Below are 57,671 nucleotides of genomic sequence, written 5' to 3'. Positions count from 1 at the left end.
CACGCTCACGCACACGGGCACGCAGGACCTGGCTGCGCTCGTCCGCCGGGCCGACGTCGTCGTCGCGGCCGCAGGCGTCAAGGGCATCATCACGCGCGACATGGTCAAGCCCGGCGCGGTCGTGATCGACGTGGGCGTCTCGCGCGAGGTCGACGAGGAGACCGGCAAGAGCCGTGTCGTGGGCGATGCCGACCCGGCCGTGGCCGAGGTCGCGGGCTGGATCTCGCCCAACCCGGGTGGGGTCGGGCCCATGACCCGCGCGATGCTCCTCGCGAACGTCGTGGACTCGGCCGAGCGCGCGGCGGGGATCGCCAGCGTCTGACCCGTTCCCGGGACGGGCGTGACCTACGGGTCGCGCCCGTCCTGTCGTTCCTGACGTCCTGTCGTGCGGTGGTGCTGCGCAGGACTAGTGTTCCGCCATGACCCCCGCGTCCCGGGCAGGGGGAGACGACGGCATCGCGGCCCTCGTCCCTGCGCCTCTCGCCGTCCCCCCGTCCGTCCGGCGCGCCCGCCGCAGCGCCACGGCCGCGTACGCGGCGCAGGGCTTCGGGTTCGCCGTGATGCTGACCAACGTCCCGACCTACGAGCGCTATCTCGGCATCGGCCCCGACGTCATCACGCTCGTGATCCTCGGCGTCTGCGTGTGCGCGGCGACGGGCAGCGCGCTGTCGGGGTGGCTCGCGGCCCGGTTCGGGTCGGCGCGCGTCGTGACCGGCGGGCTCCTCGTGGCGGCCGCGGGCATCCTGGCGGTCGGGCTGAGCGCGGGTGCCGGGCTGCTCGTGACGTTCTTCCTCGCGTTCGCGGTGTACGGCCTCGCGCTGGGGTCGGTCGACGCGTCGACGTCCATGCAGGGCATCGACGTGCAGCGCGCGTACGGGCGCAGCCTCATCGCCGCGTTCTTCGCGGCCAACGCGGCGGGCGGGGTCGTGGGGTCGCTCGCGGTCTCGGGGGCCGCGGCCCTGGGACTCGCGCTGCCCATGTCGCTCGCGCTCGTCGCGGGGGTGGTCGCGGTGGCGGTGCTCGTGCTGCGGTCGGGGTTGCTCTCGCGGACCGCGGCGGTCGCGGTCGCGGGGCCCTCCGGGACTCCTCCGGCGGGGAGCGGGGGCCAGGTGCCCGACGGCGACGCTCCCGCCGCAGGGTCGGGCGGCGGGTCCGCGGTGGCCGGGCCGGGAGATGCGGGGCCAGGTGCCGCTGCGGCCGGCGCTCGTGGCGTGACGGGCATGGTGGGCGCCGGGACCGTGATCGTGCTGGGCGTCGCGATGCTGGCCTTCCCCGTCGCGGACTCCGCGGTCTCGAGCTGGGGTGCGACGTTCCTGCAGGGCGTGCTCGGGGCGAGCGCCGTCGTCGGGCCGCTGGGGTTCGGCGCCTACCAGGCGACCCTGATCTGCTCGCGGCTGCTCGGGGACCGGGCGGTCGAACGCTGCGGGCGCGTGCGGGTCGTGGCGCTCGGAGGCGCCGTGGGGGTCGTGGGGCTCGGCCTCGTCGCGGTCTCGCCCGTGTGGCCGCTCGCGGTGCTGGGGTTCGCCGCGACCGGGCTGGGGCTCGGCGTCGTGGCGCCCATGGCGTTCTCGGCCGCGGGCGACCGGGCGGCGGAGGCCGTCGCGGCGGCTCGTGCGACGGACGGCGCCGGGGGGACGGGCACGGACCTCCCGACGGTCGAGGCCGCGACCGACCGCGCGGTCGCCCGGCTCAACGTCTTCACGTACGTCGGCGCGGTGCTCGGCGGCGCGATGACCGGGGTGTTCGCGACCACCGACGCTCTGCGGGCAGGGTTCGGGGTGCTGGCCGTGCTCGCGCTCGCGACGGTGCTGCTCGCGGGGAGGTTCCGCGAGGCGGCGCTGCCCGTGGACGTGTCAGAACCAGCGTGATGCGGGAGCCTCGCTCGCTCTGACGGCTGTGCTGCGGCTGCGGACCGTCTGCGGCAGGCCGTGACCAGCGTCTCGCCGCGCGGTTTTCGCCCGTGTGGGTTGCGTGGGGTTTGATGTCGAGGTGCTCACGATCGCTACAGCCAATGTCAACGGGATCCGCGCCGCCTACCGCCGAGGGATGGACGCCTGGGTCGCGTCCCGCACCCCGGACGTCATGCTCCTGCAGGAGGTCCGCGCCCCGGACGAGATCCTGAACGAGCTCGTCGGCGAGGGCTGGCACATCGCGCACCAGGCGTGCGACATCAAGGGCCGTGCGGGGGTCGCGGTCGCGTCGCGGCTTCCCGTGACGGCCGTGCGCGTCGGGCTGGGCAAGGGCGAGCCCGAGCCTCCGGTCGACACGGGCCGCTGGGTCGAGGCCGACCTCGAGCTGCCGTCGGGCGAGAGGCTCACGGTCGTCTCGACGTACATCCACTCGGGCACCGCGGGCACGCCCAAGATGGACGAGAAGTACGCCTACCTCGAGAAGGTCACCGAGCGCCTGCGCGAGCTCTCGGCCGCGGGCGGCCTCGCGGTCGTCGCGGGCGACGTGAACATCGCGCACAAGAACGTCGACATCAAGAACTGGAAGGGCAACCAGAAGTCGGCTGGCTTCCTCCCCGAGGAGCGCGCCTACCTGGACACCTGGTTCGACGAGCTCGGCTGGGTGGACCTCGGCCGCAAGCACGGCGGCGAGGGCCCCGGGCCGTTCACCTGGTGGTCGTGGCGCGGGCAGGCGTTCGTCAACGACTCGGGGTGGCGCATCGACTACCAGCTCGCGACGCCCGCGCTCGCCGAGCGCGCGGTCAAGGTCGAGGTCGACCGCGCCGACGACTACGAGAGCCGCTGGAGCGACCACGCCGCGCTGGTCGCGACGTACGACCTCTGACGGGAGGCCCTGGCCCGGTGCGCGGGGCCAGGGCGTCCGCCGCGCCTCGTGCCCGGTGCCAGGCGTCCGGCGTCAGTCGCGGGCCGGGACGGGTAGCTCGCTCATGCGGGACAACGGTGACAGCAGCACGGGCAGCGCCCCGAGCGACATGACGAGCGCTCCGACCCACAGGGCGGGCGCCACGCCCCACATGGTCCCGATCCACCCGCCGAGCAGTCCGCCGATCGGGATCGGGCCCCACACGAGGAACCGGGCCGAGGCGTTCATGCGCCCCAGCAGCGCGGGCGGGCACAGCCGCTGGCGGAAGCTCACCTGCGCGACGTTGTAGACGACGACGGTGAGGTTGAACACGAAGCCCCCGACGACGAGGACGACCGGCACGAGGGCGTCCGCCGCGCCCGTGGTCGCCACCCAGGCTGCCGCGGGCGTGATCGCGTACGAGACCCCGGTGAACACTGCCGAGACGGGGATGACCCGCGCCGGGCCGACCCACCGTGCCGCCCGGTCGGCCAGGACCGCACCGAGCAGCCCGCCGGCCGCGCTCGCCGACAGCACGACGCCGTAGGTCGCCGTCCCGACGTCGAGCGTGCGCAGCGCGAAGATCACCACGACCGCGTTGCCGATCGCGCCACCCAGGTTGGCGAGCGACGTGCACGCGAGGATGCGGCGGAGCAGGGGCTCGCTCGCGACGAAACGGAGCCCCTCGGCGATCTCGGTGCGCAGGGGGCGTCGCGCAGCCGGGTCGGGGAGGTCCTCGTGGTGGCGGATCCGTGAGACGGCGAGCGCGCTCGCGAGGTAGGTGCCGACGGTCGCGACCATGACGAGGGGCGCGGACAGGACCCGCAGCGCGACGCCGCCGATCGCGGGCCCGACGATCATCGCGACGGACTGGGTCGCCTGGAGCTTGGAGTTTCCTTCGACGACGTGGTCGAGCCCGACGAGCCCGGGGACGTAGCTCTGGTGCGCGACGTCGAAGAAGAGGCTGAACGTGCTGATGACGACGGCCGCGCCGATGAGCAGGCCCATGCTCGCGTGCCCGGTCAGGGCGGCGACGACCACGACCGACAGGATCGCGGCGCGCGCGAGGTCCGCAGCGACGAGGACCCGGCGCTTGCGCATCCGGTCGACCCAGGCCCCTGCGGGCAGGCTGAGCAGGAGGAAGGCCGCGGTCTCGGCGGCGTTGAGGGCGCCCATCTGCCACTCGGTCGCGTGCAGGAGGGACACGGCGAAGATCGGCAGGACGAAGCCCGTGAGCTGGGCACCGAGCTGGCCCAGCGCGTCACCGCCCCACAGGCGCCGGAAGTCGCGGTGATGGACCAGGCTGCGCGGGGGAGCGGCTGTGCTCACCGCGGGCTCGTCGGACGTCATGGGGTCAGCCTGTTGCAAGCGATTGAGGAATGTCAATCAGTTAGCCTGTGGGGGTGACCTCCGATCGCACGGCCTCGCCCGCGCAGCCCTCGCCCGCGCAGCCCTCGCCCGCACGGCCCCCCGCCCGAGGCGCTGGCGTCCACGCGCCGACCGCGGAGCTGCCGACGACGGGCGGCTCGGTCGCCGAGCGGGACGCCGACGCGCGCGCTCTCGCGTCGACGCTCCGGGTGCGGATCCTGCGCATCTGCCTCGACGAGGCGCGGACCAACAAGGAGATCGCCCAGCTGCTCGGCAAGAACCCCGCGACGACGCTCCATCACGTCAGGACGCTCGTGGCCCGCGGGTTCCTGGCGGCGCAGCCCGAGCGGGTGGGGGCGAGGGGGGCGCGGGAGGTGCCGTACCGCGCGACGGGCAAGTCCTGGACCGCGGACCTGGGACCGGGAGGTCACCGGGTCCTGCTCGACGCGTTCCTGGAGGAGCTGGCTGTCGCCGATCCTGCGACCGTCGACATGGGCAGGCTCGGCCTGCGGCTCGACGCCGCAGGGCGCGAGGAGCTGTCGCAGCGTCTCGACGAGGTCCTCGAGGACTTCCGGCAGCGCGAACCGGCGACGGGTGGCGAGCCGTGGTCGGTGTTCGTCGCGATCCACCACGACGCGAGCCGCGACCTGCGCTGAGGGCACGATCCGGCCGAGGCCTCCCGGCGGACCGTGCGCGCGGCGCGGCCCTCCTGGCCGTGCGCACCCGGCGGGCCCCTCTCGACCGCCCACATCCGCCCCCGAGCGGTCGCGGAATCTGTTGACCGACATGCGACTTTTGGTTGACAGCAGTCAAAAGCCTCCTTAGGCTCCGACGTGGTCACTGCCGACCCGTCTTCAAGGAGGAAGAACACTCGTGCGAACCTCAATGCGCCATCGAAGAGGCCTCTCCGGCCTGCTCGGAGCTTCCCTGCTCGTACCCCTCGCCTTCGCCGGAGCACTCCCGTCGGCCCAGGCCGCCGACACCGAGATGGAGCCCGGCGTCACCCTGCGCACCTTCCAGCTCGCCCAGGACCCCGGGTCCGTGTGCACCCTCAAGTCGGGCACCACGCCCAACGTCGACAAGCTCATGCCGACGATCGACTGGAGCACGCCCGAGCAGTTCGGCGCAGCGGACCGCTTCATCACCCACGCGCTCGCGACGCTCACGGTCCCCACCGAGGGCGAGTACACGTTCCGCGTGACGAACGACGACGGCGCGCTCGTCTACGTCGACGACCAGCTCCTCCTCGAGAACGACGGCCCGAACGACTCGACCTCGGTCGAGGGGGCGATCACCCTCGCCGCAGGGGCGCACGACCTGCGGGTCGAGTACTACGAGGGCACCGACAAGCAGCGCCTGACGCTCGCGTGGAAGACCCCGGGGTCCTCGACGTTCGAGGTCGTCCCGACGTCGGCCCTGAGCACCGAGGCGAACGTCGTGCGGGTCACCGCACCCGGCAACAAGTACTGCGAGGGGGCCACGGACACCTCGGGCGACGGCTTGCGCCTGGACACGGTCAACCCGAACTACGAGCTCGTCGACCTGCGCCCCGCGGGCTTCGAGCCCAAGGTGTCGGGCCTCGCGTTCACCCCGGACGAGAAGCTGGCCGTGGTGACCACGGGCGACGTGAGCTCCGGCGGCTGGCGACCCGACCCGACGACCGGTGAGGTGTACCTCCTCGACGGCGTGATCGACGCGACCGGACCCGAGGACGTCACCGTCACGAAGGTCGCGGACAAGCTGCTCAACCCGATGGGCATCGAGGTCATCGAGGACTCGATCTTCGTCTCCGAGCGGTACCAGCTCACGCAGCTCACCGACCCGGACGGCGACGGTTTCTACGACACGCACACCAAGATCGCCGGGTGGCCCGACGGCGGCAACTTCCACGAGTTCGCGTTCGGCCTGATCCACGACGAGAACTACTTCTACGTCAACCTCTCCGTCGCGATCGACAACGGCGGCGCGACGACCACCCCGCAGCCTGCCGCCAACCGTGGCACGTCGATCAAGATCGACCGCGCGACGGGCGAGGTCACCTACGTCGCGGGCGGCCTGCGCACCCCGAACGGCATCGGCTTCGGCCCCGAGGGCGAGATCTTCGGGACGGACAACCAGGGCGCGTGGCTGCCCGCGAACAAGCTCGTGCACATCGAGCAGGACAAGTTCTTCAACCACTTCACCACCCCGGCCGGGCCGTTCGACGCGAACCCGGTGTCCCAGCCCGCGCTGTGGCTCCCGCAGAACGAGATCGCCAACTCCCCGGGCAACCCGATCCTCGTCGAGGACGGCGAGTTCGCCGGCCAGATGCTCCTCGGCGACGTCACGTACGGCGGTCTCCAGCGCGCGTTCCTCGAGAAGGTCGACGGCGAGTTCCAGGGGGCGGTCTTCCGTCACACCGCAGGCCTCGAGGTCGGCGCCAACCGCGTCATCACCGGCCCCGACGGCGCGCTGTACGTCGGCGGTACGGGCGAGGGCGGCAACTGGGGCGAGTCCGGCAAGCTGCGGTTCGGCCTGCAGAAGCTCGCCAAGGTCAACGAGGACTCCTTCGACATGAAGGAGATGCGCGTCGTCGAGGGCGGGTTCGAGATCGAGTACACCGAGCCGGTGTCCGACGCCGTCGTGGCGAAGCTGGCCGACGCCTACCGCCTCACGCAGTGGCGCTACGTGCCGACCCAGCAGTACGGCGGACCCAAGGTCGACGAGACGCCGCTGTTCGTCACGGACGCCACCGTCTCCGAGGACCGCACCACGGTCACGCTCACGGTCGACGGTCTCAAGCCCGGCCACGTCGTGCACCTGCGCTCGCCGCGACCGTTCGCCTCGGACGAGGGCGCCGAGCTCCTGAGCACCGAGGCCTGGTACACGCTCAACTCGCTGCCGGGCTACGTCGCCCCGGCGGACCGCGGCTGGTACGAGGCCGAGGAGGCGCAGCCGCTCGGTGGCTCGAGCCTCGGCTCGGACCACAGCAACTACTCGGGCACGGGCTTCGCCGCCGGGATGCAGAACGTCGGCTCGGGCCGCACGTTCGCGGTGACGGTCCCCGAGGCCGGCACCTACCCGCTCAACCTGCGCTACGCGAACGGCATCCACCCGTACACCGAGCTGCGCGCCAAGAACGTCTCGCTCTACGTCAACGGCCAGAAGGTCGGCCCGTGGACGCTGCCCACGACCGGCGACTGGAAGGTGTGGGACACGATCACGCGTGACGTCGACCTCGCGGCGGGGCACAACACGATCACCCTCAGGTACGACCAGGGGGACCAGGGCAACGTGAACCTCGACGTGCTGTCGATCGGGCAGAACCCCGACATCTGCTCCCCGGCAGAGGTCGAGGACGGCTACCGCGGCATCTTCGACGGAACCCTCGCGAGCCTCGCCGACTGGAAGCTCGCGGGCTCCGGGACGTTCGGTCGTCAGGACGACTGCTCGATCCGCACCAACGGCGGCATGGGTCTGCTCTGGTACACGGCCGAGGAGCTCGAGGAGTACTCGCTCAAGCTCGACTGGAAGCTCGTCAAGGACGACAACGGCGGCGTGTTCGTCGGCTTCCCGAACCCCGGCAACGACCCCTGGGTCGCGGTCAACCAGGGATACGAGATCCAGATCGACGCGAGCGACGCCGCGGACCGCACCACGGGCGCGATCTACACGTTCCAGGGTGCCGACGCGGCGGCCGTGAGCGCGGCCCTCAAGCCCGTGGGCCAGTGGAACGCGTACGACATCCGTGTCGAGGGGGACCGCATCCGGATCTACCTCAACGACGTGCTCGTCAACGACTTCACGAGCACCGACCCGGCGCGCGACCTGTCGAGCGGGTTCATCGGCATCCAGAACCACGGCGCCGGTGAGACGGTCTCCTACCGCAACATCCGCGTCAAGGACCTGGCGGCCGAGCCCGAGCCCGAGCTCGCGGTGTCGGTGACCGTCCAGCCCAAGTGCGTGGCGGGCAAGGTCACGCTCACCGTCCGTGCCGTCAACGACGACACGGTGCCGGTCGACGTCGTGCTCAGCACGCCGTTCGGCAAGAAGACCATGACCGGTGTTCTGCCGGGCAAGTCGGCTCAGCAGACGTTCGCGACCCGCTCGACCTCGGTCGAGGCCGGGGCCGCGACCGTGACGGCGAGCGCCGGGGACAAGGAGGTCGTGGTCGAGACGGCCTACGACGCGTCGAGCTGCGGCTGACGCGACATCCCCTCGCTGAGTGCATGATTCGGCTGCGGCACGCCCGGCGTGCCGCAGCCGAGTCACGCACCCGCACGACAGGCGCAGCCTCGTTTGCCGCGGCGGTGCAGCGTCTGTCACCATCTGCCGGGGCGTCGACGACGACGTCCCACCGTGTCGTCGAGAGGTAGTCGACCCATGCTCGCGCACCTGGGACGGGTCATGGCCCGGCACCGCATCGCCGTCCTCGCCGTGTGGGGCTCGCTCGCTCTGCTGGGCGCGGTGATCGGTGGCGGAGTCTTCGACCGCACGACCACGGTCGACAGCCTGCCGCCGGGCGCGCCGTCGGCCCGGGCGCAGGCCGTGCTCGACGAGCTCGACCCGCAGGGCGAGACGCTCACGGCAGTCGTCGGCGGGGTCGACTTCTTCACGCCCTCGCTCGTCGAGAGCGGGAGCCGCGTGATGCACGAGGTCCGTGAGATCCCCGGCGTGCTGGAGGTCTCGGACGCCTTCACGTCCGGTGGCCTGATCTCGGACGACGGGCTCGGTTCGCTCGTCGTGGTCGGGCGCGCCCCCGCCCGCACGGACGAGCAGGCGCGCGAGGTCGGTGCCCGTGTGGCGGCCGCCCGCCGGACCATCGACCCCCCCGAGGTCGTCGTGGGCGGGGAGCTCATGGCCGAGCGGACGTTCGCCGACATCGCGACGGCCGATGCCGTGGTGGGGGAGTCGGTCGCCCTCGTGGTGCTGTGCGTCGTCCTGGTGCTCGTGCTGGGCGGCCTGCGGGCCGGGCTGGCGCCGATCGTCGCCGCGCTCGCGTCGATCGCTGCCTCCCTCCTCGCGCTGAGCGCGCTCGCCGGCGCGGTGCCCGTGAGCGAGTTCGCGGTCAACGTCGTGACGCTCCTGGGGCTCGGCCTGGCCGTCGACTACAGCCTCCTGGTGATCGTACGGTTCCGGCAGGAACGCGAGGCGGCGCCGGGGGCCGCTCTCGACGAGCTGCTGGCCCGGACCGTGTCGACCGCGGGCCGGGCGGTCCTCGTCTCAGGGCTCGCGGTCGCGTCGGCGCTCGGCGGGCTGCTCGTCCTGGCGGACCCTCTGCTCGCGAGCATGGCGCTGGGCGGCCTGCTCGTGGTCGGGCTCACGACGCTCGCCGGGCTCACGCTCGTGCCGGCTCTGGTCGCCGTGCTGCACGCGTCGATCCCTGCCCCGCGGACCCGGACCTGGGCCCGCCGCCGCACTGGTCACGGCCCCGGTCTGCTCGCGCGGTCCGCGGCGTTCGCCCAGCGGCGCCCCGTGGCCGTGACGCTCGGGTCGACCGCGGTCCTCCTGCTCCTCAGCGCGCCCCTGGCGTCGCTCGCGCTGGGTGCCTCGGACGCGCGGTCCCTGCCGCCGGGTACGCCCGAGCGGGTCGCGCAGGAGAGGATCGAGCAGGACTTCGAGATCCTGGGCGTCCAGCCGGTCGAGCTCGTGCTGGGGGCGCCCGTCGAGGATTCCGAGGTCCAGTCGTTCCTCGACGCGGTCTACGCGTTGCCCGGCGTCGAGGACGTCGAGCACCTCACCGACTTCCCGCCCGACGTGACGGTCGCCGAGGTCACCCCGGCGGGCACTGCGACGGGTGAGGCGGCGCAGGCCGTGGTCCGGCACGTCCAGGCGATGGACGTCCCGTTCTCGATGCAGGTCGCGGGCCCCGCGGCCGAGCTCGTCGACGCGACCCAGCAGTCGCGCGACCGGCTGCCCTGGGCGTTCGCCGTGGTCGTGCTGCCGGCGATGCTCCTGCTGGGCTGGCTCACCCGGTCGATCGTGGTCCCGCTCAAGGCGCTGGTCCTGAACCTGCTCGCCCTGACCGCGTCGTTGGGCGTGCTGGTCGCGGTCTTCCAGTGGGGCTGGGGTGCGAGGCTGCTGGGCTTCGAACCCACGGGCACGATCGACGCCACGAGCCCCGCGCTGCTGTTCGTCTTCCTGTTCGGCCTGTCGATGGACTACGAGGTCTTCCTCCTCGCGCGCATCGCCGAGGAGTGGCGCCGTCGGACGGGGGACGACCGCCGCGCGAACGACCGTGCGGTCCTCGCAGGCATCGTGGCGTCTGGCCCCGTCATCACGGTGGCGGCCGTGTCGATCGGGATCGTGTTCGCGGGGTTCGCGCTGGGCGACCTCGTGGCCATGAAGGAGATCGGGGTGGGGATGGCGGTCGCTGTCCTGCTCGACGTCACGATCGTCCGCGGGCTGCTCCTCCCCGCCTCGATGTCGCTCCTGGGCCGCTGGAACTGGTGGTTCCCGGGCGGGCGCCCGCGCCCCGGTCGCGGCGTCGGGCCGGACGAGGTGCGCGGCCAGGAGTCCTCGCCGCGCACCCTCGTGGGCAGCGGGACGTCAGCAGGCGCCCGCCGGGGCTGACGGCACGGCCAGCAGGAACCCGGGCGCGCCGAGCCCTGCGCGGGAGAAGGCCGCGGCCACGGCGACCGCGACGGCGTCGGCACGGTCGGCAGGGACGAGCGCGATGGCCGACCCGCCGAACCCGCCGCCCGTCATGCGGGCTCCCAGGGCGCCCGCGTCGCGCGCGGCCTCGACCGCGACGTCGAGCTCGGTCGCGGAGACCTCGTAGTCGTCGCGCAGGGACGCGTGGGAAGCGTCGAGCAGCGGCCCGACGTCGGAGGCTCGCCCGGCGCGCAGCAGCGACACCAGGTCCTGGGTCCGGGCGATCTCGGTCACCACGTGCCGGACGCGGCGGCGCGAGACGTCGTCGGGCAGGCGGTCGAGCGCCGCACCGAGGGCCTCGGCGAACGCCGCGTCGCCCCTCGGGGTTCCAGCCGCAGCAGCGATGACCGAGTCCGCGAGCTCGCGCAGGTTCGCGAGGCCCAGGGTCGCGGCGGCCGCCTCGCACGCCGCCCGTCGCTGCGCGTACTGGCCGTCGACCAGCGCGTGCTCGGCCCGGGTGTCGATCACGAGCAGCGCAAGCCCCTCGGCCGCGAGGTCGAACGGGATCTGCTCGACGGCGCGGGCCGGGTCGAGCCCCGGGCGGCAGTCGAGCAGCAGAGCGTGCCCCGGGGCGCAGCGCAACGACGCCGACTGGTCCATGCCGCCCGTCGGCGCGCCTGCGATCTCGTTCTCGGCGCGGATCGCGGCGGCCGCGAGGGTCGCACGCCCGGCGTCCGTGGCCGCGAGTCCCAGGCCTGCGACGTCGTCGATGCCCACCGCGACCGAGCACTCGAGCGCGGCCGACGACGACACGCCCGCACCGTAGGGCACGCACGAGTCGACCACGGCGTCGAAGCCGGGGACCTGCGTCGCGGACCCGCCCGTCGCCTCGAGGTGCTGCCCGAGCGCCCACGCGACGCCGGCCACGTATGCGGCCCAGCCGGTCACGGCCCCCGGTGCGACGTCCTCGAGCCGCCCGGTCCACGCAGCACCCGGCTCCTGGGCCGAGGCGAGGCGCACGACCGAGTCGGTCCGGGGACGCAGCGCGACGTACGTGCGGTGGGGGAGCGCGACGGGCAGGCACAGCCCGGCGTTGTAGTCGGTGTGCTCGCCGATGACGTTGACGCGGCCGGGGGCCGCGTAGACGTGGACGTCCCCTGCGTCCTTGGCCGGGAACGCCTCCGCGAAGGCCCGCCGGACACGGTCCGCGCCGACGTCGTCGGGCCAGGACTCGACCCACTGCACGGCCGGGGCCGGGGCGAGGGCCTGCAGGCGCGCGGCGATCCGCTCGGGTGTGGTGTCGCTGACCCATGCGCCCATGCCGGACTCCGAGCCCGCGAGGTACTTGAGCTTGCCCGGCGCGCGCAGGACCGAGAAGACCTGCAGGTGCAGGCGCGACAGGTCGCGCCCCTCGCGCACCGGGGCCTGGTGCCAGGCCGCGATGTAGGGCAAGGGGACGGGCGTGCCACCCGGCCCCTCGAAGAACAGGTCGAGGCGACGCAGGAGCTCGAGGTAGGTGACCGCGAGGTCGTCGCGCTCGGCGTCGGTGAGCGCGGGCAGGTCGGGGACGTCGCGGCGCGGCGCGAGGTGCACCTCGACGGGCCAGCGGGCCGCGAACGGGACGTAGGCGACCCAGTGCTCGGTCTCCAGGACGATGCGACGGCCGTCGGCGAGCTCGGCGTCGAGGACGTCGCGCAGCAGGTTGCCGCCCGTGCGCTCGTGGTGCGCGCGGGCCTGGGCGAGCATCGCGCGGGTCTTGGGCGTGAGGTACGGGTAGCCGTAGATCTGGCCGTGCGGGTGATGGAGCGTGACCCCGATCTCCTGGCCCCGGTTCTCGAAGCAGAAGACCTGCTCGACGCCCGGCTCACGCCCGAGGGCCTCCGTGCGGTCCGCCCACGCGTCGATGATGGTGCGCACGCGCTGCGGGGGCAGCGCGCCGAACGAGGAGGAGTGGTCGCTCGAGAAGACGATGACCTCGCAGCGGCCCGACGCCGGCGCACGGGTCTCGAGCGTGCCCTCGCCACCGAAGAAGCCGTCCGGCGCGCCTGTGCCGTCAGTGACGCCGGGCACGAGCTGCAGGGACGGGAAGCGGTTCTCGAAGACCACGACGTCGTAGTCGGTGTCGGGGACCTCGCCGTCCGAGTAGGCCGCGCCGGGGCGGGCCGGGCACAGCGGGCACGAGTCCGCCGCGGGCAGGAACGTGCGGTTCATGCGGTGCGCGGCCATCGGGATCCAGTCGCCCGAGAGCGGGTCGAGGCGCATCTCGGGACCGGTGTACGGGTGCTCGTGACCGTCGGGGCCGGTCACGGGGGCGAACCGGTCGCCCAGCGGGCGCGGGTCGTCGAGCCGACGCGTGAGCTCGCCCGAGACGTACGCGGACGAGTCGTCGAAGTAGACGAGCTCGCGGCCGTCGGCCAGGCGGGTCGGGGTGCGGCGCAGGTGCTGGTTCATCGGGAGGTACGACCGTCCTGGGGTGCGGGGATGGATGGGTTCGGGGTGGGCCGGGTCGGGTGAGGCGCCTCGTCGCGCGAGGCGACCAGGAGCTGCTCGACGACGTCGCGCACCGCCTCCTGGTCGGGGGCCGGGAGGGCGTCGTCGGTCACGAGGACGTCGACCTGGTCGAGCCGGGCGAAGACGCTCAGGCCCGTGGTGCTCCACTTGGAGTGGTCGGCCAGGACGACCGTCCGGCCGGCGATCGCGACGAGCGCGCGGTTGGTCGCGGCCTCGTCCAGGTTTGGCGTCGTCAGCCCGGCCTCGACGCTCACGCCGTGCGCGCCCAGGAAGGTCTGGTCGACGCGCAGGCTCGCGAGCGCGGCCTCGGTGAGGGGCCCGACCAGGGCGTCCGACGGCGTCCGGGAGCCTCCCGCGAGCACGGTCTCGAGCCGGGGGTCGCCCGCACGGTGCAGGGCCTCGGCGACGGGGAGCGAGTTCGTCACGACGGTCAGCGGCCGCAGGGCGGTGTCCGCCGCGATCTCCACGGCGAGGAGGTGCGTCGTGGTGCCTGCGGACAGGGCGATCGAGGACCCGGGGGAGACGAGGCGCGCGGCGGTGCGCGCGATCGCTCGCTTCTCGTCGAGCGCGAGCGTGCTCTTGGCCTCGAACCCAGGCTCGTGCGACGTGGCCTGCGGCGAGACCGCGCCACCGTGGACCTTGCGGAGCAGACCCTGGTCGGCGAGCTCGAGCAGGTCGCGGCGGACCGTCATGTCGGAGACGCCGAGCTCCTGGGTGAGGTCGGCGATCCGGACGGCACCGTGGTCGCGGAGGCCCGCGAGGATGCGTTCGTGGCGCTGGGAGGCGAGCATGCAGCCATGGTGACACATTCGAACAGAAACGAACAAGGTTGAACATGGGGGTGTCGGGTGCCTGCTTCCGGGTGACGGACGCGGACCGTCCCCGCCCCGGCGAACGACGACGGTCGGTCACCCGTACGGGGACCGACCGCCAGCTGGCGCGCCGTGGGGTCAGATGCCCCCGCGCAGCGCGGCGATCGGCTCGATCGCCGCGGCCTTGAGCGCGGGATAGGTTCCCGCGAGCAGGCCGATCACGCCGCCCAGGAGGGCCGAGCCGATCGCCATGCGGATGTCGAGGATGGGGGTCCACTCCTGGGCGACCGAGACGATCACCACCGTGAACACCCCCAGCGACGCACCGACCAGGCCCCCGAGCAGCCCGATGACCACGGACTCCACGACGAACTGCCCGGCGATGTCCCGCTTGGTCGCGCCGAGGGCGCGACGCAGACCGATCTCTCCGACCCGTTCCATCACCGAGAGCAGCGTGACGTTCGCGATCCCGAGGCCACCCACGAGCAGGGCGATCCCGCCCAGCGCCAGGAAGATCGCGTTGATGTCCGCCTGGACGTTCTCCTGGAGCGCAGAGCCGCTCGCCGGTGCCTGGGCCTTGAAGGACTCGGGCGCGTTGGGGTCGAGAGCGACGGGACCCTGCTCCGCGACCAGGGAACCGGCGCCGGTCTCGATGTGGATCTGGAGCTCTTCGGGCGCCCCCACGGCGAAGTCCTGCCGCGCGGTGCCGACCGGGAGCACCACGGCGTCGAGAAGGTCTGCCCGTCGCTTCACGTCGCCGAAGATCCCGATGACGGTGTACGCGTCCTCGCCGATGAAGATCGACGGCTGGCTGTCGACTCGGTTGATGCCGAGCTGCGCGGCGGCGCGCTCGCCCAGCACCACGACCCGGTCGCTGCGCGCGTCGTGGCCGCTGTCGAAGAAGCGCCCTGCCACGACCTGCCCCCGCACGGCGTCGAGCAGACCGTCTGAGCCCGCGACCACCACGGGGCTGGCCTTCTCGGCGACCGAGGGGTCGTTGACCGGGACGGCGGTGACCCGCCGGTCCTCGATGTCGACCGGGGCGACGAGCCCGGCCGCGACGACCCCGTTGACCTGGGCGACGCGGTCCGCGCCGTCCCACGGGATGCGCCCCTTGGGGCGCGCCTCGTCCCCGGTGCCGGCCTTCGCCGGGGTGATGACGACCTGGGTCGCGGCGACGGCGTCGAACTGGCGGCTGATCTGGCCCGCGGCGGTCTGTGCGAGCCCGACCGTGATCACGACCGACGCGATGCCGAGGACCGTGCCGAGGATCGTCAGGACCAGGCGCCCGGGGCGGGCGCCGATCCCGTGCGCTGCCTCGGCGAAGAGGTCGCGGGTGTTGAACCGGTCGCGAGCCCGGCCACGGTGGATCCGCTCGTTCGCCGCCCGACCAGGCAGACGGGTCTTCAACGCGTCGAACGCCCTCATCGGTCGAGCTCCGTGAGCCGGCCGTCGGCGATCCGCACCCGGCGCTGTGCCCGGGCGGAGACCGCCGGGTCGTGGGTGATGACGACGAGCGTGAGCCCGTCGGCGTGCAGCTCGTCGAACAGCTCCATGATCTCGACAGAGTTGGTCGAGTCCAGGTTGCCCGTCGGCTCGTCGGCGAGGAGCAGGTGAGGGCCCGCGACCACGGCACGGGCGACCGCCACACGCTGACGCTCGCCACCCGAGAGCGTGGTCGGCGTGAAGTCGACCCGGTGCGAGAGGTGGACGCGATCGAGCGCCGCCCGCGCACGCTCCTGCCGTTCCCCCCGGGGCACGCCGCTGTACAGCGTCGCGAGGAGGACGTTGTCGAGCACCGTGCGGTGCGGGAGCAGGTGGAACGACTGGAAGACGAAGCCGATCCGGCCGCCCCGCAGGGCAGAGCGCACCGACTCGGACGCGCGCCCGGTCGCCACGCCGTCCAGCAGGTAGTCCCCGGAGGTGGGGCGGTCCAGGAGCCCCAGGAGGTTCAGGAGCGTCGACTTGCCGGACCCGGACGGTCCGATGATCGACACGTAGTCGCCCGGGTCGATCCGCAGGTTGACCGAGGTCAGGGCGTCCACCACGGGGGGACCGGGAAAGCTCCGGGTCACGTCCACGAGCTCGACGACCGCGGGCGGGGCCCCGGCCGCCGCACCTGGCCCCGTGCCTTCCTCCTCGTCCGGTGTCGTGAGCGCGTCCGGGGGGTCGTCGAGGACGGACGAGGGTGGACCGCCCGACCCGTTCAGACCGAGCCAGTCGATGTCCCCGGTCACTTGCCGACCACCACCTTGTCACCGGGCTCGAGGGGATCGTCGGACGAGACGATCTCGACGAACCCGCCGGCAGCGAGGCCGGTCTTCACCGGCACGAGGTCGGTCGCCCGGTCCTTCTTGCCGGTGCTCTCCGCACGGGGGTCGCCGCGCAGGACCTCGACCCGTGACTCGCCACCAGGTCCGGCGGTCAGTGCCGCGAGCGGCACGGCGAGCACCTCTCCGGCCGTCGAGCTCACAGGGATCGTGAGGCGAACGTTGCTCCCCTGCAGGAGGGTGATCTGCTCCGGCGTCAGTGCGTCCGGTGCGAGCGAGACCGTGAAGCGGGCGCCCTTCTTCGCGTCGGCGTTCGACTCTCCGCCCTCGGCGTCGACCTTGCGGGCCTCGACGGAGGTCACGGTCGCCGCCCCTTGCGAGTCGTCCGGCAGCACGAAGGTCGCCTTGGCCCCGGGGGCGAGGAGCTCGGCGTCGGACGAACCGGCCGACGCCTCGATGACGAGAGTCGCTCCGGAGACCGCCATGACGGGTCCCGAGACGGTCGCGCCACGTTCCACGAGCACCTCGTCGACGCGTCGCGGCAGGCTGGAGAGGAAGAGCACCTCGCTCGCCGGCAGCGCGGTCAGCGTCTCCGTGCGGGCCTCGCCCAGGGCCTTCTTGGCGTCGTCGAGCTGACGCTGCGCGTTCGTGACCGCGGCCGTCTGTGCCGCGACGTCCTTCGGCTTGTCGAGCGCGGCTCGCTCCGCGCGCGCGAGCGTGAGCGCGTCCTGGGCGCCCGCGACGTCCCCGGGCTGGGGCGCGGCCCCAGGCTCGGCCGCGGGGTCCGGCGTGCCGGCCTGCGCGGCGGCCAGGTTCCGTTCGGCCTCTCGCACGGCGTTGTCCGCCGTCAGCTTCTCGACCTCGGTCGCGCCCCCCTTCGAGGCAGAGAGCTCCGCACGGGCCGAGGTGAGCGCCTCCTCGGCGTCCCTGACCCCGCGTGCTGCCGACTCCACGCCGTCCTTCGCATCGTCACCGCTCGTCGGCGACGGGTACCCGACGTTGGCGTAGAGCTTGTCGACGGCGGTCGCCGTCGCGGCGTCGTAGACGTCGCTGCCGCCGTTGCCCGGGTTGATCCCGACAGCGGTGAGCGCTGCCTTGAGCTGGGCGACGTCCGGTCCGGAGACCCCGACCCGCAGGGTCCGGTACGCAGGGAGGTCGCCGGGGAGGACGATGACCGGACGCCCCGAGACCTCCAGCGCGATCGAGGTCTGACCGAGCTCGGCCCCGAGCTCGGGGACCTGCCCGGTCACGACCGCGGGGCCGCCGAGGTCGGCGGTCTCGACCTTCACCTGGACGGCGTCGTCGTACTTGACGTCCCCGCGCAGCGTCACGTCGTTCGCGATGACCTTCTTCTCGACGGGGACGGTGATGAGCCCGGCCGCGGGTGCCTTCGCGTCGGCGGCGGCCTGGGCGGGCGAGACGACCAGGCGACTCACGACGATGCCCGCCAGGAGGCTCAGCACGGCGATCCCCGCGACGAGCCAGATGAGGCGGTGGCCCCGCAGCCCGGTCCCCGGCGTCGGTGCGGTGGCGGCCGCCCCACCCGCCTGCGCACCCTCGACGTCGGTCGCCGGGGTGCCGCTGGCGCGGTCCCCCCGGGAGCGAGAGAACTTCACTTCTCGAGCTCCTTGTAGGCGGCGGCCACGCGGTCCAGGAGGTCCTTGTTCTCGTCGACGAACGTCTTCTCGAGCTCGAACTGGACCGTGCGGTGGACGTCCTGGTAGCCCACCTTCTCCTGGCAGGCGTGGTCGGCCACGGCCGTGCTCTTCTCCTCCTCCTGGAGCGCGGTCAGCTCGTCCTCGCCGGGGCCTTCGCCGGTCTCGTTGTCGTACAGGGCGTTGGACGCCTCCATGAAGTAGTCCATGGCTGCCTGCGGAGTGGTGTGGTCCAGTCCCGCCTCAGCCATGCAGTCGGACCACTTCGCGGCGACCTCGGTCAGCTTCGGCGACTTCTCGACGTCCTCGTACAGCGTGGTGATGGCGTCGTTGAACGCGGTCATCTCCTCGGACTCCCAGAGTTCCTGCTCGCCACCGCTCGCCTCGTTCTGGGCGATTCCCTGACAGCCCATCTCCTCGGGAGCGAACTGCGGCAACTCGCCGTTCTCGTCGGGCTCGGCCGAGTTCATGGCACCGTAGAGGGCCTCGTAGTAGGCGTTCATCTCGGTCTCGGACATCGCTTCCACGTACGCCTGGTTGGGGTCGACGTACGAGTCCATCTCGGCCTGCTGCTCCTCGGTCGGTTCCTGGTAGATGGTCATGCCGTAGCCGTACTCCGCGGCGTACTTCTCCGGGTCGTGCTCCTCCTCGTCGAAGGTGACCATGCCGCCGCTCTGGTCGACCGGGATGTACTCGAAGCCCTGCTCGACCATGCAGGCGGCCGTGAGCTCCTCGGTCTTGCGGTTCTGCTCCTCCCACTTCTTCTGCTGCGCCTCCGAGTCGAGGTCGCCGCTGATGGACTCGTAGAACGCGGTGAGCGGGCTGTCCTCGTCGGCAGAGGGCGCGTCGGTGCCGCCCCCGCAGGCGGTGAGCAGGAGCATTCCGGTGAGGCTCAGTGCTGTGATCGCGGCGGGCCGTGTCGAGGGTCGACGCATGGTGCTTTCCTTCGTTCGGTGGGGAGGGGCGGAATGACGTGAGAGGAGCGGCGAGCCCGGAGGCGGTCCGTCGGACGCGCTCACGGCGCGGAGGTCCGTCCCGAGACCTTCCCGAACCGGGTGACCGCCTGCTCGACGAGCTCGTGCTTCCACGCAAGGAGGTCCGTCTCGCGGTCCAGGGGTGTGCTCTCGACGGTCGAGAAGTCCGCCTCGAGCCCGGAGATGACCGACTGCGGCGCGTCGTCGGGGTGGCTGAAGCCGACGATCCCGGTGTCGGACATGCCGTCGGACCGCTGTTCGTGGGCGGCCGCGAGCAGCGGGTCGATCCGGACCTCGATCGGCGCCAGGGAGGTCTGCGGTGCCCTCGCGGGCGCTCGACGGGCGCACTCGCGCCCGTACGGTCGGGTGGATGACGGTCGGTCCATGCGGTGTCCCCCCTAGGACATTCGTGTCGACACTGCGCGCGGTCTCACCCGCGGTGTTTCGCCGGGCTCCTGGGTGGACGTGCGCAGCGGCGCGGCACGCCCTCCCAGGAGCGTCGGATCAGTACCGGATGGCGTCGATCACCTTGACCCGGACCGCCACGAGCGCGGGGATCAGACCGGCGAGGGCTCCCACGCTGACCGCCGCGACCATGCCGGTCACGGCTGCGGAGACCGGGAAGCCCGGCCGGTCCTGGACGGGCGAGCCCATCATCGTGTCGAGCGGGACGTTGTGCAGGATCACGATCGCGAGCGAGACCCCGACGACGCCGGCCACGACGGTCGCGACGACGCTCTCCATGAGCACCGAGAAGAAGACCCGCCCCGAGGACGCGCCGAAGCTGCGGCGGATGCCGATCTCCCGGATCCGGTAGCGCACCGTGACGAGCGCGATGTTGACGAGCCCGAGGCCGCCCAGCAGGAGCGCGACCGCGCTCACGCCCAGGATGACCCACTTGGTCGCCCCGTCGATCATGTTCATGTCCGGGCTGTCCATGCGGGACACGTCGACCTGCGCCCCGGCGATGGCACCGGACAGGTCACGGCGGACCGCGTCGGTGAGCGCGTCGACCGTGTCGGTCGGGACCCAGAGCTCGAGCGACGGCGGGCCCGTGTTCATGAGCGACTCGGGGGTGCTCCATCGCAGCTTGGACTCGACGAGCATGTACGCGGCCGGCGGCTCGCCCGGCCAGGTGTTGGCGTAGGAGCCGATGACCGTCGCCTCGACCGGGTTCTCGCCGCCGATCGTGATCGTCGGATGGTCCTCGATGCGCTGGCCGAGCGCGTCGAGGAACGCCTGGTTGACGACGAGCGCGGGAGAGAGGTTGTCGGCGTCGCTCTCGGTGAACCACCGGCCGCCGTCCACCACGAAGCGGTGCATGGTGGCCCAGTCGGCGCTGACCGCGTTCGTCTGCGTCGGCATGGTCCCGCCGGGGAACCGGAAGGTCGTCTCGGACCACATGACCATGGACGAGTACTCGACCTCGTAGCGGGCCGTGATGTCCTCGTAGGCAGCGACGTACTCCTCGACGCCCGGGATCTCCTGACCCGTCGGGTACGCCGAGACGCTGAGCGTCGCGGGGCGGCCGCTCCAGCGTTCGTTGGCCTCGGCCGACACCTGGCGCAGCATGTCGCCCGCCGCGGTGATGGTGGTGATCGCGCAGACCGCCACGGCCACCCCGATGAGCGCGAGCAGCACCCGGAGCTTGTGGACCCGCAGCTCGTCCCACGCCTCGGCCAGGGCGCCGAAGAAGCCGGTCACGAGGCCACCACCGAGTCGCCGAAGAGCCCGTCCACCCCGGTGCCGGGGCGAGGTGCGCCGACCGGCTCGGCCGCTGCCGAGGAAGCGGACGCGACCGCGCCCAGCGTGACGGCGACGTGCTCGGCCTGGTGGTCCTCGCCGTCGGGCACGTGCTCCACGCGGGAGCCCAGGCCGTCGAGCGAGCCCGCGCTGCGGGCACCGATCGCGATGGGCGTGAGGACGCCCTCGGCGAGCCGGAAGTGACGCTTGGCGCGCGAGGCGACCGCGAGGTCGTGCGTGATGGCGATCAGGGCGGACCCGTTCTCCTGGGCGATCGTGTCGAGCAGGTCCATGACCTCGCCACCCGTGTCGACGTCGAGGGCCCCCGTGGGCTCGTCGGCGAGGATGACGCGCGGCCCGCGGACCAGTGCTCGAGCGATCGCGACGCGCTGCTGCTCGCCGCCCGAGAGTTTCTCCGGCATGGTGTCGAGGCGGTCGCCGAGGCCGACGCGCTCGAGCATCTCCGCCGCGAGGCGCTTGCGGGCCCAGAACTGCTTGCCCTGGGCGTAGAGCAGGGGAGCGGCGACGTTCTCGAGGGCCGTGCGCGCCTGGAGCAGGTTGAACTGCTGGAACACGAAGCCGAAGTCCGCGCCACGTCGGCGCGCGCGCACCCGCCCCGAGAGGCGGCCGATGGGCACGCCGTCGAGCAGGAAGTCGCCCGCCGTGGGGGTGTCGAGCAGTCCCAGGATGTTGAGCAGGGTGGACTTGCCGGTCCCGGACCGGCCGACGATCGAGACGTGCTCGCCCGCGTCGACCGTGAGGTCGATCCCGCGCAGGATCTCCAGGATCCGGTCGTCGGGCAGGCGGACCGACCGGGTCACACCGTGCAGCTCGAGCAGGCTCATCCGACCGAGCCCCCGTACATCGTCATGCCCTCGTCGACCGGGGCGACGTCCTGGCCAGGAACGAACTGGAGGACGAGGTCGCCCTCGGCGACGCCCTCGACGATCTGCACCTGGGTGCCGTCGGTGATGCCGAGCTTCACGGCCGTCTCGACGGGCTCGCCGCCCTCCTCGCCCGCGAGCCAGACGTTGCCCGTCTCGACCGAGCCCTGGACCGCGGTGATGGGGACGAGCAGCGCGTCCTCGGCAGAACCTGCGGTGACCTCGAGCTTGGCCGCGAGCCCCGCGAAGACCGTGACGTCCCCAGGGACGGCGCACGTGATCGACGCGGACGGCGTCGCGCCGGGCTCGGCGCCCGTCGGGTCTGCACCCTCCGCGGGTGCCGCGGCGGCCGTCCCCATGCGCAGACCGGTGCACGTGAAGGGAGCCGGTCCGCCGGTGACCGTCACCGTCGCCTCGGTGGGGATCGTCAGGAGACGGAACTGCTGCTCGGGAAGCATCGAGGCGGACACGGACAGCGTGCCGGGGGAGATCGTCGCGAACGTGTCGCCGACCGCGACCTCCTGGTCCTTGATCGCGGTGAACGTCGCGACCGTCCCGGCCGTGGTGGCCTTCATGGTGGTCTTGGTGACCTTGGGCTTGCGCTCGGTCACCTTCTCCTCGCCCGTCTCCTTGTTCGTGGTGACGAGCGGCTCCTGCGGCGTCTCGAGGGTGACCTCGAGCAGCGGGGCGCCGACCTCGACGACGTCGCCGGCCTTGGCGTGCACCGCCGTGACCTTGCCGAGCTGCGTGACCTTCTCTGCGCTCGCAGCGTCCGCGACGACCTGGCCGGTGAGGGTCACGGTGTTGGTGATGGACCCCTTGGCCACGGCCACCTGCGGCAACGTCACCACTGCCGAGGGGGACTCGGTGTCGCCCTCGGCCTGTGGGGCGGACTTGAAGGCGATCACGACGAGGGTGACGGCGATCACCGCCCAGATCACGATACGAAGGGCTGGGAAGATGATCCGGCGGGTGACGCCCACGGCAGGTCTCCAGGTGAATCCGATGAGCAGGAAGCTCAAGGTCTTGGCATGCTCCGGGAAGCCTAGGGGGGCCGATTCGGCCCGCGTATCCACCTCAGGTATGAGATGTCTGCGCAGAAGATCACGATCAGGTGTGGTTCCTGCCGTGATGCGTTGTCGATGCCCCCCTGGGCGACCGGCACTGGTCGCGCTTCTGACGAACGATGAGGGCACACTACACCCGGGACGGGTGTGCCAGGTTCACCGGACGGCACGGGACCTCCAGGCTCGCCTCCGGGCACGGTCACGCCCGGGCACCGGCCGTGCCGGGGCTCCGTCGCCGGACGCGACGAGGGCCCGCCCTTGCGGGGGCGGGCCCTCGTGGACGCCCAGGCAGCGAGGCGTCGCGCGTCAGACGGGCGACAGGCCCAGCCGTCGACCCGCGAGGCCGCGGCTGCGGGCGGCGAGGCTCCGTGCGACGCCGCGCAGGGCGACGGCCGCGGGGGAGTCGGGGTCGGAGAGCGTCACGGGTGTGCCCGCGTCCCCGGCCTCGCGCAGCGACATGTCGAGGGGGACCTGCCCGAGCAGGTCGACCGGTCCGCCCGTCGCGGCCGTGAGGTTCTCCGCGACCTTCGCCCCGCCACCGGCGCCGAACAGCTCGAGCCGCGACCCGTCGGGCTGCTCGAGCCACGACATGTTCTCGACGACGCCGACGACGCCCTGCTGGGTCTGCGTCGCGATCGAGCCGGCGCGCTCCGCGACCTCGGCGGCCGCGACCTGCGGGGTCGTCACGACGAGGATCTCGCTGGTCGGCAGGAGCTGCGCGACCGAGATCGCGATGTCGCCCGTGCCGGGCGGCAGGTCGAGCAGCAGGACGTCGAGGTCGCCCCAGTACACGTCCGCGAGGAACTGCTGGAGCGCGCGGTGGAGCATGGGGCCGCGCCAGATCACGGGCTGGCCCTGCGGCACGAACATGCCGATCGAGACGACCTTGACCCCGTGCGCGACGGGCGGCAGGAGCATGTTGTCGACGCGCGTGGGCTGGCGGTCCACGCCGAGCATGCGGGGGATCGAGAAGCCGTAGATGTCGGCGTCGACCACGCCCACGCTGAGCCCGTCGGCGGCCAGCGCGACCGCGAGGTTCGCGGTCACGGAGGACTTGCCGACGCCGCCCTTGCCCGACGCGATCGCGTACACCTTGGTCAGCGAGCCGGGCTTCGCGAAGGGGATCTCGGGCTCGCCGACGCCGCCGCGCAGCATGGTGCGCAGCTCGGTGCGCTGCTCGGCGCTCATGACGCCGAGGTCGACGCTCACCTCGTCCACGCCCGGCACGGTCTGCGCCGCGGCCGTGACGTCCTTGACGAGGGTCGACTTCATGGGGCAGCCCGCCACGGTCAGGTCGACGCCGACGACGACGCGCGCGCCGCCCCCGGTACCGCCCGTCACCTCGACCGACCGGACCATCCCGAGCTCGGTGATGGGACGCCGGATCTCCGGGTCCATCACCTGCGTCAGAGCCGTCCGGACGAGGTCCTCGAGTACGTCGGTCGTGGGTGTTGCAGAGCCGCCAGCCATGGCCCCATCCTAAGCGGCCGGTTAGCGTTCGAGGATGGACGCCCTGGCCTCGATCGCGCGTGACTCGGCTCTCTTCCTCGACGCGATGCGTGCGGCGCCGCCGGGGGCGCGGGTCCCGGCCTGCCCCGAGTGGGGCGTGGCGGACCTGACGTACCACCTGGCCGAGGTGCAGGCCTTCTGGAGCGCCGTCGTCGGGCCGGCGGCAGGCGAGGGCCTCGACGCCGACGACGTCGCCCCCCTCGCGCGCCCAGCGCACGACGCGGCGCTGCCCGACCTCGCCGCGACCGTCACGGCACGCCTGCTCGCAGCCCTCACGGGCCGCGACCCGTCCGAACCGTGCTGGTCCTGGCACGACGCGGGGCGCAGCGTGGGGTGGGTCGCCCGGCGCCAGGCCCACGAGGCCCTGGTGCACCGGGTCGACGCCGAGCAGACCGCGGGGCGCGACGTGACGGGCGCGGACCCTCAGGTCGCGGCGGACGGGGTCGACGAGGTCCTGCGTGTGCTGGTCGACGGGATCCCCGCCTGGGGGACCTTCACGCCCGACGGGAGCACGGTCTCGGTCGCGGTGGACGGGCCGGGGGAGACGCCGCGGTCGTGGGAGCTCGCGTTCGGGCGGCTCACGGGGGTCGGCCCCGAGTCCGGCACGGCGTACGACCTCGACTCGGCCCAGGTCGTGGACCTGCCCGGCTCCACGACGGCCCAGGTCTCGGGCCCGGCGTGGGCGCTGGACCTGTGGCTGTGGGGCAGGGCGGACCGGCAGGGGCTGACGGTGCACGGCGACCCGGCGCTCGTGGACCGGCTGCGGGCCGTCGCGAGCGACGGGATGCAGTAGCCGCCGCCCGACCGGACCCGCCCTACTGCTCGGCCGACGAGTCCGGCCCGCGGCGCCCCGTGGTCGCGCGGCGCCCGTCGCGGTTCGCGCCGCGACCGGAGGAACGCGGCAGCGGGGAGTCGAGCCCGGCTCGTCCGGGGGCCGAGCCCGACGAGCCAGCGGTCCCCGCGCGGCCGGCGTCGGCGGCCTCGGCCGCGCGCTCCGACTCCTTCTCGTCGAGCTCCTCGAGCAGGTTGCGGATCTCGGAGCGCACGAAGTCGCGCGTCGCGACCTCGTTGAGCGCGATGCGCAGCGCGGCCATCTCCCGCGCGAGGTACTCGGTGTCGGCGAGGTTGCGCTCGCCGCGCTGGCGGTCCTGCTCGGCGCTCACGCGGTCGCGGTCCGTCTGGCGGTTCTGCGCGAGCAGGATGAGCGGGGCCGAGTACGACGCCTGGAGCGAGAGCATGAGCGTCAGGGCCGTGAAGCCCAGGGCCGCTGAGTCGAAGCGCAGCGACTCCGGGCCCCACGTGTTGAAGCCCAGCCACAGGAGGCAGAACACGGTCATGTAGAGCAGGAACCGCGGGGTGCCCATGAAGCGGGCGATGCCCTCGGAGATCTTGCCGAACGCGTCCTGCTCGACGCGGACGCGCGGCAGGAGGGTGCGACGCGCGGCCTTGGGCGTGTCGAGGCGCTCAGCCACGGAGACCTCCTCGGCGGATCGGGAAGGCGGAGGACGCGGGGGTCTGCGTGCCGAGGCTCGTCTCGTCCGCGTCGTCGTCGGTCTCGCGCCAGTCGTCGGGCAGCATGTGGTCGAGCACGTCGTCGACGCTGATGGCGCCCAGCAGACGCTTCTCGTCGTCGAGCACGGGCAGGGCCAGCAGGTCGTACGCCGCGAGCAGGCGCGTGACGCGCCCGAGCGGCGCGTCGGGGCGCACCCACTCGATGTCGGAGTCGAGCACCGACCCGACCGACACGTGCGGGGGCTCGCGCAGGAGCTTCTGGAAGTGCACGACGCCGAGGAAGCGTCCGGTGGGCGTCTCGAGCGGCGGGCGCACGACGAACACGAGCGCGGCGAGCGCGGGCGGCAGGTCCTGCCGGCGGATCTGCGCGAGGGCCGTGGCGATCGTGGTCTCGGGGCCGAGGACCACGGGCTCGGTCGTCATGAGTCCGCCCGCGGTGTCCTCGTCGTACGCGAGGAGCCGGCGCACGTCGCGCGCCTCCTCGGGCTCCATGAGCTCGAGGAGCTCGGCCGCCTGCTCCTGGGGGAGCTCGTGCAGGAGGTCGGCGGCGTCGTCGGGCTGCATGGCCTCCAGGACGTCGGCCGCACGGTCGGTGTCGAGGCCCGAGAGGATCGCGACCTGGTCGTCCTCGGGGAGCTCCTCGAGGACGTCGGCGAGGCGTTCGTTGTCGAGGGCCGTGGCGACCTCGAGGCGGCGCGTGTCGCCGAGGTCGTGCAGGACGTCGGCGAGGTCGGCGGGCTTGAGGTCGTCGTACGCCGCGAGCAGACGAGCTGCGCCCTGGGTCTCGGGCGTCCCGGCGAGGCCTGTGACCGCGCCGATCTCGACGACGAACGCGTCCCCGCGCCGCCGGATCCCCAGCGCGTTGGGGGTCGTGTGACGGCGCACGAAGAGCTGGTTGACGAGCCAGTCGCCCGTGCGCTGCTTCTCGATCGAGAGGTCCTCGACCGTCGCGGACCCCGAGCCGTCGACGAACTGCACGGTCCGGTCGAGGAGCTCGCTCACCGCGAGGGTCTCCATGGCGCGCTGCTCGAAGCGGCGCATGTTCACCAGGCCGGTGCTGATGACCTGCCCCGCGTCGATGCTCGTGACGCGGGTCAGGGGCAGGAAGACGCGTCGCCGTCCGGGTACCTCGACCACGAGGCCGACGGCGCGCGGGGCCCCCTTGGGGCGGAGGAGGACGACGACGTCACGCACGCGTCCTACCTGGTCACCGAGGGGGTCGAACACCGCCGTACCGGCCAGGCGCGCGACGAAGACGCGGGTAGTTGCACTCACGTCGCAAGACTACGCACCGCGCGGTGCGGTGGCGCCCCGACCGTCCGGGGACCTGGCGGAGAGGAGGTGCCGACCCTGTGCTGACCGTGTGCCGAGCGGCCGGGGCGGTGGTGGCCTGCTGGACGCCCGTGGCGTTGTCTGCTTGAATCTGGCAATAACAGACGTGAATCCGTCAGAATCAGTCAGACGGTCCACGAGGTGGTCCGGCTCGCAGCGCAGGCGCCGCGGCCCCGAGGCAGGGAGAGACGCATGGCACGCCACGAGGACCCGACCGTCGGTGACGCACCCGGCGGGCTCAGCAAGTCCGTCCGGTGGGAACGCATGCTCGCGCTGCTCGCCGACCGTCGGCGGCTGTCCGTGACCGAGGTGTCCGAGCAGTTCGGCATCTCCGAGTCGACCGTGCGCCGGGACTTCGACCAGATGGCCGACCGGCGCCTCGCGCACCGCACCCACGGCGGCGTCGTCGCGGCCTCCGTCGCCTACGGCCTGCCCGGTCGGTACGGCCGGCAGGTCGACGACCGCCAGCTCGTGGCAGAGGCCGCCGCGCGGCTGGTCGCGGAGCGCCACACCGGCCAGCCCGTCGTCGGCTTCAACGGCGGGCGTACCACGACCCTCGTCGCGAAGGCGCTCGGCGAGATCTCCGACCAGGCGTCCGAGCAGGCGGCACAGCACGGCGAGCACGTCTACACGGTCGTCACGAGCGCGCTCAACATCGCGACCGACCTCGTCCTGCGCCCGCAGGTACGGACCGTGTGCCTGGGCGGCACCGCCCGTGCGCAGTCCTACGAGCTCACCGGACCCCTCGCCGTGACGATGGCCCGGAGCCTGTGGCTCGACGTCCTCGTCGTCGGGATGGTGGGCATCGACGAGCACGCCGGGCTCACGTGCGCCGACCCCGACGAGGCGGGGGTCACGACCGCCCTGGTCGAGCACTCGCGTGCCGTGATCGCCGTCGGGACCTCGGACAAGCTCGGGGTCCGCTCGTTCGCACAGATCTGCGACCTGTCCGCCGTCACCACGCTCGTCACCGACGCGGGCGCGACCGAGGAGCAGCTCGCCCCCCTGCGGGACGCAGGGATCGAGGTCGTCGTCGTCCCCACGGCACCTCCCGCACCGCCCACCGTCCCGTCCACGACGTCCGCACCATGACGGACGCCGGGCGCGCGCGGCCCGCGCGCCCGGTGGCCCCACCAGAAGGGTTTGACACCATGAGCACCTCCCACGTCAGCGTCGAGATCGCGAGCCAGCCCCAGGTCTGGCGCGAGGCCGCGAGCCTCGCGGCCGAGCGCGCCGCGGTCCTCCCGCAGCCGGGCGAGCGCGTCGCGATCGTCGGCTGCGGCACCTCCTGGTTCATCGCGCAGGCCTACGCGGCCCGCCGCGAGGAGCTGGGCCAGGGCGTCACCGACGCGTTCGCGGGCAGCGAGTACCCGGTGGACCGTGACTACGACCGGGTCGTGGCGATCACGCGCTCCGGGACCACGACCGAGATCCTGCACCTCCTCGACGTGCTCGGCGGCCGTCAGCGCACCCTGGCGATCGTGGGGGACCCCACGTCCCCGGGGGCTCGGGCCGCGGACGACGTGGTCGTGATGCCCTTCGCCGACGAGCAGTCGGTGGTCCAGACCCGGTTCGCGACGGCCGCGCTCACGCTCCTGCGCGCGGGTCTCGGCGACGACGTCGAGGCGCTCGCGGCAGCGGCCGAGGACGTCGTGGGGTGGCAGGTCCCCGAAGAGGTCCTGGCTCGCACCCAGTTCACGTTCCTGGGCCGCGGCATGGCCGTGGGGCTCGCGAACGAGGCGGGGCTCAAGATGCGCGAGGCCTCGCTCGCCTGGGCCGAGTCGTACCCGGCCATGGACTACCGCCACGGCCCGATCAGCATCTCCGACGAGACGAGCGCGGTGTTCCTGCTCGGCGCCGAGGTCCCGGGGCTGGTCGAGGACGTCGCCCGGACGGGCGCCCTGGTGGTCCGCTTCGACGAGGACGCGCAGATCACGCTCGTGCGTTGCCAGCTCCTCGCGGTCGCGAACGCCGAGCGCAAGGGCCTGGACCCCGACGCCCCGCGCCACCTGACGCGCTCGATCATCCTGGAGGACGTCGCATCATGAGGCCCGGGGAGGAGCAGGTAGCCTTCCCCGCCGTCCAGGAGCCCGCGTCGCCGTCCCGGCCACCGTCGCCCGCGTCGCCCTCGTCGTCGTCGCACGGCAGGGCGGCGGCGGGGGCGGGGCTCCGCCCGGCGGTGATCGCGCTCGACGTCGGCGGGACCGACATCAAGTCTGCGCTGGTCGCGCGCGGCGACCACCCGGGCGCGCCCGACGAGATCGTCGTCGAGCGTGTTGTGCCCACGTGCGCCGCGCAGGGACCCGAGGCCTCGGTCGCCGCGGTGCTGGCCGCGGTCGAGGCGCTGCGGGCAGAGGTCCCGGCGGGCTACCAGGTGCGCGGCGTGGGCCTCGCGGTGCCCGGCACGGTCGACGAGGACGCCGGCGTCGTGCTCAACGCGGAGAACCTCGACTGGGTGGACCTGCCGCTGCGGCAGGTCGTCGCGGACGCGACGGGGCTGCCCGTGGGGTTCGGCCACGACGTGCGCGCGGGCGGCCTCGCGGAGGCCCGGCTCGGCGCGGGCCGCGGCGAGCCCGACCACGCGTACGTGTCGGTCGGGACGGGCATCGCCGCGGCGATCGTGCTGCGCGGCGAGGTCTACGCCGGGCGCGGCTTCGCGGGCGAGCTGGGTCACGGGGGAGTGCGCGGCGGGACGTCGTGCCCCTGCGGCGGCAGCGGGTGCGCCGAGACCTACGCGTCGGCCGCCGGCATGGCGCGCAGCTACCACGAGCTCACAGGCACGTCGGCCCACGAGGTGCCCGGCTCGGCCGAGGTCCTGGCCCGTGCGAAGGCCGGCGACGACGTGGCTCGCGAGGTGTGGGACCGCGCGGTCGACCGGCTCGGCGAGCTCGTCGCCGCGATGGTCCGCGTCCTGGCCCTCCCGGTCGTCGTGATCGGCGGTGGGCTCGTGCGCGCGGGCGACGACCTCATGGTCCCCCTCGACGCCGCGGTGCGGTCCTACCTGACGATCCACCCGGCCCCGCGACTGGTCCCGGCCGTGCTGGGCTCGGCCGCCGGCACGTACGGCGCGACGGTCCTCGCGTGGGACGCGGTGGCCACGAGCGACCTGGAGCCGACGTGACGGGCGACCGGCGTGTCCTGTGCCTCACGCCGAACCCGGCCTGGGACGTGACCTACGGCGTCGACCGCCTGGACCCGGGCGAGGCGCTGCGGGTCCGTTCGGTCGCGGCCCGTGCGGGCGGCAAGGGCGTCAACGTCGCCCGCGTCGTGCGGGCGCTGGGCGGCGACTCGGTCGCGGTCGCCCCCGTGGGCGGGCTCCTCGGGCCCGCGTTCGCGGCGGACCTCGAGGCCGCCGGGCCGCCCGCGCCGCGCGTGCCCGGCGCGGGGGGGCGGCGGCCGGCGGGCGCGGTGGTCCCGGAGCACGCGGGGCCCGACGACGGCGGTCACCCCACGGTCCTCAACGAACCCGGGGCACCGCTCACCGCACAGGAGTGGGCGCTGTTCGTGCGCACCGCGGTCGGGCTCGCGGGGGACGGGACGGTCGTGACGATCTCCGGCTCGCTGCCGGCGGGCACGACGCAGGACCGGTTCGTCGACCTGGTGCGGTCGCTGCGCGAGGCCGGCTGCCCGGTCCACGTCGACGCCTCGGGACCAGGCCTGCTGTGGGCCGCCCGGGCGGGCGCCGACCTCCTCAAGCCCAACCGTGCCGAGCTCGCCGAGGCGACCGGGGTGCCGGGCCTCGCCGAGGGCGTGGCCGCGCTGCAGGGGCTCGGGGCTCGCGCCGTCGTCGTGACCGACGGCGAGAAGGGCCTCGCGGCGTTCGAGCCCGGGTCCACGACCCCGGCAGCCCGCGCACGGCTCGACGTCCCCGTGCAGGGCAACCCGACGGGCGCGGGCGACGCGGCCATGGCGGCGCTCGCGGTGAGCGCCGGGAGGCCCTGGGCCGAGCGACTGGCCCTGACCGTCGCCACGTCGGCCGCGGCGGTGCTGCAGCCGGTCGCGGGCGAGGTCGACCCCCAGGACGTGCGCCGTCTCGGCGCCCGCGTCCTCACCGAGAACCTGACCGACACCAGAACCACGGAGGACTGAATGCCGCTCGTCACCGCCCACCAGCTCGTCGACCGGGCCCGCGCCGAGAGCCGCGGGGTCGGAGCCTTCAACGTGATCCAGGTCGAGCACGCCGAGGCCTTCGTCGCCGCGGCCGCCCGCGCGGGCACGGGCGTCGTCCTGCAGATCAGCCAGAACGCCGCGAAGTACCACGGCGGACTCGAGCCGATCGCCCTCGCGACGCTCGCCGTCGCGCGGGCGTCGAGCGCGCCGGTCGTCGTCCACCTGGACCACGCCGAGGACCGTGCCCTCGTGAGCGAGGCCGTCCGTCTGGGGTTCACCTCGGTCATGTACGACGGGTCTGCGCTCGACTACGAGCAGAACGTCGAGGCCACGGCCGACGTGGTGCGCGAGGCGCACGCCCGCGGGGTCTTCGTCGAGGCCGAGCTCGGCAAGGTCGGGGGCAAGGACGGCGTGCACGCGCCAGGGGTGCGCACCGACCCCGCGGAGGCCGTCGCGTTCGTCGCGGCGACCGGGGTCGACGCGCTCGCGGTCGCGGTCGGCTCGTCGCACGCCATGACGGACCGGACGGCGTCGCTCGACTTCGAGCGGATCGCCGAGCTGCGCGCCGCCGTCCCCGTCCCCCTGGTGCTGCACGGCTCGTCGGGGGTCGCCGACCACGACCTCACGCGCGCGGTCAAGGAGGGCATGACGAAGATCAACGTCTCGACGCACCTCAACAACACGCTCACGCAGGCGCTGCGGGCCTACCTCGACGAGCACCCGACCGTCGTCGACCCCCGCAAGTACCTGGGTGCGGGCCGGGACGCGATGCGGGACGAGGTCGTGCGCCTGCTGGCCGTGCTCGACGCGGTCTGAGCACGCCGGCCCGCCCGCGAGACAGAGGGATGTCGTCGAGGTAGAGGGACCTGACCCTCTACCTCGGCGAGGGCCCTCGATCTCGCGGCGCTCCCCCCTGAGCGAACCCCCTCGCCTCACACCGACATGTACGGGAGACTGGGCAGATGAGCATGACTCGTCCCAATTCCGCGCCCAAGGTCCCGACGCCGCCGAGCGGGGAGCAGGTCGCGTCCTACGCGACCTACCTCGAGGCGCAGAAGGCCGTCGACTACCTCTCCGACAACAAGTTCGCCGTCGAGTACGTGACCATCGTCGGCACCGACCTGCGCATGGTCGAGCGGGTCATGGGCCGCCTCACGTACGGGCGGGTGGCGCTCGCGGGCCTTGCGTCCGGTGCGTGGTTCGGCCTGTTCGTGGGTCTGCTGCTGTACATGTTCAACAGCGGTGGCGGGCTGATGCTCGCCGCGATCGGCCTGGGTGCGGGCTTCGGCCTGCTGTTCTCGGTCCTGTCGTACTCGCTCACGGGCGGCAAGCGTGACTTCACGTCGTCGAGCCAGATCGTCGCGTCGTCGTACTCGTTGCTGTGCCTCGCGGAGCGGGCGGGCGACGCGCGTCGCCTCCTGTCCCAGATGCCCGACGGCGCCGCGGCCGTCGCGCGTCAGGTCCCGCCGGTCGCGGGTCGGCCCGGGCAGCCCGCGCAGCCGGGCCCGTGGGGTCAGCCGGGCCAGGCGCCCGGACAGCAGCAGGGACAGCCGGGGCAGCCGTGGGGGGCGCAGCAGCCGCAGGCGCCCGCTCCGGCCGTGAGCCCGGTCCAGCCGACCGACGCCCCGGCCCAGCCCGCGCCGCCGGTCCGGACGCCCGACCCGCGCTGGACCACGCCCTCGGGTGCGCCCCGCTACGGCGCGATGCGCAGCGACGTCACGCCGACCGCCCCGGCCGACGGTGCACCGGTCGAGGGACAGGGCGCCCCGGCGGCCGACGCCCAGGCCGCCGCCGAAGGCCCGGCCGACGAGACGTCGTCGGGCACGCGCTAGGTCAGCGCCCCGCCCGCTCGGTGGCGGCCTTCGCCGCGTCGCGCTCGCGCTTGCGCGCCTCCTTGAGCCGCTTCTCGGCCTCCCGGACCGCCTTCTCCGCCTCGCGGCGCGCCTTGGACGCCTCCTTGACCTGGGGGTCGCGCGCGTAGAGCTCGGCCGCCACGCGGTCCTCGGGCGCGGGGAGAGGCGAGTCGGCGCGCTCGGCGGGCGAACGGTCGATGTAGACCCCGATCCCGTCGAGCACGCGCTCGAGGCCGAACACGACGTCGTCGACCCCGTCGTCCTCGCTCAGGTACGCCCCCGACGCCACGACGGGGTGCAGGAACGGGAAGCGCTCGGGCGTCACGAGCTCGGCGAAGACCTCGGCGTACGCGGCGCCGCTCACGTCGCGACCCGTGGGGTCCTGCCGGGCGCCACGCAGCTCGCGCTGGATCCGGGCCGCGCTCTGCGCGTAGCTCGTGACGAGCATGATCATCGCGAGCTTGTCCTCGTCCGTGAGCGAGGTGCCGTGCATCGCGCGCAGGCCCAGGTCGACGAACCGCAGGTTGTTGGGCGTGAGCGGCACGCCCTGGACGGCGACGTCGAGGAACCACGGGTGGGCCTCGTAGACCGCGAGCGTCGCGAGGGCGAACTCGCGCAGCCCGCGCCGCCACGTCGGCTCGCCGCCGTCGGGGATCCGCCCCTCCATGACCGCGTCGACGTCGGCCCGGGCGCCCGAGGGGAGGTCGACGTCGATCGCCTGCTCCTGCATGAGGAGCAGCAGGTCGTCCTTGCTCGTGACGTAGCGGTACAGCGACATGGTCGTGTACCCCAGGGCCGTGGCGAGCTTGCTCATCGAGAGCGCCGCGAGCCCCTCGGCGTCGGCGATCTCGATGGCCTGCTCGACGATCCGCTCGATGCTCAGCTCGCGGCGCGGGCCGCGCTGCGGGTTCTCGGCCACGCCCCACGCCAGGGCGATGGCGTGGGGCAGGCCGGGATCGGTGGTGTCCGTCATGGGTACATCATCGCGGGTCCGGTCGGGGAGATGTCGGGACGGGTCGCACCGACCGTGTCGCACCGCCTCTCGGGAGCGCGCTCAGTGAGCGGTCCGGCGGCGGTACAGCACCGAGGCCAGGGCGCACGAGACCGCGAACATCCCGACGAGCCACGCGATCGCGGGCACGAGGCTCCCCGCGGTCGAGGTGCCCGAGAGCAGCGCGCGCAACGTCTCGATGATGGGCGTGAACGGCTGGTGCGCCGCGAAGCCGTGCAACCAGGTCGGCATGGTCTCGACCTGGACGAACCCGCTCGACAGGTACGGCACGAACAGGAAGAACATGTTGAAGCTCGCTGCGGCGTCCACGCTCAGGACCAGGCCCGCGAGGCAGCTCAACCAGGTGAACGCGAGGACCATGAGCGCGAGGTAGCCGGCGACGCCCACCCAGCCGCCCAGGTCCGCGCCGGGGCTGAAGCCGAGCGCGACCGCGACGAGCAGGACGAGGGTCGCCGAGACGAGGTTGCGGACCGTGCTGGCCAGGACGTGGGCCCACAGGACCGACGGGCCGAAGATCGGCAGGGTCTTGAACCGGTTGATCGTGCCGCTCGTCATGTCCTGCGCGACCGAGAGCGCGGCCGTCGCCGAGCCGAAGCCCAGGCAGAGCACGAGGATGCCCGGTACGACGTAGTCGACGTAGCTGCCGTCGTCCTCGATCGCCCCGCCGAACACGACGACGAACACGAGCATGATGAGGACGGGCAGCATGAGGGCCGTGACCAGGCCGTCGACGCTGCGCAGCGTGCGGCGGAGCTCACGACCGGTCATGGCCGAGACGTCGCGCAGCGCGGTCGCGGGGGAGTGCCGGGCGCTGCGGGCGGTGCCGGTCGTGCGCCGGCCGGGGGCGGGGCGCGCGGCCCGTGCGGTCTCGGGGGCGGTGGTGCTCATCGGTGGCCTGCCTCGGTCGTTGCGGGGACGTGCTGGGTCGTGGGCCCGGGGGCCGTGGACGGGGTCGCGGCCCGGGAGCCACGTGATCCCGTGAGGGCGAGGAAGACGTCGTCGAGCGAGGGTTTGACCACGCTGACCCCGGTCACGGGGATGCCGCGCTCGTCGGCCAGCGCCAGGACGTCGCGGACCGTGCGGAGGGGGTCGGTCGTGGGGACCATGGCCGCGAGGTCCTTCTGGTCGATCCCGGAGATCTCGAGCCCGAGGTCCTGGACGGCTGCGAGGGCGCGGGGGTCCTCGACGTCGACCCGCACGTGCTGGCCGGGGACGAGCGCCTTGAGCTCGCTCGCGGTGCCACGAGCCACGATGCGCCCGCCGTCGAGGACCGCGATGGTGTCGGCGAGCCGGTCGGCCTCCTCGAGGTACTGGGTCGTGAGGAGGACCGTGATGCCGTCGGCGGCGAGCTCGCGGACGACGTCCCACAGCTCGGTGCGCGACTGCGGGTCGAGGCCGGTGGTGGGCTCGTCGAGGATCAGGACCTGGGGGTCCGCGACGAGGCTGATCGCCAGGTCGAGGCGGCGGCGCATGCCGCCCGAGTAGGTCTCGACGCGGCGCCGGGCGGCGTCGGTCAGGTCGAAGCGGTCGAGCAGCTCGGCCGTGCGGGCCGCGACGACGGCGCGGGGCAGGTGGGCGAGCGTGGCCATCATCGCGAGGTTCTCCTCGCCCGTCTGGAACCCGTCGACCGAGGCGTACTGGCCGGTCAGGGCGATGACCTCGCGGACCTTCGCGGCCTGGCGGACGACGTCGTGGCCCGCGATGCTCGCGGTCCCGGCGTCCGGCCGGACGAGGGTCGTGAGGATGTTGACGGCGGTGGTCTTGCCCGCGCCGTTGGGGCCGAGCAGCGCGTAGATCTCGCCGCGTCGGACGGTCAGGTCCACGCCCTGCAGGACGGCGTGGGATCCGTAGGCCTTGGTGAGCCCCCGGACGTCGATCATGGGGTCGGGCATCGCTACCTCCGTGTGCGTCGCAGACTGTTGTGTACTCCCTACACTGTGTAGACCATACGCACTGTGTGTGGCGTACGCAAGAGAGGAATTCTCGTGACCGCCCGCGAGGTGGCCGGTTAGCGTGACCGGCATGCACACCGCCACGCACCAGGCCGAGTTCCGTGAGGCCCGCCTCGTCGAGGTCTACGACGCCCAGAACACCTGGGGTCCCGACGACGACTACTTCCTCGCCCGCGCGACCGAGGGGCCGGGCCCGCGTGTGCTCGACCTCGGGTGCGGCACAGGACGGCTGACCGTGGCGCTGGCCGCCGCGGGGCACCACGTGACGGGCATCGATCCAGCCGACGCGTCGCTCGACGCGGCCCGGCGCCGGCCCGGTGCCGAGGCCGTGACCTGGGTCCACGGGACGTCCGCCGACGCGCCCGCAGGCGCGTTCGACGTCGCCCTCATGACGAGCCACGTCGCCCAGTTCTTCGTCGCCGACGACGAGTGGGCGGGCGTCCTCGCGGACCTCCGCGCGGCCCTCGTCCCCGGCGGGATCCTCGTGTTCGACACCCGCGACCCCCGCGACCGTGCGTGGGAGTCGTGGCACACGCCCGACGAGCGAGACCCGGTCGTCCTGAGCGACCCGCCGGGCGATCGGCCGGGCGAAGCGCGCGTCGTCCAGACCTGGTGCGAGATCACGGGTGAGCGCGACGGCGTCGTCGACTTCACGCTCGGCTACGAGATGCCCGAGGGGGACGAGCTCTTGTCCACCGCGACGCTCCGGTTCCGCCCCGAGGACGAGGTGCGCGCGAGCGTCGAGGCGGCGGGGTTCGCCGTCGAGCAGGTCTTCGGCGGGTGGAGGTGCGAGCCCGTGGGAGAGGGCGCCGGAGAGCTGCTCGTCGTGGCGCGCGCCGTCTGACCCCGGGCACGACGAAGGCGGCGGTCCCGAGGAGTGTCCTCGGGGCCGCCGCCTTCGTGGTGCTGAGGGGCTTGGTCAGTCGCGCAGCGACGCCATCCAGGCCTCGATGTCCTCGGGGCGGCGGGGAAGCGCCGCCGAGAGGTTCTCGTTCCCGTCCTGGGTGATCAGGACGTCGTCCTCGATGCGGACGCCGATCCCTCGGTACTCCGCGGGGACCGTGAGGTCGTCGCTCTTGAAGTACAGGCCGGGCTCGATCGTGAAGACCATGCCGGGCTCCAGGACGCCGTCGACGTAGAGGTCGCGCCGCGCCTGCGCGCAGTCGTGCACGTCGAGGCCCAGGTGGTGGCTCGTGCCGTGCACCATCCAGCGGCGGTGGAACTGGCCCTCGGGCGCCAGGGACTCCTCGGCCGTCGCGGGCAGCAGGCCCCACTCGGCGAGGCGCTCGGCGATGACCTCCATCGCGGCGGCGTGGATGTCGCGGAAGCGGGCACCCGGGACGGCGACCGCGAAGGCTGCGTCGGCGGCGTCGAGCACCGCGGTGTAGATGCGGCGCTGGACGTCGGTGTAGGTGCCGTCGACGGGCAGGGTGCGCGTGACGTCGGCCGTGTAGAGCGAGTCGACCTCGACGCCCGCGTCGAGCAGGACGAGCTCGCCCGCGCGGACCTGGCCGTCGTTGCGGATCCAGTGCAGCGTCGTGGCGTGCTCGCCCGCGGCCGCGATGGTCTCGTAGCCGACCGTGTTGCCCTCGAGGCGGGCGTGCGCGTCGAACGTCGTCTCGATGACGCGCTCGCCGCGACGGTGCTCGGTCGCACGGGGAAGGTTGCGCACGACCTCGGCGAAGCCCTCGATCGTCGCGTCGACGGCCTCGCGCATGTGCGCGATCTCGAGCGCGTCCTTGACGAGGCGCAGCTCCGAGGCGGCCTCGACGAGCGTGGCGTCCGCCGCGGCGTCGTCGGTCTGGCCGTTCTCGAGGCGGATGGCCTCGACCAGGGCCTCGATGTTCTCGTCGGCCCCCGTGACGACCAGCAGGACGACGTGCTCGCCGACGTCCTTGGCGAGCGCGTCGCGCAGCTCGTCGATGTGCGCGGCCTCGATGCCCGTCACGGTGGTGACGTCGTCGAGGCTCGGGCGGGCGCCGACCCAGAACTCGCCGTAGCGCGAGTCGGCGTAGAACTCCTGGGTGTCGCGCGCCGCGAGGGGGCGCACGTACAGGACGGCGTGGTGGTTCGAGCCGTCGTCGCCCGTGCCGGGCTCGACGGGGTGCAGGACCAGGACGGCGTCGGGCTCCTGGTCCGTGCCGAAGCCCGTGAGGTGCGCGAACGCCGAGTGCGGGCGGAACCGGTAGTCGGTGTCGTTCGAGCGGACCTTGAGCGGCCCGGCGGGGATCACGAGGCGTGCACCGGGGAAGCCCGCGGAGAGCTCGGCGCGGCGTGCCGCGGTGTACGGCGCGGCGACGCCGGCCTCGACGTCGCTGCTCGCGCGCGGCGCCCAGCCGCTCGTGATGAACGCCTTGAAGGCCTCGGAGTCGGGCCGGTGCGACCGGTTGTCGTTCCGGGCGGCGATCTCCTGCTCGGACTCCGCGGCCGGCGCGCTGACAGGGGTGGTGTCGTTGCTCATGGGTACCAGTCTCCCATCGGTGTCGGGGGAGGGGCGTGCGGCCCGACGGCGGCGCCCGCCCTCGGGCATCGGCCGCGGCGGGCGGGTGGCCGCCCGGTCAGGCGGCCGCGCCGACGAGCGTCTGCTCGCGCGCGGGGGACCAGCGGCTCGTGAGGTCTCCGAGCGCTCGGGTCAGCGCGGCGTTGAAGGCGTCGGGGGCGTCCAGGTTCACGTCGTGGCCGGCCCGCGGCACGACCACGAGCGCGGTGCCCGGCGCCGTGTCGAGGTAGCGCTTCTCGTCGACGCGCAGGTGGTCGCGCTGACCGTTGATGAGCCACACCGGCACCTTCGCGGAGCTCAGGTCCGCGCGCGACGAGCGGCCCGCGAGCTCGTGCAGCACGTCGGTCACGACCTGCCACGCCGGCCTGCCGGGGAGCTGCGGGTCCGCGAACGACCCGGCGCCCGTGAGCTGTGCCGAGGCCCGGGCGCCGCCGGGCAGCGAACGCCCGGCGCGCAGCACGCCCTGCACACGCCCCAGGGCGCGGCGGGTCGCGGCGCCTGCGGCGTCCACGAGGGCGGCAGCCTCGCGGAACAGCGCGACCGGCTTCCCGCGCGGGTCGGCGCTGCACGCGCACGCCACGACCCCGGCCAGGCGCTCGGGGTGGCTCGCCGCGTACGCGAGCGACGTGTACCCGCCGAGCGACATGCCCACCACGACGACCGGGACGTCGTCGGGGAAGGACGCGACCGCGTCGTCCAGGATCTCGAAGGCCCGTACGAGCGTGAACCGCTCGCCGCTGCGCTCGCCGTGCCCCGGCAGGTCGACCGCGACCGCGAGGTGTCCCGCCTCGCGCACGTGGGCGAGCTGACGACCCCAGATCGCGTTCGACGTGCGCACCCCGTGCACGAACACGACGGCGGCAGGCGACCCCGCCGCGGACGCCTGCGCGAGGCTCGGGAGGAGGTCGATCGACGGGGCGGACGGGACGGCGGTTGCCCGGAGGGCGGGCTGGCTCTTACGCATCTCTTCGGATGCTGCCAGCGCCACCTGGGAGCACTGCGAAAGCCCGGCGCTGCTCACGTGAACGTCCTGTGCGGGCCTTGGGGACGGTCGGCCGCCGCGGGGTGACCTGCCGAGGAAGGTACTGCTGGACCCTGCCTGCGGCGGGTCGTCGGACGTAACGTCGGCTGTGCGGCGTCGACGCGGCGGTGCGAGGCGCCCGCCGTCGCGACCCCACCCCCACGACACCACAGGAGGCTCGCATGAAGGCACGGACGCTCGGACGAGGGCTCGAGGTCTCGGCCCTCGGGCTGGGATGCATGGGCATGAGCCAGAGCTACGGACCCAACCCGGGCGACCGGGACGAGATGATCGCGGTGCTGCGCGGGGCGGTCGAGCGCGGTGTGACGTTCTTCGACACCGCCGAGGTGTACGGCCCGTACGTCAACGAGGAGCTCGTGGGCGAGGCGCTCGAACCGCTGCGCGACCAGGTGGTCCTCGCGACGAAGTTCGGCTTCGACATCCGCGACGGGAGGTCGGTCGGTGTGGACAGCCGCCCCGAGCAGATCCGCCGTGTCGCCGAGGCGTCGCTCCAGCGGCTGCGTACCGACCGGATCGACCTGTTCTACCAGCACCGGGTGGACCCGGCCGTGCCCGTCGAGGACGTCGCAGGCACGGTCGCCGAGCTCGTCGCCGAGGGCAAGGTGGCCCACTTCGGGCTCTCCGAGGCGGGCGCGGGCACCATCCGCCGGGCCCACGCGGTCCATCCCGTGACCGCGCTGCAGAGCGAGTACTCGCTGTGGACCCGGGAGATCGAGCGCGAGATCCTGCCGACCCTCGACGAGCTCGGGATATCGCTCGTGCCGTTCAGCCCGCTCGGCAAGGGGTTCCTCACGGGCACCGTGGACGCCTCGACCGAGTTCACCGACGGGGACGTCCGGACCCTCATCCCCCGCTTCACCGAGGAGAACCGGGCCGCGAACCAGGCGCTCGTCGACCTCGTCACCGAGGTCGCGACCGCGTACCGGGCGACCCCCGCCCAGGTCGCCCTCGCCTGGCTGCTCGCCCAGCGGCCGGACCTCGTCCCGATCCCCGGCACCCGGAGGCTGTCCCGCATCGAGGAGAACCTCGGTGCGACCACGCTCGACCTCACCGCGGCCGACCTCACGTCCCTCGGGGAGGCCGCAGCCCGCCTCGGGGTCGCCGGGGACCGCTACAACCAGGCCATGCAGAAGATGACCGGCCTCTGACCCGTGGTGCCCACCCTCGCCCGGGTTGTGCACCCGGGCGAGGGGTCACGCGCGGGGCGCGCGGCGCCGTCGGGTCATCCCACCACCTGCTCGAGGACCAGCGCGGCGCCGATGAGGATCATCGCGACGCCCGAGAACCGCGTGACGACCCGCGAGGCGTCCGGTCGGGAGCGCAGGACGCGCCGCGCCCCGAACGCCACGAGCAGGTAGACCACCGTGCAGCCGACCATGTGCACGGCGCCCAGCACCGCGATCTGAGCGCCGACCGGCCAGCGACCCGCCGGGTCGGTGAACTGCGGCAGCAGCGCCAGGAACAGCAGGAGGACCTTGGGGTTGAGCCCGCTCGTCCCGAGCCCCTTCGCGGCCTGACGCACCCACGACCCGGCGACGTCGTCCCCCGCCGTGACGGGACCGCCCGGACGGGCGAGCATGGTCACGCCGAGCCACCCGATGTACGCCGCGCCCAGCAACGTCAGGACCGTGAGGAGGGTCGGCGAACGGGACACCAGCACCCCGACCCCCGCCGCGACCACGAGCGCGGTCGCGAGGTGGCCGACCAGCATCCCGCCCACCGCGGGCAGGACGGACCGGTGCCGCAGGCCGGCCGTGATCGCGTACGCCCAGTCGGCGCCGGGGGTCACGACGAAGAGCAGCGACACCGCCCAGAACGCGGCGATCGTGGCGACGGACATGCTTCCTCCCGGGGCGTGGGCGCCGACGTCCGGCGCGAGAGAAACGTTAGGTCGGAAGCGGCCAAAGGTGCTTCCAACTTCTTGCCCCGGATCACGCCCGGGTGGAAGGATCTTGCGCATGGACGACATCGACCGGCAGATCCTTGCCGAGCTGCAGCAGGACGGTCGCCTCACGCTCACCGAGCTCGCCGAACGGGTCCGCCTCAGCGTCTCGCCGTGCCACCGTCGGCTCCGGGCGCTCGAACGCTCCGGGGTCATCAGCGGCTACCGCGCGCACCTCGACGCAGCCTCGGTCGGGCTGACCTTCGAGGCGCTCCTGTTCGTGACCATGCAGTCCGCGACCCGGGACACGCTCGAGGCCTTCGAGACCGCGGTCGTCGAGGTCCCCAACGTCCTGCAGGCCCAGCGACTCTTCGGCGACCCCGACTACCTGCTGCGCGTCGTCGCGAGCGACCTCCAGGGCTTCCAGGTGCTCTACGACGAGCGGCTCTCGACCCTGCCCGGCGTGATGCGCCTCAGCTCGACCCTCGTCATGAAGAGCGTCGTCGAGGACAGGGCGCTGCCGCTGTAGGCGCTCGCGCCGCCCGGCACGACGGGCCGCGACGCGCGCCCTCACTATCCTGAGACGGTGCGCATCGACCTCCACACCCACTCCACGGCGTCAGACGGGACCGACGCCCCGGCGCGGGTCGTGGCGGACGCAGCCGCCGCAGGGCTCGACGTCGTCGCCCTGACCGACCACGACACGACCGCCGGCTGGGCCGACGCCGCCGAGTCCGCACGGCGCCACGGCATCGCCCTGGTGCGCGGCGCCGAGATCTCCGCCCGCTCCGGGCACGTCTCCGTGCACCTCCTGAGCTACCTGCACGACCCCACCCACCCCGACCTCCGGGCCGAGACCGAGCGCACGCGCGAGGACCGCGTCTCGCGCGCCCGGCGCATGGTCGAGCGGATCGGCGAGGACTACCCGCTCACGTGGGAAGATGTCCTGTCGCAGACGGAGGAGGGGACCACGATCGGGCGGCCGCACATCGCGGACGCCCTGGTGGCCACCGGCCACGTCAGCGACCGCTCGGCGGCATTCGCCACGATCCTGCACCCCGGCACCGGCTACTACGTGCCGCACTACGCACCCGACGTCCTGGACGCCGTGCGCGCGGTGCGCGCGGCGGGCGGCGTGCCCGTCTTCGCCCACCCGGGCGCCGACGGACGAGGACGCGTGGTGCCGGACGTGGTCATCGAGCAGATGACCGACGCAGGACTGCTGGGGCTCGAGGTGCACCACCGCGACCACAGCGCACGGCAGGTTGCCCGCCTCGAGGACATCGCCCACACCCTGGGCCTCCTCGTGACGGGTTCGAGCGACTACCACGGGGCCGGCAAACCGAACCGGCTCGGCGAGAACACGACAGCACCACGAGTGCTGGAGACGATCGAGGAGCTAGGCACGTTGGACGTGATCCGATGACGGCGCGGGCGGTGGTGTCGTGAACGACATCATGGACCTGCGCCTCTTCACCGAGGTGTTCATCACGCTGTTCGTGATCATGGACCCTCCCGGGACGGTCCCCATCTTCCTGGGACTGACCAGCGCCATGGGCGCCAAGCAACGCAACCAGGCCGCCCGGACGGCGATCCTCGTCGCGTTCGGCGTGATCGTGTCGTTCGCGGTCTTCGGCCAGCAGATCCTCAACTACATGGGCATCTCGCTCCCGGCGCTCAAGGCGTCCGGTGGCCTCCTGCTCCTGCTGGTCGCGATGGAGCTGCTGACCGGAAAGATGGAGGAGCCGACGCCGTCGGGCAACAAGGGAGTCAACGTCGCCCTCGTCCCGCTCGGCACCCCGCTCCTGGCAGGGCCCGGTGCGATCGTCGCGACCATGGTCTTCGTCCAGCGCGCCGACGGGTCCGCGGCCGACTGGGTCGCGATCGCGGCCGGCGTCGTCGCCGTGCACCTCACGCTGTTCCTGGCGATGCGCTTCGCGAACGTCATCCACCGCGTCCTGGGGGACTCGGGCACGATCCTCGTGACCCGCATCGCGGGCCTGCTGCTCGCGGCCATCGCGGTGCAGCTCGTCGCGGACGCCGTCACGGCGTTCGTGCAGATGGCGGGTTGACGCTCGTACTCGTCGCGGCTCCGGCGCCCGCGAGACCTTCGGGTCTCGCGGGCGTCGTGCTGTCGGGCCGCGGGGCGCGCTCCGGCAGCGGTACGGTCTGCCGGACGCCATGGGACCGATCCCACCGGATTCGTTACCTCATCGAGACGGCCGACCCGCCTCGTCGCACCCCTGGCCGCCCCTAGGGTGGACGTCAGGAGCGGGCGTGGCCTTCTCCGGTCATGAGTTACGAAGGAGTGCTGATGAACTCGCCAGGTCGCCGTCGACCGGTCACCCTCACCGCGGGGATCGTCGCCACGGCCCTCGCTGCCACGCTGCTCACGGCCTGCACGGCCGAGGAGGGCACGGTCCCGTCGCTCGGCCTCGGGCTCGTACCGGTGCCGAGCGACGTGAGCGTCGACGAGGGCGAGGCGTTCGCCCTCACCGCGGACTCGACGATTGCCCTGGTCACCCCCGAGGGCATGGCCCCTGACGTCCACCACGTCGGCGAGGAGCTCGCCGCGTACCTCGGGACGGCGACGGGCTTCGAGCTGCCGCTCGGCCCCGCCGTCGACGGCGCGGCGGGCGAGATCCGGATCGAGCTCGTCCCGGACGCCGAGGTCGCCTGGGACAGGAACGGGCTGCTCGACGACCCGGCGGTCGACGCGTACGAGCTCACGGTCGACGACGACCAGGTCGTCCTGAAGGCGGCCGCGCCCCCCGGCCTGTTCCGCGGCGTCCAGACGCTGCGCCAGCTCTTCCCGCCGGAGATCGAGTCGGCCACGGTCCAGGAGGCCCCCGCGGGCGGCTGGACCGCCCCGGCCGTCACGATCACCGACGAGCCCCGGTTCGCCTATCGCGGCGCGATGCTCGACGTGGCCCGCCGCTTCTACCCGGTCGAGTCCGTCAAGCGATTCATCGACCACGCCTCGACCTACAAGCTCAACGCCCTGCACCTGCACCTGACGGACGACCAGGGCTGGCGCATCGCCGTCGACGCCCTGCCCGAGCTCACCGAGATCGGCTCCACGACGCAGGAGTGGTGGGAGCCGGGCAGCGGCGAGGGCGAACGCTGGTACTACACCGCCGAGGAGTACGCGGAGATCGTCGCCTACGCGGGCGAGAAGTTCATGACGGTCGTCCCGGAGATCGACGGCCCGGGGCACACGCTCGCGGCCCAGGCGTCGCTCGGCTCGCTGACGTGCGACGGCGTCCCCACGGCGCAGTACTGGGGGCCCGAGGTCAACAACCCCGTGGTCTGCTCGAGCGACGAGAACATGAGCAACGTCAGGGCCTTCCTCCAGACCGTCCTCGCGTCCGTCGCGGGGCAGAACCCCGGACCGTACCTGCACCTGGGCGGCGACGAGGCGCCCAGCCCGCCCGGCTGGTACGAGAACTACGCCGAGGCCGCGAACGAGATCGCGACCGGCCACGGCAAGACCGTGATCGGTTGGCACCAGTGGGGCGGAGCCGAGGCGCTGCCGCCGGGCACGCTCATCCAGTACTGGGGGGTGGGGGAGCGGCTGCGCCCGATCATCGGCGGGGAGGCGACGAACGCCGACCTGGTCGACGTGCAGGATGCCCTCGACCTGGGCGCGCGGCTGATCATGTCCCCGGCCGACCGCACCTACCTCGACATGAAGTACGACCAGGACACCCCGTTCGGCCTGGAGTGGGCCGCGCAGATCACGCTCGAGGAGGCGTACGACTGGGACCCCGCGACCGAGCTCACCTCGCCGGACGGCAAGAGCGTCCTGGCCGACGAGTCCGACATGGCCGGCGTCGAGGTGCTGCTGTGGTCCGACCGCTCCTACCCCGACAGCCTCACCGACGTCCCGCAGAGCCTCGACGAGTTCGTGCCCGTCGACCAGTACGCCGACCTCATGCTCTTCCCGCGCCTGCCCGCGACGGCCGAGGTCGCGTGGTCCGACCAGGCCGACCGCAGCTACCCGGACTTCCGCGACCGACTCGTCCAGGTGTCCTCCCGCTGGACCGCGGCGGGCATCGGGTGGAACGAGGTCTCGGACGTGGACTGGACCCCGTGAGGAGACCGACCCCGGGTCCTACCAGGCCCCGGGGTCGGGTTCCGGCGCGACGAAGGTGACCCGTCCGTCGTCGGACACCACGAGGCCCGGGTTGTGCGCGACCTCCCAGCGGAACCCGTCCGGGTCCGCGAAGTACCCCGAGTAGCCGCCCCACACGCGCACCTGCGCGTGCACGACGACGGAGCCTCCTGCGGCGAGCGCGCTCGCCAGGACGTCGTCCACCTCGGCAGGGGAGCCGACGTTGTGCGCGAGCGCGACGGGAAGGACGTGCCCCGGCGAATGCTCGGAGGAGTGGTGGGCCTCGTGGACACCGGGACCGGCCTCTTCGAGGAGATCGGCGCGGCGCCACAGCGAGAGCAGCAGGCCGTGACCGACCTGGAGGAACACGACCTCGCCCGGGACCTCGGTGACCGGTGCCCACCCGAGGCCGTCGACATAGAAGGCGCGCGCCCGGGCGACGTCGCGCACCCCCAGGGTGATCAGACTGACGCGAGGTTCCATGGACCCACGCTAGACCCGTCCTGCGGAACGCGTCCCGACGAGGCGGACGTGCGACGGACCGATTCGCCGGGGACCGCCCGCTCCCGGACGGGACGACGGGCGGCCGCTCCGTGGAGCGACGGCCCGCCGTCATGTCAGGCCGAGCGGTCGAGGATCACTCGGCCGGAGCCGGCGTCCCTGCCGTCCCGGCACCCGACGTGCCGCCGTGCGTGCGGCGGCGGTTGCGCTGGCGACGCGGACGCGAGGGAGCGCCCTCGGCCGAGGCGCCCGCAGCCGGAGCCTCGGTACGCGGAGCCTGAGCCGCGTCGGTGGAGCCCGTGGACGGGGAGCGCTGCGCGCCCTCGCCGCTGCGGCCACCCTCGCGGCCGTCGGAACGCGAGCCGCTGCGCCCGCTGTCGCGGCTGCCCGAACGGCCGGCGTCGCGCGAGCCCGAGCGGCCCGCGTCGCGTCCTGCGTCACGGCCGGCGCGCGACGGCGAACCGCCACGCTTGCCGGTCTCGCCCAGGTCCTCGAGCTTCTCGGCGTCCAGGCCCGCGCGCGTCTGCGCGGACTTGGGCAGGCGACCCTTGGTGCCCTGGGGGATGTTGAGGTCCGTGTACAGGTGCGGGGACGTCGAGTACGTCTCGACGGGCTCCGGGATGTTCAGGTCCAGGGCCTTGTTGATCAGGCCCCAGCGCGGCACGTCGTCCCAGTCGACGAACGTGACGGCCGTGCCCTTGTTGCCCGCGCGGCCCGTACGGCCCGTGCGGTGCAGGTAGGTCTTCTCGTCCTCGGGGCACTGGTAGTTCACGACGTGCGTGACGTCGTCGACGTCGATGCCTCGCGCCGCGACGTCGGTCGCGACGAGCACGTCGATCTTGCCCGAGCGGAACGCGCGCAGCGCCTGCTCGCGGGCGCCCTGGCCCAGGTCGCCGTGGATAGCGCCCGACGCGAAGCCGCGGTCGGCGAGCTCGTCGGCCACCTTGGCGGCCGTGCGCTTGGTGCGCGCGAACACGATCGTCAGGCCGCGGCCCTCGGACTGGAGGATGCGCGCGAGGACCTCGACCTTGTCGAGCGCGTGCGCCCGGTAGACGACCTGCTTGATGTTCTTGACGGTCTGGCCGCCGTCGTCCGGGTCGTTGGCCCGGATGTGCGTCGGCTGCGTCATGTAGCGGCGCGCCATCGAGACGACCGCGCCCGGCATGGTCGCCGAGAACAGCATGGTGTGACGGGCGGCGGGCGTGCGCGAGAGGAGCTTCTCGACGTCGGGCAGGAAGCCCAGGTCGAGCATCTCGTCGGCCTCGTCGAGCACGACGCAGCGGGCGCGCGTGAGGTTGAGGTGCCCCTGGTTCATGAGGTCGATCATGCGGCCCGGGGTGCCGACGACGACCTCGACGCCCGCGTTGAGCGTCGCGATCTGCGGCTCGTACGCACGGCCGCCGTAGAGCTGGATGATGCGGACGCTGCGCTTGGCCGACGCGGCCTCGAGGTCGCCGGCGACCTGGACGGCGAGCTCACGCGTCGGGACGATGACGAGCGCCTGCGGCTTGCCCGGGGCGGGAAGCTGGTCGAAGCCCTCCTCGCCCGGAGCGACGACGCGGTGCAGCAGCGGCACGCCGAAGCCGAGCGTCTTGCCGGTGCCGGTCTTGGCCTGGCCGATGATGTCGTGGCCCGACATCGCGACCGGCAGCGTCATGGCCTGGATGGGGAACGGGTGGGTGATGCCGGCGTCGGCCAGCGCCTCGACGATCTCCGGGCGGACGCCGAAGTCCGCAAAGGAGACGTCCTTGGCCTGGACGCTCGACGAGAGCGTGCCCTGGACGTCGTCGGCAGGGGTCTCGGCAGAGGGGAGGTCGAGCTCGGTGGGCTCGACGGGAGTTTCGGTGGTGGTCACTGGTGCCTCGTGGTTCTGATGTCTGGCGCGAGGCGCCGCACGTGCGTGATCGACCCGACGGTTCGGCGGGTCCACGATGCTCCGGGAAGTCCCAGGCAGGTACGGTCTCTCGCGCCTAGTGGCCGGCAGCCGATCGTGGGTATTCGCCGCGAAGACGTCGTCGGGGGTCGTCGGCCGTGAGGCGCGAACCCCGGTTCCGCCCGCGCGCACCGACCGAGGTCGGCGTCGTGCAGTGTCGTTCGCAAGTCTTTCGGCACGGGGTGGGGCTCAGGAGCACCCACCGGGGGCCGGGGGATTCGGACGACCGGGCAACCGATGTACCCACCCATAGTATCGGACTGCTCCCGCTGGAGCCGTCATCACCCGTGTTGTCACGTTTCATGTCGCGGCCGGTGGAGGGCGCTCGACTATTCTGACCGGATGAGCGAGCCCCAGCACCACGACCTGACCGGCGGTACGGAGAGGCTCGCGACCGACCGCGACGTGATCGGCCTCCTGGGCCTCATCGCGTACACCGAGCTCGCGACGTTCGGGCGCCTGGCGGCCGACGCGGCGAACGCCCCGACCCTCGCGCAGCGCCACCAGCTCTCGCGGCACGCGGGCAAGATGCTCGCGCGGCACGAGCGCGTCCTGGAGCGCATCGCTGACCTGGGCGGCGACCCGGAGGCCGAGATGGGCGCCTTCGACGGCATCTTCGACGACTTCGAGAGCCGCACCCCGTCGAGCACGTGGTGGGAGGGCGTCCTCAAGGGGTACGTGGGGCACGGCGTGGCCGACGACTTCTGCCGCCTCGCCGCGGACGGGCTCGACGACCAGTCGCGCGACCTGGTCCTGGAGATCCTCTCGGACGGCGTCGACTCCGAGCGCTCCGCGACCGTCATCGCCGACGCCGCAGCGGCGGACCCCGTGCTCGCGTCGCGCCTCGCGCTGTGGGGGCGCCGCCTCGTGGGCGAGGCCCTCGGGCTGGTGCAGTCCCTGCTCGCCGAGCGCGAGGGGCTCAGTCGCCTCCTGGCGGACGGCGCGGGGCACCGCACCGAGGCCGGCACGCCCGGGGCGGCCGACGTGACGGGCACGGCCGCCGACCGCCAGGCCTGGGTCTTCTCCCAGCTCACGGCGGAGCACACGCGCCGCATGGGGCGGTTGGGCCTCGCGGCCTGAGCGGTCTGGTACGGCCTCGCGGCCTGAGCGGTCTGGTACGGCCTCGCGGCCTGAGCGGTCTGGTACGGCCTCGCGGCCTGAGCGCACCGAGACGACGAGAGCGGGGCCCCGGCTGAGTCAGCCAGGGCCCCGCTCTCGTGCGCTGCGCGCGTCGGACGCGAGTCAGAGCGAGCCGAAGCCCACCCGACGCTGCTCCTCGGTGCCGATCTCGACGTAGCCGATCGACGCCGTCGGGACGATGACGCGGCGTCCGCGCGAGTCGAGCAGCTCGAGGGCCGGACCGCCGGCCAGAGCGGCGGAGACGGCGGCGGCCACGGCCTCGGTGGTCTCCTCCGTCTCGATCACGAGCTCGCGGGCCAAGTTCTGCACACCGATGGTGACTTCCACGTGATTCTCCTTCGCGAGCGTCGCCCGCGGGTGATCCCGCCGGCTACTGGTCGACAACTCCTCCGATACTAACGAGATTCCCGGACGTCTCGGACGCCCCCGCGCTGGTGGCGACGGGTGAGCGGCCGGGCCGGTGTCAGCGGTCGCGGCGGAGCATCCCGTGGACCCCGCGCCACGCGAGCGCGGGCACGAGGCGCGTGAGCTCCTCGCTCGTCACGTCGGTGCCGGCGCGTGCTGCCTCGCCCGCGGCGTTGCGCGCGATCGCGGTGCAGGTGCGGGCCACGACGAGCGCCTCGTGCTCGGTGAGGGACGTCAGTCGCCCGAGGACGAGGGCGAACTCGCGGGCGTTGACCTCGTCCGGCTCGAGCACGCGGGCCCGGACGCCGGGGTCGCGCATGACGTCGGACTCGAACAGGAGGCCTGCGGAGGGCCCGGCGGTCCTCGCGTAGTCGACGTACGCCCGCACGATGGCTTCGATCACGGCGAGCCCGTCCACGGCGAGGGCGTCGACGTCGGCGGGGGAGGTGCCCGGTGGCGCGGACCGGAACGGCGCGAGGACGGTGCGGACCGAGTCCACGAGGGCCACGCCCTGCTGGTCGACGAGCGCGAGGTACAGGTCGAGCTTGGACGGGAAGTGCCGGTAGAGGACGGGCTTGCTGACCCCGGCGCCGTCGGCGATGTCGTCCATCGTGATGTGGTGGTAGCCGTGGTCGGAGAACAGGCGTTCGGCGATGGTGAGCAGCTGCACGCGCCGTTCGTCCTTGGGCATGCGTGCGCGGACGGAACCGGGCATTCTCTGCTTCTCTGCGACCCCCGACATGCCGCGATAGTACGGGCAGCGCAGAGGTGGTGCGGCGGGCGATGAGATCATGGACACGTGAATGCACCAGGAGCGCCCGTCGACGGTTGGAGGGGACCCCTGGGGGATCGTCCGGTGGAGGGTGAAGTCCCAGGTCAGGCCCCTTTCCCGGGCCCGACGGCGCCGCGCACGCCGCGTGGGGCGCGCACCCGGGCACGGCTCGGGGACGCCCGTCGGCGCGGGATGCGGCGCGGTCCGGCGGCAGCGTTCGTCGTGGTCGGGGTCCTGGGCGGGCTCGGGGCCGGCGTCCTGGGGGTGGGGTCGCTGGTCCCCGGCGCCCCCGCGGGTCCCGTGGTGCCTGCGGCCTCCGGTGCGACGGACGGCCCGGGGGGCGACGCCGTCGGGCAGGAGGGGGCTGCGCCCGAGGCGACGGCCGGCGCCGCGGCGAGCGGGACCGCCGGCACGGACGGTGCGACGGACGTGCGCTCGGAGGACACCGCGAGCCGCTCCGTGCGCGACCCGCAGCTCGGTCTCGACGGCCCGGGGGCGCTGCCGCTGCCTCTCGAGCGGGTCGTCGAGGAGGGGTCGGGGCTGGTCGGCAGGGAGGTCGTGCCGGACCTCGGCGGGGCGCTGGTGGTCGTGCCGGCCGAGGTGCCCGCCCCCGGGGCGGGGACCGTCAAGCGCGTGCGCGTCGAGGTCGAGCAGGGGCTGCCCGTGGACGGCGAGACGTTCGCGGCCGCCGTGCTCACGACGCTCAACGACCCGCGGGGCTGGAGCGCGGTGGACGGCGTGACGTTCGCACGGACCGGGGGCGACGCGGACATCCGCGTGGTCCTCGCGAGCCCGGCCACGACCGACCGGCTGTGCGCCCCGCTCAAGACGATCGGCGAGTACTCGTGCGGGACGACGGGCGCCGCGATCCTCAACTTCTCCCGCTGGGTGAACGGTGCCGCGGACTTCGGGCAGGACCTGCCGCTGTACCGGCAGTACCTGGTGAACCACGAGGTCGGGCACGTGCTGGGGCACCGGCATGTCAGCTGCCCGGCGCCGGGTGCGCTCGCCCCCGTCATGGTCCAGCAGTCCATGTCGACCGAGGGCTGCCTGCCGAACGGGTGGCCGACGCTCTAGCGGTGCCCGTGCCGGGTGGCCGTGGTGACCCGGCGATGTGGGTGCCTCGTGATGAGATCTTCGGGTGCTGCACCTTCCCGACCTCCGCCTCGTCCTGCCGGACACCGCCTCCGCGGGCCCCGTCCGGCTCGACGAGACCCAGCGGGCCGCGCTCGACGCGGCGCGCACGGAGCCTGCGACGCTCGTCGTCGGGGCCCCCGGGACGGGCAAGACGACCGTCGCCATCGAGGTGGCCGCACAGGCGCTGAGCGAGGGCGTGGACCCGGCCCGGATCCTGGTGGTCGCGGCATCGAGGCGGTCCGCGGCGGAGGTGCGCGACAGGTTGTCGGCGCGCGCGGACCGCACGGTGAGCGCCCCCATGGTCCGCACGGCCGCCGCCGCCGCGTTCGCGGTCCTGCGGGCACGGGCCGCGGCGACCGGTGAGCCGCCGCCCACCCTCATCTCCGGCCCCGAGCAGGACCTCCTCCTCGCCGAGCTGCTCGCGGGTCACCTCGACGGCGAGGGCGTGCCGCTGCGCCTGCCGGACGGACTGCCGGAGGAGGTGCTGGCCCTGCGCGGCCTGCGCCAGGAGCTGCGTGACCTCCTGATGCGTGCGGCCGAGCGCGGCCTGACCCCCGCGGACCTCGACGACCTGGGCGCGCAGCACGACCGCCCCGAGTGGCGGACCGCAGCGCAGGTCTACCAGGAGTACCTCGACGTGACGGCGCTGCGGGTCGGGACCCCGGACCTGGGCTCGCGCTACGACCCGGCGGTCGTGGTCGACGAGGCCGCCGAGGCCCTGCTCGCCTGGGAGGACGAGGTCACGGGCGCGCCCCGACCCGGGTGGGACCTGGTCGTGGTCGACGACTACCAGGAGGCCACGATCGCGACGGCGCGCTTCCTGCGCGTGGTGCACGACGACGGCGCCCGCCTCGTCCTGCTCGCGGACCCGGACACGGCCGTCCAGACCTTCCGCGGTGCGAGCCCTGCCCTGGTCGGGCGGGCGGCGGCGCCCGTGCGACGGCGTGCCGCGACGGGCGAGTTCGACGCGCGGGTCGAGGTCCTCGGCACCGCCTGGCGGCAGGAGGGCGACCTCCGCGCGGTCACGCGGACCGTGACGACCCAGATCGGCACGGTCGCGGGCGCGGTCCACCGCGGGGCGGCGGCGTCGCCTGTCCACGTCCCGGAGGACGGACCGCCGCGCGGCGCCTCGGTCGCGCTGCTCGGCAGCGGCGCGGAGGAGGCCGCGTACGTGGCCCGCGAGCTGCGCGCCGAGCACCTGCTGCACGGCACCCCCTGGGGGCGCATGGCCGTGGTCTGCCGCGCCGGGGCCCAGCTCGCGACGCTGCGCCGCGCGCTCGTCGCGGCCTCGGTGCCCGTCGGCATCCTCGGCTCGGACGTGCCGCTGCGCGAGGAGCCCGCGGTCACGCCGCTGCTCGCGATCATGCGCGTCGCGGTCGGTCTGCCCCCGGCCGGGTACTCGCGGGGTCTGGACGGCGTGCGCGGCGCGGCCGGGATCGACGACGCCGTGACCCGCGACGTGGGCGATCCCGCCGAGACGCTGATCGAGCGCGAGCCCGCCGCGTCGGACGACCCGTCGGGCTTCGACGAGCTGGACCCCGTGACGGCGGCCGCGCTCGTGACCTCCCCCGTGGGAGGCCTCGACGTGGTCGCGCTGCGACGGCTGCGCCGGGCGTTGCGCGCCGAGGAGCTCGGCTCGGGCGGCGGGCGCACCTCGGACGCGCTCCTCGTCGAGGTCCTGCTCGACGAGTCGCGTGCCGCGACGCTGCCCACGAGCGTGCGGCGCGGCGCCGTGTCCGTGGCCCGGGTGATCGCCGCCGGACGCGAGTCCACCCGCGCCCCCGACGCGACCGCGCAGACCGTGCTCTGGGCGATCTGGAGCGCGACCGGCCTGTCGGACCGGTGGCGCGACGCAGCCCTGGGCGGAGGGGCCGTCGGTGCCCGTGCCGACCGCGACCTCGACGCGGTCCTCGCGCTCTTCCGCGCCGCGGAGACCTTCGTCGACCGCATGCCGGGGGCTCCGCCGTCGGCGTTCGTGGAGTATCTCGAGTCCCAGGACCTGCCCGCCGACTCGCTCGCGGCCCGCGCCACGGGCACGGACTCGGTCGCCGCCCTCACGCCGGCGGGCGCGGCCGGACGCGAGTGGGACGTCGTGGTCGTGGCCGGGGTCCAGGACGGCGTGTGGCCGGACCTGCGGCTGCGCGACTCGCTGCTCGGCTCGGAGGCGCTCGTCGAGCTCCTCGCGGGGCGCTCGCAGGACGCGCACGGCCTGGGGCCGGACGCCCGGCGGACCGTCCTCACCGACGAGCTGCGGTCCTTCGCGGTCGCGACCTCGCGCGCGACGCGGCGCCTGCTCGTGACGGCCGTGAGCGACGTCGACGAGGTCCCCTCGCCGTTCGTCGACCTCGTGTGCCCGCCCGCCGGACCCGACGACGACGCGCCCACCGCGAGCGGGACGCCGGACGACGGCGACGGACCGGTGGCACCCGACGAGGAGCGCGACCCGCGTCGCGTCGAGGTGGGGCAGCCGCTCGACCTGCGCGGGCTCGTCGCCTCGGCCCGCAGCCTGCTCGTCGAGCAGGTCGTGCGGGAGGTGCCCGTGACGTCGTCGGCCGCCGGGCGCCGGGCCGCGCGGGGGGGGCGACGGGACCGGACGGACGTCCCGGACCCCGAGCGCGCCGATGCCCTCGCCGAGCTGTTGGCCGACCTGGCGCTCGCAGGCGTCGGCGAGGCCCGGCCCGAGTCCTGGTACGGCGTGAACCCGGTCTCGAGCACCGAGCCCCTGTGGGGTTCCGAGGACACCGTCCTGATCTCGCCGTCCAAGGTCGAGTCGGTGAGCCGGTGCGCGCTGCGCTGGGCGGTCGAGAGCGCGGGCGGCACGGCTCCCGACGCGACCGCGCAGTCGCTGGGCAACCTGGTGCACTCGATCGCCCAGGAAGCGCCGCGCGGGACGCGCTCGGAGCTCGCTGCTGAGCTGGACCGCCGCTGGCCCGAGCTCGCGCTCACGCCGGGCTGGCCCGCGACCCAGACGCGCCACAAGGCCGAGGACATGATCGGCCGGCTCGCGGGGTACCTGCAGTCCTCGGGCGAGCCGCTGCTCGTCGAGGCGCCGTTCGAGCTCGAGATCGGTCGGGCCGTGCTGCGCGGGGTCATCGACCGGGTCGAGGACGCCGGGGACGGCGCGGTGCGCGTCGCGGACCTCAAGACGGGCAAGACCAAGCCGTCGGTCACGGAGGCCGTGACGAACCCCCAGCTCGGCACCTACCAGCTCGCGGTCGAGGGCGGGGTGCTCGACCTGCCCGAAGGCACCCGGAGCGCGGGCGCTCAGCTCGTGTTCGTGGGTGACGGCAAGGACGCGGGCCTGCGGACGCAGCCCGCGCTGGAGCCCGAGCCCGACGGGTCGAGCTGGGCGCGCGAGCTCGTCGAGGACGTCGCGGACACCATGGCCGACTCGGTGTTCACGGCCCGCGAGAACAAGCTGTGCTCGGTGTGCCCCGTGCGCCGCTCCTGCCCCCTCATGACGGAAGGCCGCCAGGTGATCGCATGAGCGCCGAGTCGCTGTTCGACGACGTCGACCTCGGGGTGGTCGGTCTCCCGGCCGGGGCCGGCGGCGCGGCGGCGGGCACGCGGGAGCTGCCCGAGCCGCGGTTCTCGGCCGTGCGCATCGCGGAGATGCTGGGGCGTCCGCGGCCCACCGACGAGCAGGTCGCCGTGATCGAGGCGCCCCTGGCGCCGATGCTCGTGGTGGCCGGGGCCGGGTCGGGCAAGACTGAGACCATGGCCGCGCGCGTCGTGTGGCTCATCGCGAACGAGTGGGTCGCCAAGGAGGCCGTGCTCGGCCTGACGTTCACGCGCAAGGCGGCGGGCGAGCTCGCCGAGCGCGTGCAGTCGCGCCTCGTGCAGCTCGACCGTGCCCTGGGCAAGGACGGTGCGGCGCTGTCGATGCTGGACCGGCCCGCGATCTCGACCTACAACTCGTACGCGGCCTCGCTCGTGGGGGACCACGCGCTGCGCATCGGCATCGAGCCGGGCGCCCGGCTGCTCTCGGAGGCCAGCCAGTGGCAGCTCGCGGCGGAGGTCGTCGAGAGCTGGGCCGGCGACCTCCAGACCGACGCCGCGTTCTCGACGGTCGTCGGCGCGGTCCTGTCGCTGTCCGGGGCGCTGAGCGAGCACCTGCTGAGCCCGGACGAGGCCCGCGCGGGCATCACGGGCATCGTCGACACGATCCTGGCGACGCCGCTCGGCGGCAGGCGCACCGAGCACTACGCCGAGGTCAAGAGGCTCCTCGGCTCGCTCGGGGAACGCCACCGGCTGCTCGACGTCGTCGAGACCTATCAGGAGCGCAAGCGGACGTCCGACTCGCTCGACTTCGGGGACCAGGTCGCGATCGCGGCCCGACTCGCCCGGACCGTGCCCGCGGTGGGCGCGGGGGAGCGGGCCCGGTACGGCGTCGTGCTGCTCGACGAGTACCAGGACACGTCCTACGCGCAGGTCGAGCTCCTGTGCGCGCTGTTCGGCGGGCACCCGGTCACGGCGGTCGGCGACCCGAACCAGTCGATCTACGGCTGGCGCGGCGCGAGCGCGTCGGGCCTGGCGCGGTTCCCCGAGCGGTTCCGCGCGACGGGCCCCGGCAGCACGGGCGCGCCGGCCGACGTGCAGTACCTCAGCACCTCGTGGCGCAACGACCGGGCCGTCCTGGCCGCGGCCAACGTCACGGCGGCGCCGCTGCGCGAGGGAGCTACGCGCGTGCCCGTGCCGCAGCTCGACGAGCGCCCCGGCGCGGGGCGCGGCGTCGTGACCGGTGTGTACGCGGCGACGCTCGAGGAGGAGGCCGCGGCGGTCGCGGACTTCGTCGCCGAGCGGTGGCGTCCGCGCACGCGCCGCCAGGAACGCGTGACCGCTGCGGTGCTGTGCCGCGCGCGCTCGCAGTTCCTCGCGATGGAGGTCGCGCTGCGCGCCAAGGGGCTGCCGGTCGAGGTCGTGGGGCTGGGTGGCCTGCTCACGACCCCGGAGGTCGTCGACCTCGTGGCACTCCTCGAGGTTGCGCACGACCCGTCGCGCGGGGACTCGCTCATGCGCGTCCTCACGGGGCCGCGCCTCAACCTGGGCGCGGCGGACCTGCACGCGCTGAGCAGCTGGGCGGCGGACCTGGCGCGCCGGGACGCAGCGCGCCGCCCGTCTGCCGACTCCTCTCCCGTTGGCCCGCCCGACGGCGGAGCGCCCGCCGGGCCGTCGGGTGCGGGCGCGCCGGGCGACGCCGAGCTGCCCGGCGTCGCCGCGGACGGGACGCTCACCGTGGTCGAGGGCGACGTCGTCGACCACCGGTCGATCGTCGACGCGCTCGACGACCTGCCCGCCCCGGGGCACCCCGCGCGGGACGGCCGCGTGCTCACCGAGGCCGGGCACTCGCGGCTCGTCGCGCTGTCCAGGGTGCTGCGCGACCTCCGCGGTCAGACGTACCTGTCGCTCCCGGAGCTCGTGACCCAGGCCGAGCGGGCGCTCGGTCTCGACATCGAGGTGACCACCGCGGCGACGCTCGCCGCGGGCGGGTACGGCGAGGAGGTCGGCGACCGGGGCCGCGCGCACCTCGACGCGTTCCGTGACGTCGCTGCGACGTTCTCGCAGTCCGCGGACCTGCCCACGCTCGGCGCGTTCCTCGCGTGGCTCGGCACGGCCGGGTCGCAGGAGCGCGGCCTCGACCTGCCCGTGCGCGAGCCCGACCCCGACGCGGTGCAGATCATCACGGTGCACGCCTCGAAGGGCCTGGAGTGGGACGTCGTCGCCGTGCCCGGCATGGTCGACGGGATCTTCCCCAACACGGCCGTGGGCGACAAGGGGCCGACCGACAGCGGTTGGTTCACCGGGCTGGGCAACCTGCCGTACCCCTTGCGCGGCGACGCCGAGGACCTGCCCGTCTTCCATCACGAGGTCGCCGAGGACGCCAAGGACCTCGACGGTCGTCGCAAGGAGTTCCTCGCGGCGAGCGGCGAGCACCAGGTCGACGAGGAGCGTCGCCTCGCCTACGTGGCGTTCACGCGCGCCCGCGCCGAGCTCCTGCTCGCCGGGTCCTGGTGGCGTGACGCGACCAAGCCGCGCACGCCCTCGCCGTTCCTCGTCGAGCTCGCCGAGGCCGGGATCATCAGCGCGGCCGACTGGGCCGGCATGCCCGACAAGGACGAGACCAACCCGCGCGACGAGCTGGTCCACGAGGCCGAGTGGCCGCGTGGGGAGCCGGGGGCCGACGGCACCGGCGCGGACGGGGGCGTGGCCGACGGGGCGCCCACACCGCCCGCGCCGACCGTCGAGCCGCGAGCTCGCGCGGTCGTGCGGGCCGCTGCAGACCGGGTCCGGGGCCCG

Annotated in this window: 46 protein-coding genes and 2 pseudogenes (1 of these 48 only partly in view); 23 read left to right on the top strand and 25 right to left on the bottom strand. The window is 73.5% G+C overall.

Annotated features, from left to right (window positions below; all coding sequences use genetic code 11):
- From H9652_RS07765 to H9652_RS07755, 3 genes are all read left to right on the top strand, one after another.
- On the top strand, positions 1-322 hold the end of the coding sequence (locus tag H9652_RS07765; protein ID WP_138825336.1) for a bifunctional methylenetetrahydrofolate dehydrogenase/methenyltetrahydrofolate cyclohydrolase. Its footprint begins 572 nt before the window's first position; the window shows 322 of its 894 coding nt (coding positions 573-894); its start codon lies off the left edge, out of view; its stop codon occupies positions 320-322.
- 97 nt (positions 323-419) lie between these two features.
- A complete protein-coding gene (locus tag H9652_RS07760; protein ID WP_191795744.1) occupies positions 420-1,868 on the top strand; it encodes an MFS transporter in 1,449 nt (482 codons plus the stop codon).
- A gap of 121 nt (positions 1,869-1,989) precedes the next feature.
- Positions 1,990-2,793, top strand: coding sequence for an exodeoxyribonuclease III (locus H9652_RS07755; protein ID WP_191795743.1), 804 nt, complete (start codon positions 1,990-1,992; stop codon positions 2,791-2,793).
- A gap of 72 nt (positions 2,794-2,865) precedes the next feature.
- On the opposite strand, the gene H9652_RS07750 is transcribed toward H9652_RS07755, so the two are convergent.
- Positions 2,866-4,161: an MFS transporter gene (locus H9652_RS07750; protein WP_191795742.1), complete on the bottom strand. Its 1,296-nt coding sequence runs from the start codon at positions 4,159-4,161 to the stop codon at positions 2,866-2,868.
- 53 nt (positions 4,162-4,214) lie between these two features.
- Between H9652_RS07750 and H9652_RS07745 the strand changes: the two genes are divergently transcribed.
- From H9652_RS07745 to H9652_RS07735, 3 genes are all read left to right on the top strand, one after another.
- Positions 4,215-4,835: an ArsR/SmtB family transcription factor gene (locus H9652_RS07745; protein ID WP_318244036.1), complete on the top strand. Its 621-nt coding sequence runs from the start codon at positions 4,215-4,217 to the stop codon at positions 4,833-4,835.
- Positions 4,836-5,064: 229 nt separating this feature from the next.
- The gene (locus H9652_RS07740) at positions 5,065-8,364 is read left to right on the top strand and encodes a family 16 glycoside hydrolase (RefSeq protein WP_191795741.1); all 3,300 of its coding nucleotides are present in this window, start codon (positions 5,065-5,067) and stop codon (positions 8,362-8,364) included.
- A 177-nt stretch (positions 8,365-8,541) separates the two neighbouring features.
- Complete coding sequence (locus tag H9652_RS07735) at positions 8,542-10,731, top strand: MMPL family transporter (protein WP_191795740.1); 2,190 nt, start codon at positions 8,542-8,544, stop codon at positions 10,729-10,731.
- Here the strand turns inward: H9652_RS07735 and galK are convergent.
- From galK to H9652_RS07680, 12 genes and pseudogenes are all read right to left on the bottom strand, one after another.
- Positions 10,708-11,943: pseudogene (gene galK, locus H9652_RS19700) on the bottom strand (galactokinase); the annotation flags it as partial. The gene H9652_RS07735 and the pseudogene galK sit on opposite strands and share 24 nt — an antisense overlap.
- 66 nt (positions 11,944-12,009) lie before the next feature.
- A pseudogene (gene galT / locus H9652_RS19695) lies at positions 12,010-13,203 on the bottom strand (galactose-1-phosphate uridylyltransferase); the annotation flags it as partial.
- Entirely contained in the window at positions 13,200-14,054 is an 855-nt protein-coding gene (locus H9652_RS07725; protein WP_225227910.1) for a DeoR/GlpR family DNA-binding transcription regulator, read from the bottom strand. The pseudogene galT and the gene H9652_RS07725, both read right to left, overlap by 4 nt.
- 159 nt (positions 14,055-14,213) lie before the next feature.
- The gene (locus tag H9652_RS07720) at positions 14,214-15,503 is read right to left on the bottom strand and encodes an ABC transporter permease (protein WP_191795737.1); all 1,290 of its coding nucleotides are present in this window, start codon (positions 15,501-15,503) and stop codon (positions 14,214-14,216) included.
- Complete coding sequence (locus H9652_RS07715) at positions 15,500-16,156, bottom strand: ABC transporter ATP-binding protein (RefSeq protein ID WP_318244041.1); 657 nt, start codon at positions 16,154-16,156, stop codon at positions 15,500-15,502. Before H9652_RS07715 ends, H9652_RS07720 begins: the two co-directional genes overlap by 4 nt.
- 152 nt (positions 16,157-16,308) lie before the next feature.
- Positions 16,309-17,961 (bottom strand): efflux RND transporter periplasmic adaptor subunit, encoded by a 1,653-nt coding sequence (locus H9652_RS07710; protein ID WP_318244035.1) that lies wholly within the window; start codon positions 17,959-17,961, stop codon positions 16,309-16,311.
- The gene (locus tag H9652_RS07705; protein ID WP_191795736.1) at positions 17,958-18,935 is read right to left on the bottom strand and encodes a hypothetical protein; all 978 of its coding nucleotides are present in this window, start codon (positions 18,933-18,935) and stop codon (positions 17,958-17,960) included. The genes H9652_RS07710 and H9652_RS07705 overlap by 4 nt, the downstream gene beginning before the upstream one ends.
- Before the next feature lie 80 nt (positions 18,936-19,015).
- The gene (locus H9652_RS07700) at positions 19,016-19,360 is read right to left on the bottom strand and encodes a hypothetical protein (protein ID WP_191795735.1); all 345 of its coding nucleotides are present in this window, start codon (positions 19,358-19,360) and stop codon (positions 19,016-19,018) included.
- Between the two features lie 118 nt (positions 19,361-19,478).
- Positions 19,479-20,678, bottom strand: coding sequence for an ABC transporter permease (locus tag H9652_RS07695; RefSeq protein ID WP_191795734.1), 1,200 nt, complete (start codon positions 20,676-20,678; stop codon positions 19,479-19,481).
- Complete coding sequence (locus H9652_RS07690; RefSeq protein WP_191795733.1) at positions 20,675-21,562, bottom strand: ABC transporter ATP-binding protein; 888 nt, start codon at positions 21,560-21,562, stop codon at positions 20,675-20,677. Before H9652_RS07690 ends, H9652_RS07695 begins: the two co-directional genes overlap by 4 nt.
- Positions 21,559-22,584: an efflux RND transporter periplasmic adaptor subunit gene (locus H9652_RS07685; RefSeq protein ID WP_191795732.1), complete on the bottom strand. Its 1,026-nt coding sequence runs from the start codon at positions 22,582-22,584 to the stop codon at positions 21,559-21,561. Before H9652_RS07685 ends, H9652_RS07690 begins: the two co-directional genes overlap by 4 nt.
- Before the next feature lie 390 nt (positions 22,585-22,974).
- Positions 22,975-24,138 (bottom strand): Mrp/NBP35 family ATP-binding protein, encoded by a 1,164-nt coding sequence (locus tag H9652_RS07680; protein WP_191795731.1) that lies wholly within the window; start codon positions 24,136-24,138, stop codon positions 22,975-22,977.
- 34 nt (positions 24,139-24,172) lie between these two features.
- Between H9652_RS07680 and H9652_RS07675 the strand changes: the two genes are divergently transcribed.
- Positions 24,173-24,970 carry a maleylpyruvate isomerase N-terminal domain-containing protein gene (locus tag H9652_RS07675; RefSeq protein ID WP_191795730.1) on the top strand — a complete coding sequence of 266 codons (798 nt, stop codon included), beginning with the start codon at positions 24,173-24,175 and terminating at the stop codon, positions 24,968-24,970.
- 22 nt (positions 24,971-24,992) lie between these two features.
- On the opposite strand, the gene H9652_RS07670 is transcribed toward H9652_RS07675, so the two are convergent.
- Positions 24,993-25,649, bottom strand: a complete 657-nt coding sequence (locus H9652_RS07670; RefSeq protein WP_191795729.1) for a DUF1003 domain-containing protein — start codon at positions 25,647-25,649, stop codon at positions 24,993-24,995.
- Entirely contained in the window at positions 25,642-26,964 is a 1,323-nt protein-coding gene (locus H9652_RS07665; RefSeq protein ID WP_138825306.1) for a magnesium transporter MgtE N-terminal domain-containing protein, read from the bottom strand. The genes H9652_RS07670 and H9652_RS07665 overlap by 8 nt, the downstream gene beginning before the upstream one ends.
- A 249-nt stretch (positions 26,965-27,213) precedes the next feature.
- Here H9652_RS07665 and H9652_RS07660 point away from each other — a divergent pair, with 249 nt between their 5' ends.
- The 6 genes from H9652_RS07660 to H9652_RS07635 all read left to right on the top strand — a co-directional run bounded on the left by H9652_RS07660 (position 27,214) and on the right by H9652_RS07635 (position 32,963).
- Positions 27,214-28,113 (top strand): DeoR/GlpR family DNA-binding transcription regulator, encoded by a 900-nt coding sequence (locus tag H9652_RS07660; RefSeq protein WP_191795728.1) that lies wholly within the window; start codon positions 27,214-27,216, stop codon positions 28,111-28,113.
- Between the two features lie 59 nt (positions 28,114-28,172).
- Positions 28,173-29,069 (top strand): SIS domain-containing protein, encoded by an 897-nt coding sequence (locus H9652_RS07655; RefSeq protein WP_191795727.1) that lies wholly within the window; start codon positions 28,173-28,175, stop codon positions 29,067-29,069.
- Positions 29,066-30,142, top strand: a complete 1,077-nt coding sequence (locus H9652_RS07650; RefSeq protein ID WP_191795726.1) for an ROK family protein — start codon at positions 29,066-29,068, stop codon at positions 30,140-30,142. The genes H9652_RS07655 and H9652_RS07650 overlap by 4 nt, the downstream gene beginning before the upstream one ends.
- Positions 30,139-31,110, top strand: a complete 972-nt coding sequence (locus tag H9652_RS07645; protein ID WP_191795725.1) for a 1-phosphofructokinase family hexose kinase — start codon at positions 30,139-30,141, stop codon at positions 31,108-31,110. The genes H9652_RS07650 and H9652_RS07645 overlap by 4 nt, the downstream gene beginning before the upstream one ends.
- On the top strand, positions 31,111-31,947 hold the full coding sequence (locus H9652_RS07640; RefSeq protein ID WP_191795724.1) for a class II fructose-bisphosphate aldolase: 837 nt from the start codon (positions 31,111-31,113) through the stop codon (positions 31,945-31,947).
- A 146-nt stretch (positions 31,948-32,093) separates the two neighbouring features.
- Positions 32,094-32,963 (top strand): general stress protein, encoded by an 870-nt coding sequence (locus H9652_RS07635; RefSeq protein ID WP_191795723.1) that lies wholly within the window; start codon positions 32,094-32,096, stop codon positions 32,961-32,963.
- A gap of 1 nt (position 32,964) precedes the next feature.
- Here the strand turns inward: H9652_RS07635 and H9652_RS07630 are convergent, their stop codons facing one another.
- The 3 genes from H9652_RS07630 to H9652_RS07620 all read right to left on the bottom strand — a co-directional run bounded on the left by H9652_RS07630 (position 32,965) and on the right by H9652_RS07620 (position 35,888).
- Positions 32,965-33,957 carry a TetR/AcrR family transcriptional regulator C-terminal domain-containing protein gene (locus H9652_RS07630; protein ID WP_191795722.1) on the bottom strand — a complete coding sequence of 331 codons (993 nt, stop codon included), beginning with the start codon at positions 33,955-33,957 and terminating at the stop codon, positions 32,965-32,967.
- 81 nt (positions 33,958-34,038) lie between these two features.
- Complete coding sequence (locus H9652_RS07625) at positions 34,039-34,884, bottom strand: ABC transporter permease (RefSeq protein WP_191795721.1); 846 nt, start codon at positions 34,882-34,884, stop codon at positions 34,039-34,041.
- Positions 34,881-35,888, bottom strand: coding sequence for an ATP-binding cassette domain-containing protein (locus tag H9652_RS07620; protein WP_191795720.1), 1,008 nt, complete (start codon positions 35,886-35,888; stop codon positions 34,881-34,883). The genes H9652_RS07625 and H9652_RS07620 overlap by 4 nt, the downstream gene beginning before the upstream one ends.
- Before the next feature lie 130 nt (positions 35,889-36,018).
- On the opposite strand from H9652_RS07620, the gene H9652_RS07615 reads away from it, so the two are divergent.
- Entirely contained in the window at positions 36,019-36,792 is a 774-nt protein-coding gene (locus tag H9652_RS07615; protein WP_191795719.1) for a class I SAM-dependent methyltransferase, read from the top strand.
- Between the two features lie 75 nt (positions 36,793-36,867).
- Here H9652_RS07615 and H9652_RS07610 read toward each other — a convergent pair whose 3' ends face one another.
- Positions 36,868-38,409: an aminopeptidase P family protein gene (locus H9652_RS07610; RefSeq protein ID WP_191795718.1), complete on the bottom strand. Its 1,542-nt coding sequence runs from the start codon at positions 38,407-38,409 to the stop codon at positions 36,868-36,870.
- A 97-nt stretch (positions 38,410-38,506) separates the two neighbouring features.
- On the bottom strand, positions 38,507-39,412 hold the full coding sequence (locus H9652_RS07605; RefSeq protein ID WP_191795717.1) for an alpha/beta fold hydrolase: 906 nt from the start codon (positions 39,410-39,412) through the stop codon (positions 38,507-38,509).
- Between the two features lie 239 nt (positions 39,413-39,651).
- Here H9652_RS07605 and H9652_RS07600 point away from each other — a divergent pair, with 239 nt between their 5' ends.
- A complete protein-coding gene (locus tag H9652_RS07600; RefSeq protein ID WP_191795716.1) occupies positions 39,652-40,638 on the top strand; it encodes an aldo/keto reductase in 987 nt (328 codons plus the stop codon).
- Between the two features lie 74 nt (positions 40,639-40,712).
- On the opposite strand, the gene H9652_RS07595 is transcribed toward H9652_RS07600, so the two are convergent.
- Entirely contained in the window at positions 40,713-41,330 is a 618-nt protein-coding gene (locus H9652_RS07595; protein WP_191795715.1) for a LysE family translocator, read from the bottom strand.
- Positions 41,331-41,448: 118 nt separating this feature from the next.
- Between H9652_RS07595 and H9652_RS07590 the strand changes: the two genes are divergently transcribed.
- From H9652_RS07590 to H9652_RS07575, 4 genes are all read left to right on the top strand, one after another.
- The gene (locus tag H9652_RS07590; RefSeq protein WP_191795714.1) at positions 41,449-41,901 is read left to right on the top strand and encodes an Lrp/AsnC family transcriptional regulator; all 453 of its coding nucleotides are present in this window, start codon (positions 41,449-41,451) and stop codon (positions 41,899-41,901) included.
- Between the two features lie 57 nt (positions 41,902-41,958).
- The gene (locus H9652_RS07585) at positions 41,959-42,798 is read left to right on the top strand and encodes a PHP domain-containing protein (RefSeq protein ID WP_191795713.1); all 840 of its coding nucleotides are present in this window, start codon (positions 41,959-41,961) and stop codon (positions 42,796-42,798) included.
- A 19-nt stretch (positions 42,799-42,817) separates the two neighbouring features.
- Positions 42,818-43,444, top strand: a complete 627-nt coding sequence (locus H9652_RS07580; RefSeq protein ID WP_030150736.1) for a MarC family protein — start codon at positions 42,818-42,820, stop codon at positions 43,442-43,444.
- Between the two features lie 242 nt (positions 43,445-43,686).
- Positions 43,687-45,468: a beta-N-acetylhexosaminidase gene (locus tag H9652_RS07575; RefSeq protein ID WP_191795712.1), complete on the top strand. Its 1,782-nt coding sequence runs from the start codon at positions 43,687-43,689 to the stop codon at positions 45,466-45,468.
- Positions 45,469-45,486: 18 nt separating this feature from the next.
- On the opposite strand, the gene H9652_RS07570 is transcribed toward H9652_RS07575, so the two are convergent.
- Positions 45,487-45,969 (bottom strand): VOC family protein, encoded by a 483-nt coding sequence (locus H9652_RS07570; protein WP_191795711.1) that lies wholly within the window; start codon positions 45,967-45,969, stop codon positions 45,487-45,489.
- Positions 45,970-46,123: 154 nt separating this feature from the next.
- A complete protein-coding gene (locus tag H9652_RS07565; protein WP_191795710.1) occupies positions 46,124-47,842 on the bottom strand; it encodes a DEAD/DEAH box helicase in 1,719 nt (572 codons plus the stop codon).
- A gap of 420 nt (positions 47,843-48,262) precedes the next feature.
- On the opposite strand from H9652_RS07565, the gene H9652_RS07560 reads away from it, so the two are divergent.
- Positions 48,263-49,000 (top strand): ferritin-like fold-containing protein, encoded by a 738-nt coding sequence (locus tag H9652_RS07560; RefSeq protein ID WP_138825258.1) that lies wholly within the window; start codon positions 48,263-48,265, stop codon positions 48,998-49,000.
- A gap of 162 nt (positions 49,001-49,162) precedes the next feature.
- Here the strand turns inward: H9652_RS07560 and H9652_RS07555 are convergent, their stop codons facing one another.
- Positions 49,163-49,387, bottom strand: a complete 225-nt coding sequence (locus H9652_RS07555; protein ID WP_030150741.1) for a DUF3107 domain-containing protein — start codon at positions 49,385-49,387, stop codon at positions 49,163-49,165.
- Positions 49,388-49,523: 136 nt separating this feature from the next.
- Entirely contained in the window at positions 49,524-50,180 is a 657-nt protein-coding gene (locus H9652_RS07550) for a TetR/AcrR family transcriptional regulator (protein WP_191795709.1), read from the bottom strand.
- Between the two features lie 249 nt (positions 50,181-50,429).
- Here H9652_RS07550 and H9652_RS07545 point away from each other — a divergent pair, with 249 nt between their 5' ends.
- The 3 genes from H9652_RS07545 to H9652_RS07535 form a co-directional block, all read left to right on the top strand.
- Complete coding sequence (locus H9652_RS07545) at positions 50,430-51,314, top strand: DUF3152 domain-containing protein (protein WP_191795708.1); 885 nt, start codon at positions 50,430-50,432, stop codon at positions 51,312-51,314.
- A gap of 67 nt (positions 51,315-51,381) precedes the next feature.
- The gene (locus H9652_RS07540; protein WP_225227916.1) at positions 51,382-54,861 is read left to right on the top strand and encodes an ATP-dependent helicase; all 3,480 of its coding nucleotides are present in this window, start codon (positions 51,382-51,384) and stop codon (positions 54,859-54,861) included.
- The coding region (locus tag H9652_RS07535; protein ID WP_318244034.1) for an ATP-dependent helicase at positions 54,858-57,671 on the top strand (2,814 nt) is incomplete at its 3' end. The genes H9652_RS07540 and H9652_RS07535, both read left to right, overlap by 4 nt.

This window comes from Oerskovia rustica, from assembly GCF_014836555.1.
Taxonomy (GTDB): Bacteria; Actinomycetota; Actinomycetes; order Actinomycetales; family Cellulomonadaceae; genus Oerskovia; species Oerskovia rustica.
The sequence above is the reverse complement of the archived record's forward strand: the minus strand, read 5'-3'. Positions and strand labels throughout refer to the sequence as shown.

Bases quoted from the DNA above. Each gene is read 5' to 3' on its own strand.
- H9652_RS07760 (WP_191795744.1), top strand. From the start codon at position 420: ATGACCCCCGCGTCCCGGGCAGGGGGAGACGACGGCATCGCGGCCCTC.
- H9652_RS07750 (WP_191795742.1), bottom strand. From the start codon at position 4,161: ATGACGTCCGACGAGCCCGCGGTGAGCACAGCCGCTCCCCCGCGCAGC.
- H9652_RS07740 (WP_191795741.1), top strand. From the start codon at position 5,065: ATGCGCCATCGAAGAGGCCTCTCCGGCCTGCTCGGAGCTTCCCTGCTC.
- H9652_RS07735 (WP_191795740.1), top strand. From the start codon at position 8,542: ATGCTCGCGCACCTGGGACGGGTCATGGCCCGGCACCGCATCGCCGTC.
- H9652_RS07725 (WP_225227910.1), bottom strand. From the start codon at position 14,054: ATGCTCGCCTCCCAGCGCCACGAACGCATCCTCGCGGGCCTCCGCGAC.
- H9652_RS07720 (WP_191795737.1), bottom strand. From the start codon at position 15,503: ATGAGGGCGTTCGACGCGTTGAAGACCCGTCTGCCTGGTCGGGCGGCG.
- H9652_RS07705 (WP_191795736.1), bottom strand. From the start codon at position 18,935: ATGCGTCGACCCTCGACACGGCCCGCCGCGATCACAGCACTGAGCCTC.
- H9652_RS07700 (WP_191795735.1), bottom strand. From the start codon at position 19,360: ATGGACCGACCGTCATCCACCCGACCGTACGGGCGCGAGTGCGCCCGT.
- H9652_RS07690 (WP_191795733.1), bottom strand. From the start codon at position 21,562: ATGAGCCTGCTCGAGCTGCACGGTGTGACCCGGTCGGTCCGCCTGCCC.
- H9652_RS07680 (WP_191795731.1), bottom strand. From the start codon at position 24,138: ATGGCTGGCGGCTCTGCAACACCCACGACCGACGTACTCGAGGACCTC.
- H9652_RS07675 (WP_191795730.1), top strand. From the start codon at position 24,173: ATGGACGCCCTGGCCTCGATCGCGCGTGACTCGGCTCTCTTCCTCGAC.
- H9652_RS07660 (WP_191795728.1), top strand. From the start codon at position 27,214: ATGGCACGCCACGAGGACCCGACCGTCGGTGACGCACCCGGCGGGCTC.
- H9652_RS07655 (WP_191795727.1), top strand. From the start codon at position 28,173: ATGAGCACCTCCCACGTCAGCGTCGAGATCGCGAGCCAGCCCCAGGTC.
- H9652_RS07650 (WP_191795726.1), top strand. From the start codon at position 29,066: ATGAGGCCCGGGGAGGAGCAGGTAGCCTTCCCCGCCGTCCAGGAGCCC.
- H9652_RS07640 (WP_191795724.1), top strand. From the start codon at position 31,111: ATGCCGCTCGTCACCGCCCACCAGCTCGTCGACCGGGCCCGCGCCGAG.
- H9652_RS07635 (WP_191795723.1), top strand. From the start codon at position 32,094: ATGAGCATGACTCGTCCCAATTCCGCGCCCAAGGTCCCGACGCCGCCG.
- H9652_RS07630 (WP_191795722.1), bottom strand. From the start codon at position 33,957: ATGACGGACACCACCGATCCCGGCCTGCCCCACGCCATCGCCCTGGCG.
- H9652_RS07625 (WP_191795721.1), bottom strand. From the start codon at position 34,884: ATGAGCACCACCGCCCCCGAGACCGCACGGGCCGCGCGCCCCGCCCCC.
- H9652_RS07620 (WP_191795720.1), bottom strand. From the start codon at position 35,888: ATGCCCGACCCCATGATCGACGTCCGGGGGCTCACCAAGGCCTACGGA.
- H9652_RS07615 (WP_191795719.1), top strand. From the start codon at position 36,019: ATGCACACCGCCACGCACCAGGCCGAGTTCCGTGAGGCCCGCCTCGTC.
- H9652_RS07610 (WP_191795718.1), bottom strand. From the start codon at position 38,409: ATGAGCAACGACACCACCCCTGTCAGCGCGCCGGCCGCGGAGTCCGAG.
- H9652_RS07605 (WP_191795717.1), bottom strand. From the start codon at position 39,412: ATGCGTAAGAGCCAGCCCGCCCTCCGGGCAACCGCCGTCCCGTCCGCC.
- H9652_RS07600 (WP_191795716.1), top strand. From the start codon at position 39,652: ATGAAGGCACGGACGCTCGGACGAGGGCTCGAGGTCTCGGCCCTCGGG.
- H9652_RS07595 (WP_191795715.1), bottom strand. From the start codon at position 41,330: ATGTCCGTCGCCACGATCGCCGCGTTCTGGGCGGTGTCGCTGCTCTTC.
- H9652_RS07590 (WP_191795714.1), top strand. From the start codon at position 41,449: ATGGACGACATCGACCGGCAGATCCTTGCCGAGCTGCAGCAGGACGGT.
- H9652_RS07575 (WP_191795712.1), top strand. From the start codon at position 43,687: ATGAACTCGCCAGGTCGCCGTCGACCGGTCACCCTCACCGCGGGGATC.
- H9652_RS07570 (WP_191795711.1), bottom strand. From the start codon at position 45,969: ATGGAACCTCGCGTCAGTCTGATCACCCTGGGGGTGCGCGACGTCGCC.
- H9652_RS07560 (WP_138825258.1), top strand. From the start codon at position 48,263: ATGAGCGAGCCCCAGCACCACGACCTGACCGGCGGTACGGAGAGGCTC.
- H9652_RS07550 (WP_191795709.1), bottom strand. From the start codon at position 50,180: ATGCCCGGTTCCGTCCGCGCACGCATGCCCAAGGACGAACGGCGCGTG.
- H9652_RS07545 (WP_191795708.1), top strand. From the start codon at position 50,430: ATGCGGCGCGGTCCGGCGGCAGCGTTCGTCGTGGTCGGGGTCCTGGGC.